Source organism: Priestia sp. USM5 (assembly GCF_058323215.1).
In genome coordinates, this window is record NZ_JBSGKN010000001.1 from 807,401 (window position 1) to 865,071 (window position 57,671).

The window sequence follows — 57,671 nt, forward strand, 5'->3', positions numbered from 1 at the left end:
GAAGCGGTAGGAGAGCAGCTTCGTATTAAGCAAGGAGAAAAGATTGGAAAGCTTGAAGGAAGTGTGGTCATTGTTCCTGTAGCAGGAATGACAAAGGTAGTGGAAAATTCATTGAACTATGCAAGAACGATTGGTGATACCGTTATTGCGGTGCACGTTGCTTTTGACCGAGAAAGCGAAAAGAGAATGGAAGAGAAGTGGGAAAAGTGGCAGCCTGATATTCGTATTGTTACGTTTCATTCTCAATACCGCAGTCTTGTGCGTCCGCTGTTTCGATTCATCGATATGGCTGAAGAAAAAGCCCGTGAAAATAATATGGCTATTACGGTTGTTATTCCGCAGTTCATCACGAAAAAAAGCTGGCAAAACATCCTTCATAATCAGTCCAGTCTGCTGTTAAAAGCACATTTGCTTTACCGTAAAAACGTAATCGTTACAACGGTACCTTATCGTTTTAAAAAATAATGAAACATGACTAAAAACCTCCAACTTATATGTTGGAGGTTTTTAATTTTTAAATTCACATACACTAACCATAATTGAATCTCATCAAAGGCACAAACGGAGGGATTGCATGAGTGAATTAATTAAGTTATTGCGAAAAGGAAATAAATCGGCCATGATGGCCGCTATAGTTAATACCATTATATCCATTATTAAAGGGATTGCTTTTGCTTTAACGGGAAATGTAGCGATGTTTGCTGAAACGATGCACAGCTTAGGGGACGCAGCAAATCAGTTCTTTGTTTTTATAGGTTCAGCATTAAGCAAAAAAGCTCCGACCAAACGATTTCCAAACGGATTTGGACGATTGGTTAATCTCGTTTTATTAGGGGCGGTTCTTGTAGTAGGAATTATGGCATTTGAAACGATTAAAGAAGGGTATCATCATATTCTTCATCCGACGAAATCTTCAGGCTTTATTTTAAATATTGCAGTACTTGGCATCTCGGTATTACTTGAGATGTTTGTCCTCTTTAAGGCAATGAAAGAAATTTTGCACGATGTCGGAATGAATACTGCAGAGGTCAATGTTTTTACGCAAAGCTTTGTTCATCTAAAGAAAGCAAAGCCAGCAACTAAGCTTGTTTTTATGGAAGATCTGGTAGCTACTGGAGGAGGCGTATTGGCTTTAATCGCCGTTTTTATTTCGCGGTTTACGCCTTTTCATCAAGCTGAAGGAATTGCTTCTATGCTAATTGGTCTTATGATGTTTTTTGTAGTAGGACGAGTATTTTTAGATAACGCTGCCGGAGCGCTTGGTGAAGCAGATAAAGAAATGGAAATGAAAATTGGCGCCATTGTTATGCAAGATGTACAAGTGCGTGATATTCAAACGTTAATGGTGATGAAAGAAGGAGAAGAGCTTCACGTTGAATTAAAAGTAGAAATTGATCCTTCTTTAACAGTAGCAGAAGCGGATGATATTAAAGATCGTCTCGAAAATCGTATTTTACAGGAAAAAGGAATAACGGATGTCATTATTGAATTTGATGAAGATGATGGAATTCCTGACTGGGTGACAAGCGATTTACAGCTTCAAAAAGAATAAAAAACAAGGAAGAAAACAGTTGTTTTCTTCCTTGTTTTTTTAGCTATATACTTTTTCACGCACGTTTTGAGAATCTGTTGAAGCCGCAGAAAAGTTAATAGTTTCACGTACAACGTAAATAGGTCTATTTTTACTTTCATCGTAAATTCTTGCGATGTATTGTCCCACTAGACCTAAACCAAGTAGCTGAATACCGCTAAAGAAAGTGATAGCTACCATAATCGAAGTCCAGCCAGGCTGAATATTTTCACCTATCAGCCAAACAACAATCGAATAACTTAAAACGAGAAGTGATACAAAAACTGATAACAAGCCAATAACCATTACTAAACGTAAAGGTTTCGTTGAAAACCCAATAATTCCATCTGAAGCAAACTTGATCATCTTTTTTAAAGGATATTTTGTTTCACCAGCAAAACGCTCATCGCGCTCATATTCTACATATGTTTGCCTGAAGCCGACCCAAGACATCATTCCTCTTACGAAACGATTGCGTTCAGTCATTTTTTTGAATACGTCCGCAACTTTTCGGTCGATAATACGAAAATCTCCCGTGTCTTTTGGGATTTCAATATCGGACATATAATTTAAAAAGCGATAAAAATACTTAGCCGTTGTCAATTTAAAAAAGGTCTCTCCGCTTCGCTTCTTGCGCTTTGCGTATACAATTTCATAGCCTTGCTGCCATTTAGCAATTAATTCAGGAATCATTTCAGGCGGATCCTGTAAGTCAGCATCAATAATTACGATAGCATCACCTTGAGCATAGTCAATACCTGCTGTGACGGCAGTTTGGTGCCCGAAATTACGGGCAAAATCAATAATTTTTACGTTAGAATCCATAGCTGCTACGTCCTTTAAGATTTCAATTGTTCGGTCTGTACTGCCGTCATTGACGAAAATGAATTCATAGTTAATGTGATTTTCATGCATGACGGAAAGCAAGCGATTATAGCATTCATTAGCTACTTCTTCTTCAAAATACATAGGTACCACGATTGAAATTAGTTCTTTCATGCTTTACCTCCTATCGAGTGATTGTTTGTGTGCTTAAACGTCCATATTTTATTAAGAAAAAAATTAAAAAACATTCCTATACAAGTAGACAACAGTTGTCCAATTATCGGATTAGCAGGTGTATAGTGTACAAGAAGGAATAAGCAAGATGTATTAATTGCTAAAGTAATAAGGTTTACGATGAAAAATTGAGCTAACATCCATTTATGTACAGTTGCTTGAAACACCCACGATTTGTTCCAATAGTAGCTGTTTATGACGCCAATGAAATAGGATAGTACGTTAGCCAATATATAATTCATATCAAAATGAATCAGTGCTAAGTAACTGATAATAGTGAGCAGGGTATTCATTATACCTACAAATCCGAATTTCAGGAATTTTATCACGGTTGCATAATCCCTTCCATTTAATTTATCTCTTCACATTTTGCCTGGGTCTTATTTTTAGTAAACCGTACTAGTAAATAAGATAGAATCACTGAAATACCAAACCCTTCGAGCAGCATAAAGCTTGGGAAAATAAAGAATCGATAGCGAGTTTGAATTTCAATAAGCAAGTGAATAAGAACGTATCCTATGATTAGTAACAAAAACAGTGTATACGGATATTTATCCTGCTTCTTCAGGAATAAACATATAAGTCCAATAATGGAAATAATAGTAGTTGAAACGTAAATGATTCTTTCATAACTTTGAGCAGCACTAATTAATTTCTCTTTATTAAAAGGTACATCTTCTTGAGGAGTTAATGAAATACTCCAAAATGTAGATGCATCCGTTCCTCCCCACATATTCAGGAATTTAATGTGAAAGAGATCTAAAAGTTGCTCTTTATCTGCTACTCGCTCTTTAATTACTTCTTTTTCTGCTTCAGCTCGTTTTTCTCCAATTGGCATACCCATAAAACGACTAGCATCCTCTGAAGAATAAGAACCGCTTGTTTCATAATTAAAGCCAATAACGAATTTCCATAAAGGATCTCTGTTACTTAAAGGATATTTAGAAATACCGCTCGCTACAAAAGAGTAGTTGATCAGCGCATTTGCAATAAAAAAAGTAGCCAGTACGCCTACGAGGTTTTTTCCTATTTTCTTTCGACGAGTTTTTAACTCAGCAGCATCCTTCGCTTTAATGTAAGGTTGAAGAATTTGCAAGATGAAATAAATGAAAACAGCAACGATAATAATGGGTCCCAGAGGGCGCATTAAATTTCCTAACGACAATAGAAGACCAATATAAAGCCAGCTAAACTTGTTATGAGCAAATCTTTTTATAATAAGGTAAAAAGCTGCATAAAATAAAAAAGTAGCTAAATGCTGATTGGTTAACACTGAGCTGTAGAGAATGTTCGGAATGTAGAACGCATATAGGAAAGCTGCCATTCTCCCAGCAAGTTCGTTAAATACTTTAGCGCCAATTAGATAAATAAAAATAACGGTTCCAGTAGAATAAAAAATATTTAACAATTTTAATGTAAAAATGCTATCTCCAAAACAGCGAATAACAATAGATTCATAGAATGAAAAGCCTAGCTGATATACCCATGTAGTGAAATAAACGCTTTGGTTAAATTCATAATTTCCTTTTGCGATATTACGTGCGGCATCTAACATGACAAGAAAGTCAGATTTTACAGGTGTTTGAACAGAAAGCATCCATGCTAATCGAACACCTAAGGTCAAAACAATCAGTGAAATAAAAAAAACAGTTTTGTTCATGTATCTACTTGCAATAGCTATTAGAAAAATGACAAGGAAAGTGATACATATTCCTTCAATAATAAATGAATTACTTAAAGCCAAGCCTTTTAAGTCCAATGAATTTGTCATCGCACTATAACTGCCCCATAGAGACCATGTAAGAATCATGACACATAAAAGAATCAGGCTTTTGGATAAAAATGAGTTAAGCATATTACCTCCTGCAAATTATTTCAAAGATAAGGTACAAAATTCCTACCCTATGATACCATATTTTATTATTTTGTATATATTTTTCTTATAGAGTATAATGTTAGATTGTTCTGAAATTACAACAGCGGCACAACGTGTAATAAAAGGTTCAGTGGAGTAGGCAGTGATTTAGTAATAGATAAAAGAGGTTGGGAAAAAAGGATTTTAGTCGAAGCGAAAAACGAACCATTAATCATCATGTTTGTTTGATTAGTGGTTCGTTTTTTATGGTGCACGTAGGTTTCATTTGTTTAGTTCTTTCCAGCAGTTGATTGGAGGGCAAGACGAAGACTCCTGCGGGAAAAGCGGAAGGGGTGAGACCCCGCAGGAGCGCAAGCGACGAGGAGGCTCACCGGCCGCCCGCGGAAAGCGAAGTCTTGCACGGAAATCAACTGCGATGTCACAAGCAATCCCTGCTAGCTTATTTATTTCATTTGTTTCCCTTTAGACTTGCTTGGTTTAGTTATGTCTCAATCTCTTCTTTTTTATAATGTATTTTCTGATGCGAACAGCTTTTATGTTTTAAATCGATCTTTTAATAAATTCCATAGGGAACTCACTCCGAGACTAATGCTGATCAGAATTCCTGATAAAGCTACTATTAAAGCGATATATTCAAAGATAGAAAACTGCTTCATACTATCCCAATTGATGTTTCCCTTTAGCTTGCTAATAACTAAATTCATTCCGTAAATACCGGAAAGAACGGTATAAATCGTTAAAATTAATAATAAGTAATTGTGACGCTTGGCCGCGATTTTCTCTTGATTTTGATACAAAGTACCAAGGGTTTCTTTGACTTCTTGATAAAGAGAATTGATGTGGAAGATTTTTTTAAAGAGCTCAGAAAACTCTTGACCTTCCGTGCGAGAGCTAATTTCTAAAAATAAATATTTACCTGAAAATACAGTAATAGAGCGAATTAGTCGCTCGATGCCCTCTGAATTTTTATGAAACGTGAGCTGAGAATACTCATAGGATAGTTTTAGCAACACGATTTTATAGAAAAAATGCAAAAATAAATTATAGTAATGTTGGCCAAATAGATGATTCATCAAAAGCTGATCCGTTTTAGAGTCTGTCGATTTAGAAATACACGAAAACACATGGTCTGTTATAACGTAATAGGTTTCAGGAGCCCATCTGGAATACACGTGTTTGGTATTATACGTTTTAATATACTCATGGTTGTGTGCAGAGATAAACGGTTTCCCGTCAGGCGTATAGCTATTTAGCTGCCCAGTACGAAATAAAGTTGTGGAGTTAATCTCTTGCTCTTGATTTACCGTTACATAACTTAATACAAACATCCGTTCATCGATAAAATAAGGAAGACTCCCGACGTGCTGTTCACGCGTCGCTTCTTTTTTGATGTGTTCGTTCAAAAATGGCGCGAGCTGTGAAAAAATATAATCCTGTACTTTGCTATAGCGATGATGTTCATAGGTAATGGTGGATCCATGCTCTTCAGCAAGCTTCGGTTCTAATACACGAAAATGATTCATGAATTCTAAAATGTCATCATAGGTGTAATGATTATGACTCATCTCAGTGCGAATGGTCATGACCCCAATTTCAAAAGGACATAAAAAAACATCCACAGACAGCACGTTGCTAGACACGGTGGTGGAGGAAGTTTGTAGCGTAACGGTATGGTCTATTTTTTTTGAAAATCGAAGCAAGCCTTCTTTTTCGCACGAATCAGGAAATAGAATACATTCAATGTAAGGAAGAAAATATTGATCCAAGCTATCATGAGATACGTAATACTGTTCTCCGTAGTATTCTTTTTCTACATGTTTGTTTTGAATGGAAAAAAACTCAAACATATTTGCTTCTAGTGCATGAACAAGCTGCTCTTTATTTTTTCGATCAAAGGAAAAAGGAAAAAGAAACATGTTCATTGCTTTGGTAGGCATAATAGTTTGAAATGGTTCTGTTTTCCTTGGTGTATTGGTCATAAACTACATCCTTCTTATAGTCGGTTGTATTTTTTTTGAGAGTCGAAAAAATGCAGACAGAAAGTAAAAGGTAAAACAGGCTTTATAAAAACCGCTCTACCTGCCTGTAATGATTCGACGTATCATTTATAATATGCCAATTTTTTTAGAAAACAAACGTAAAAAACCAACTAACATCATGATTAGTTGGTTTTACATACAGTGTGTGATTAGTGAATCGTGCGATATACACCAGTGACTTTTCCTAAAATCGTTACGTGGCGAAGAATAATAGGCGCCATCGTTGAATTTTCAGGCTGTAAACGAACGAAATTTTCTTCTTTAAAGAAACGTTTTACCGTTGCTTCGTTGTCCTCGGTCATAGCGACCACAATATCTCCGTTATTAGCAGTTTGCTGCTGACGTACGATTACCATATCGCCATCTAGAATACCTGCTTCAATCATACTTTCTCCCATAATTTCAAGCATAAATACATGATCATCTGGAGAAACGAATTTATCTGGAAGAGGGAAATATTCTTCCACATTTTCAACGGCTGTTATAGGAAGACCCGCTGTTACTTTACCGATAACAGGAACATTAATGACATTGCTTTTAGGGATGTTTACTTCGTCTAGTTGAAGAACTTCGATTGCTCTTGGTTTTGTTGGATCTCTGCGAATTAACCCTTTACTTTCTAAACGAGCTAAATGCCCGTGTACAGTGGAGCTAGAGGCTAATCCCACCGCTTCCCCAATCTCACGAACAGAAGGCGGATAACCTTTTAATTTTACTTCGTGCTTAATAAAATCTAGTATGTCTTGTTGACGTTTTGATAGCTTCATATTTTTCACCTCGATTTTAGCTATTCTTTAGGTGAATTATACCACGTGATGTGTCAATATACAAACATAAGTTCGAAGAATTCCATTGACAGAAACAAATGTTCTCAATAAAATAAGAACATATATTCTGATAGGGGGATCATAATATGCACCAATTCTTACATTCTATGAAACATTACGCTATTTTTTTTGCAGTTATCGCTGCACTTACATATGTATTGACGCTGGTTTTAGGAGCGGATAAAGTAGATTTAGACAAATATTCAACGGTTACTATTACAAAAGGAGATACGCTTTGGGACTTGTCCAACAAGTATCATAATCACCATCATTTGACCACCAATGAATTTGTCAAATGGGTTGAAGACGTCAATGATCTAAACTCAGACACTGCCCAGTCTTTATCTCCTGGAGATAAATTATATATTCCTGTTTTAAAAAAAGAGTTACATAATCAAGTGGCAATTGAACAGTAGTGTGTAACGGCCGTTCCTGAATATTGTTAGAAGCCGAAAAGGTCGTGATAAAAGTGGACGCCATTATTTATTGCCGTGTAAGTACGGATAAAAAAACCCAAGAAACATCTTTACAGCGCCAGCAAGAAGAATTAAAAAAGCTTGCTGATCTTCACCATCTAAACGTAAAAAAAGTCGTAATGGAAAAAGCAAGCGGATATGACGTAGACAGAGAGGGTATATTGGATGTTCTTCATACAATGAAAGAAGAAAAAATATCTGTGCTGCTCATTCAAGACGAAACGCGATTAGGCAGAGGAAATGCCCGAATTGCGCTTCTTCATGCTTTTCATAAAGAAAATGCTACGATCTATACGATTAGTCATCAAGGTCAGCTTCAGCTTTCAGAATCTGATTCGATGGTGTTAGATATTATTAGCTTAGTGGAAGAGCATCAGCGGAAATTACATAACGCTAAAATTAAAAGAGGAATGAAAAGAGCCGTAGAAAACGGTTATCGTCCGCAGCAAAATTTAAAAAATCAAGGAGTTAACTCAGGAAGAGAAAAAAAAGAAGCGCCGATTGAAGAAATTGTCCGCCTTCGTCATAACGGCTTAACCTTTGCTGAAATTTCAGTTACGCTAAAAGGTTTTGGTTATAATATTTCAAAAGCAACGGTACATCGTCGCTATCAAGAGTATCAAGAGAGTGCTCAATCTCTTGATAAAACGAAAGAGATTTAGTAAGATGACTACATGTTGCCGGAACGGTTCGGTAATTTTAATTATTGATTATAAGGAGATAGGTTTTATATGCTATCAAAAGATAAACTTGCTCGTATTAATGCTCTTTCAAAAAAGGCAAAGGCTGAAGGTCTGACAGAATCTGAAGCGAAAGAACAGCAAGAGCTACGTCAGGAATATTTAAAAGTTTTCCGACAATCTATGACAAACCACCTTCATACGATTAAAGTTGTGGACGAGGAAGGTAAAGATGTTACGCCTAAGAAGTTAAAAGAGAGCAAAAAGAAGCGTCTTCACTAAGACGTTCTAGTAAAACTAGAGGGAGAGTTCCCTCTAGTTTTTTGTATATTTTTAATAAGGCACACAAAAACTGTAAAAGTGGAAATTTTTTTGGTTCAAGTATTGTACAAATAAGCAAATCATTAGTATGATAACATATGTACATAGTTTTGAAAGGAATGAAGAGTATGACACAACGTATTGAAGATCTTTCGATTGCAACAATTCGTACTTTATCAATCGATGCGATTGAGAAAGCAAATTCAGGTCACCCAGGTATGCCAATGGGAGCTGCTCCAATGGCATATACATTGTGGACAAAATTTATGAACATCAATCCAAAGAATCCAAACTGGTTCAACCGTGACCGCTTTGTATTATCAGCAGGACACGGATCGGCACTATTATACAGCTTGCTTCATTTAGCTGGATATGACTTATCAATTGAAGACCTTAAAAACTTCCGTCAATGGGGAAGCAAAACACCAGGTCATCCAGAGTTCGGTCATACAGCAGGTGTTGATGCAACAACTGGTCCACTAGGACAAGGTATTGCAATGGCTGTTGGTAAAGCAATGGCAGAACGTCATTTAGCTGAAACATACAACAAAGAAGGTTTAGAAATTGTAGACCACTTTACGTATGGTATTTGTGGTGACGGAGACTTAATGGAAGGTGTATCTGCTGAAGCAGCTTCATTAGCGGCACACTTAAAATTAGGACGCTTAGTTGTTTTATACGATTCAAATGATATTTCTTTAGACGGAGATTTAGATCGCTCGTTCTCTGAGAACGTAGAAGATCGTTTCAAGGCTTACGGATGGCAAGTAATTCGCGTTGAAGACGGCAATGACTTGACAGCGATTGCAAACGCAATTGAAGAAGCAAAAGGCGATTTAACACGCCCAACGCTAATTGAAGTAAAAACAACAATCGGATTTGGTTCTCCAAACCACGCGGGTACTTCTGGCGTGCACGGTTCTCCATTAGGTTCCGATGAAACAAAATTAACAAAAGAAGCTTATGCATGGACATTTGAAGAAGATTTCTATGTGCCAGAAGAAGTGTATGCTCACTTCAAAGCTACAATTGCTGAAGATGGCCAAAAGAAAGAAAACGAATGGAACGATGTATTTGCACAGTATAAAGAAAAATATCCTGAACTAGGTCGTCAATTTGAACTAGCAGTAGAAGGAAAGTTACCGGAAGGCTGGGAAGAAACGCTTCCAGCATACGAAACGGGTTCAAGCTTAGCTAGCCGTGCTTCTTCTGGAGAAGTATTAAACGCAGTAGCACAAGCTGTACCTCAATTCTTCGGCGGTTCAGCTGACTTAGCTGGGTCAAATAAAACAATGATTAAAGGTTCAGAAGACTTCACTGCAGCTGATTACAGCGGACGTAATATTTGGTTCGGTGTACGTGAATTTGCAATGGGAGCTGCATTAAACGGTATGGCTCTACACGGCGGTGTAAAAGTATTCGGAGGAACATTCTTTGTATTCTCTGATTATCTTCGCCCAGCAATTCGCTTAGCAGCTTTAATGAAGCTTCCTGTAACATATGTATTCACACATGACAGTATCGCAGTTGGAGAAGACGGCCCAACACATGAGCCAATTGAACAATTGCCATCACTTCGTGCAATGCCAGGTCTTTCAGTGGTTCGTCCTGCAGATGCAAATGAAACAGCTGCTGCATGGCGCTTAGCATTAGAATCAACTGACCGCCCAACGGCGCTTGTATTGACTCGTCAAAACTTGCCAACGCTTGAAGGTACAAAAGAAAATGCATACGAAGGCGTGTCTAAAGGCGCGTACGTTGTATCTAAAGCTGGTAAAGACCAAGCGGATGCATTAATACTTGCAACAGGCTCTGAAGTAAGCCTAGCAGTAGAAGCACAAAAAGCATTAGCTGCAGAAGGCATTGATGTATCTGTAGTAAGTATGCCTGCATGGGACCGTTTCGAAGAGCAATCTGCTGAGTACAAAGAAAGTGTTATCCCTAAATCAGTGAAAAAACGTTTAGGTATTGAAATGGCTTCTACACTTGGCTGGGAACGCTATGTTGGAGACGAGGGACAAGTTCTTGGTATTAATCACTTCGGTGCATCTGCTCCTGGTGAAACAATCATGAAAGAATTTGGTTTTACAGTTGAAAATGTAGTAGCAAAAGTGAAAAGCTTGCTTAATGCATAATTCTTTTTCACAAGAAAGAGCAGACTCCTATGGTCTGCTCTTTTTTTTCGACAAAAAAACAAAGAAATTTTTTCATCGATAGACAAGCATTGCGTACACCATTCGGTATAATGGTACAAAAAAGAACGAGCCGAAAGGGAGGATGAATCGTGAGAACGTATGAAGTATATTTAATGGAGGAAGAAGTTGCATCATCCTATTTTCGAAGAGAAAAGCTCATTTATCAGCTGCTGATTGAATATAAAATGAAACGTCACTTGCAGGAAACGCATTTACAAAAACAAGTTCATTACATTACTCGCCAACTGCCCAATTCATTTATTCAACGAGAATTACTTCAGGCGTTTTCTCATTATCCTCATTTTTTTACTCATCAAGAGACGTTTGTGCTGGAATATCCTCATAAAAAAAGTCGAGCATCTATAAAATTAACGAATCGCTGTATAACAATTGAAGGAGATGGCAATGTTGATGCTGAGACAGCTTTTTTTGAAGTATTACGCAAGCTAGATCCTTGTTTTTTAGCAGTGAATTATGGAACGGATGAATACGGCTGGCTGAGGCCTGTGAAAACAAGAAAATTTGTGTAATTATTTAAGGAAATTGGAACGGAAATATTGTATAATAGCGTATGGTCTAGTACACTGTAAGTTAGACAACACGAAGGAGGAAGTAATACCATGGGAATGTATATTCTAGTTGGTGTTCTAGCATTAATTGTTGGGATAGCGCTAGGATTTTTCATTGCTCGTAAGTATATGATGAGCTATCTGAAGAAAAATCCACCAATTAATGAACAAATGTTAAAAATGATGATGATGCAAATGGGCATGAAACCATCGCAGAAAAAAATTAACCAAATGATGAAAGCAATGAACGGCCAAATTAAATAATGGTTAATTGGACAGACACTCTCTATTCAGAAGGGTGTCTTTTGTTTTATGATAGAGATAAGAAAATGGTTGTGGGGCTAGGGGGATACGATGAAAATTTTTCGAGAGTTATGGTGGTTTTTCAAACAGGAAAAAAATTCTTACATAACGGGGATAGCGCTGCTCATTATTGTGGCAGCATTAGAACTTCTCCCGCCTAAAATTATTGGTTTAACGGTAGATGGCATTAAAGAAGGGACGCTGAATGGAAAGCGCTTAATGCAGATGGTTGGCATTTTGCTAGGAGCTGCTGTTGTGGCCTATTTCACAAGGTACATATGGCGTATTATGATATTTGGTTCATCTGTTAAACTAGCCAAGCAGCTGAGAAATACCCTCTACACTCATTTTACCAGGATGAATCAGGCCTTTTATCAGCGGCGGCGAATTGGGGATTTGATGGCCCATGCAACAAACGATATTCAAGCTATTCAACAAACTGCAGGTTCGGGCGTTTTGACGCTCGTGGATTCCATTGTCACAGGAGGGCTTGTTCTATGCACAATGGCCCTAACAATCAGCTGGAAATTAACGCTTATTTGCCTTATTCCTATGCCGCTTATGGCCGTTTTAACAAGTTACTATGGTACATTGCTTCATGCGCGGTTTCATCACGCACAAGCAGCATTTTCTACTTTAAATGATAAGGTTCAAGAAAGCATTAGCGGAATTAAAGTCATTAAGACGTTTGGGGAAGAAGCAGCTGATGTCGAAGAATTTCGTATGAAGTCTGCAGATGTTGTTCAAAAGAACATGAAAGTAGCACGAGTAGATGCATTGTTTGATCCGACCATTTCGATTATTGTAGCACTTTCTTTTTTACTTGCTCTTATTTTTGGCAGCAAGATGGTGATTAGTGAAGAGTTAACACTGGGACAGCTTGTTACCTTTACAACTTATTTGGGCCTTCTTATTTGGCCGATGCTCGCGTTTGGCTGGCTATTTAACATTGTGGAACGAGGAAGAGCATCATATGACAGGGTATTTTCTTTATTAAAAGAAGAAAATTCGATTGAAGAAGCAGCGCATCCTAGTGTTGAACTGCCAACAGGAAATATTGAAGCTGTTATTCATAGGTTTTCGTATGGTAAAGAAGACGAATACACGTTAAACGAAATTTACTTTACACTTTCTCGCGGTCAAACGTTAGGGATTGTCGGAAAGACGGGTGCTGGGAAAACCACGCTTTTAAAGCTGTTGCTTCGTGAATTTGATGTAAGCGACGGAGCTGTTTTATGGGGAGGAAAAGACATTAAAGATTATGCTTTTGATTCACTGTACAAAAGCATTGGATATGTTCCTCAAGATCACTTTTTGTTTTCAACAACAGTCGCTGCTAATATCGCGTTCGGAAAAGAAGACGCAAGCAATCAAGAAATCCAAGAAGCGGCTAAAGTTGCAAATGTACATAAAGACATCCTCGATTTTACAGATGGCTATCAAACAATAGTAGGTGAAAAAGGCGTTTCGTTATCTGGTGGACAAAAACAGCGTATCTCGATTGCAAGAGCTCTTCTATTAGATCCTGAGCTTTTAATTTTAGATGACTCGCTATCAGCGGTAGATGGAAAAACGGAAGCGGGTATTTTACAAGCGTTGAGGCAAAAACGTCAAAATCGAACAACGATTATTACAGCGCATCGGCTGAGCTCGGTTACTCATGCAGACCTGATTCTTGTCCTTGATAAAGGGAAAATTATTCAGCGAGGAAATCATGAGGAACTGCTTAGCGTGAGCGGCTGGTATCAGGATATGTACGATAGACAGCAGCTTGAACGTGCGGTAGAAGAAGGAGAGACGAAAAATGAAAATTGAGCATTCTTCGGTACATAAACGTCTGTTTCACTATACAATTCCGCATAAAAAATCATTTTTTTTAGCGTTCACTCTATTATTAATTGCTACGGCTGCTGATTTATTAGGGCCCATTTTGATTAAAATTTTCATTGACGATTATTTAACTCCTAAGTATTTGCCTCTTCAGCCTCTGGTGTGGCTTGCAAGCAGTTATTTGCTTTTACAGCTTTTAAAAATTGTCGTTCAATACTTTCAGCTTCTGCAGTTTCAGAAAATTGCGCTTCAAATTATTCAGCAGATTCGAATTGACGTTTTTTCTCATGTTCATCGTCTGGCGCTTCGCTTTTTTGACAACACGCCAACGGGAAGCCTTGTTTCTCGAATTACAAATGACACGGAAGCTATGAAAGAAATGTTTGTAGAAGTCATCGCGGTTTTTATTCAAAATGGGGTATTTTTGATTGGTATTTTTATAGCGATGTTTATGCTAGATGTGAAGCTGGCTTTTTACTGTTTAGTTCTTCTCCCGTTTATTTGGGGACTTATGAAGCTTTATCAGCATTACAGCGCTATTTACTACGGACAGCTCCGAGAAAAGCTAAGTCAGTTAAATGCCAAGCTTCATGAGTCTTTGCAAGGCATGTCCATTATTCAAGTATTTCGTCAAGAAAAGCGGCTTCGCTCGGAATTTGAAGAAATTAATGATGAGCACTACAAAGCGGGCATGCGCAATATTAAGTTAGATGGTTTGCTATTGAGGCCTGCTGTCGAAATTCTTTATATTTTAGCCGTTATTCTTGTGCTCAGTTATTTTGGCATTTCCGTAGCTGACAGTCCTGTTAAAATTGGTGTTCTTTACGCGTTTATCAACTATTTGGATCGTTTTTTTGAGCCCGTTAATGAAATGATGCAGCGTCTTTCTATGTATCAGCAAGCGATGGTATCAGCCTCCCGGGTATTTGATTTGATGGATGAGGAAGAAAAAAATCCAGTGATGACAGGAGAACAAAAGCAGGGGGTACAAAAAGGAACGGTAGAATTCAAAAACGTCACGTTTTCCTATGACGGTGTTCGAGATGTGCTTTCTGATATATCATTTACGGTAAACGAAGGAGAAACAGTGGCTTTAGTAGGCCATACTGGAAGCGGGAAAAGCTCCATCATTAATTTATTAATGCGTTTTTATGAGCAGCAAAAAGGAGACATTTTGATCGATAATAAACCACTGTCGTCCTTTTCAAATAAACAGCTTCGAGATCAGGTAGGGCTGGTGCTGCAAGATGCCTTTTTATTTGCCGATACCGTAAAGCGAAATATTACGCTGCATGAAGACCATTTTTCTGATGAGCAAGTAAAAGCAGCGGCGAAATTTGTGCAAGCTCACGCATTTATCGAAGCTCTTCCTAATAAGTATAATGAAGTGCTAGTGGAAAGAGGTTCAACTTTATCAAGCGGTCAGCGTCAGCTCTTAGCATTTGCAAGAACGGTGATTCGAAACCCTAAAATCCTTATTCTTGATGAAGCAACAGCCCATATCGATACAGAAACGGAAGAAGCGATTCAAGAAGTGTTAAGAGATATGGGAAAAGGCCGCACAACGATTGCGATTGCACATCGTTTATCAACTATTCAACACGCCGATTGTATTTTAGTATTGCATAAAGGGAAAATCGTCGAAAAAGGAACGCATGCTGAACTGCTAGATAAAGGCGGTTTGTACTATAATATGTATCAGCTTCAGCACAGTGAAAAAGAGGAAAATTTCAATAAAGAAACAGGAGTAAAAGAGATTTATAAAGAATTGATAGAGTGAAGGTGAAAAAAAGAAACAACCTTCATGAAGAGGTTGTTTCTGTTGTTTGAGCAGGGAATTCATTGTAAACGTTTAATAAATGATCTAATTCTTGACTATGTTTAATAGCAGGTGGAGAGTTTAATCCACTTACTCGGACTATGCGGATGAGTTCTTCTCGTTTCTTTTCAATCGCTAATAGAATATCTTTTTTGGCCAATGCTATGTATCCCTTCTAACAAGTCGTTTACCTAATTATACAAGATAATGGTACTATTTGAAAGAAGTGAGATAAGACAATTTGGTTACAAAATGGTAACGAAAAAGAACAAAAAGAACAAAAAAGGGAAGTGGGAAATGTGGGAGATTTAAATTTATTTTTGGCATTTGGCGCAGGCTTTTTATCGTTTATTTCACCCTGCTGTTTGCCTTTGTATCCAGCTTTTTTATCGTACATAACGGGAGTATCAGTCAGCGAGCTAAAGGAAGGCGCTAAGTCACATCAGAGCAAAGCTTTTATTCACACAGCTTTTTTCCTGCTGGGATTTTCTGTTATCTTTATTATGATTGGTTTTGCGACATCCTTTATTGGTCAGTGGTTTTTTAACTATAAGGATTTAATTCGGCAGATTGGCGCTATTCTTATTATTTTCTTTGGTCTAGTTGTACTAGGGATTTTTAAGCCTCGAATTCTTATGCAGGAACATAAAGTTCAATTCGCCAATAAGCCGGCTGGACTCTTAGGTTCTTCTTTTATTGGTATGGCTTTTGCTGCCGGCTGGACTCCTTGCACGGGACCTATTTTAGTATCGGTTATGGCACTTGCAGCGACAAACCCAGGCTCCGGTCTTTTGTACATGATAACGTATTCACTTGGGTTTTCTATTCCGTTCTTTATCATGACATTCTTTATTGGAAAAATGAACTGGTTAAAAAAACATATGAATTCCATGATGAAAGTTGGCGGATACGCAATGATTGGCATGGGGTTTATTTTATATTTTGACTGGATGACAAAAATTATTATTTATACAACGAGCGTATTTGGAGGGTTTACGGGCTTTTAAAAAGGGAAAATGATACAAAAAAGAATCTGGAAGTTGGCAGGTTCTTTTTTGTTTTTTAAAGACCAAACGTTCATTTTAGCTCTTAGGAAAGAAGCAAGAATATGACTCGAAAAAATATATAGAAAAAATTTATTTTTACTATATCTTCTATAAATACGGAGTGATACAATGAAATCGTCATATTTTTAATTGTTAAAAAGAGGTGTATAAATTGAAAGATATTTTGTTAATCTTGCTTTTGCAACTGATCTATGTACCGATCTTGACGCTGCGCACAATTTTTTTAGTCAAAGGTATGAGTATGTATGCCTCGGTTTTTGGATTTGTTGAAGCGTTAATTTATGTATTTGGCTTATCCCTAGTATTTTCAGGAGATCAAAGCACGCTTGCTATGGTTGTATACGCAGTTGGATTTGGAGTGGGAATTATACTTGGAAGTTATATCGAATCTAGGCTTGCTATCGGATATACAACATTCTTAGTTAACCTTATGACCAAAAATGAAGAGTTAATTAACCGCCTTCGACAGGAAGGTTTTGGTGTTACTGTGTACCAAGGTGAAGGAAGAGACAGTGCACGCTATAGATTAGACATTTTAACAAAAAGAAGTAGAGAAGAAGAGCTATTAGCATTCATTGAAGAATATGAGCCTCGTGCTTTCATTATTTCATACGAGCCGCGTAAATTTAAAGGCGGGTTCTTACTAAAAGCAATGAAAAAGCAAAAACAAAAGCAAAAAGCAAAAGCAGATATTACCTCTACTAAATAAAAACAGAAGAGATCCTCTTCTGTTTTTTTGTTGCACTTTTACTTCTGATGTTTTTTGGATTATAATATAAGTACACACTAAACTATAGTAAAGGAAGGATTTCATTGGTTATTGCTTCAACACTTGTCGCAATTTTTATGGCTTCTTTCATATTAGTTGTTCGAATGAAAGCTGCTGATAAACCAACGAATGCAAAAAAAATTATACTTCCGCCTTTTTTTATGAGTACGGGAGCGTTAATGTTTATCTTTCCAATGTTTCGAGTAACGGGTGCAGAACTGCTTGAGGCGTTAATAGCAGGCATGATCTTCTCAATCCTGTTAATTAAAACGTCTAAATTTGAAATTCGTGACGATCATATTTACTTGAAGCGTTCAAAAGCTTTTGCATTCATTATTATTGGTTTGCTTATTATTCGAATTGCAATGAAAATATATTTAAGTTCTTCAATTGATGTTGGCCAGCTTGGCGGTATGTTCTGGATTTTAGCATTTGGTATGATTGTACCTTGGCGCATTGCGATGTACACATCGTACAAAAAGCTCGAACGAAAGCTGCACAATGATCGTCTTGGAAATACAACGATATTAAATTAAAAAAGGTGGCTACGCAGCCACCTTTTTTGATTTAAAATAAATGCTGATAGGGGACGGCATCTATTTTTTGCTTTTTTAATGTTTTTAATAAAAATTTATGATCACGTTTAGGCGTAGCTAAGATGTATCCACGTACGATTAAGTCTTCTGTTATAGAGGCGGCTTGTTCCTCAAGTGCGAGTTCCCCAATTTTCCCTGCAATTTTTTGTTTGGCCACATCGCGAAATAGTTCAGGTACTGGTTCAACAAGAACGTTTAATAGCTGCTTTTGATCCGCTGACCAAAGGTGAATGGTTTTGGAAAGATAGTGATCTTGCCAATCAAGTTCAGACATGCCGTCTTCTTTTGGTAAGCGCTTTAAAAATTTTCTGAACATAAAAAATCCGCCGATAGCAAACATGCTCATTAAAAAGACAACCCAAAATAAAATAACCCATAAAAACCAGCCCTCTAGCATATTTTTCACTCCTTTATAAAGAGATTAATCATAACATTACTATATTTATACATTTATTATAAAAGCCTTGTTCCTTTTATGGCAATATAAAATTCCTGCACTTTATGTGAAAAGAGAGTCGTTTTTGACTTGTTGATAAGTTTATATTGACTTATCGATAAGTGAATTATCGTTAGAATTATCTAAAAATGCTTATTTTTCAGCCTTTTAAAAGTTGGCACGTTTTTTGCATATAAACTAATTGAAGAATTATTTAATATGAGAGGAAGATAAAAAATGAGTCAAACTTTTAGCAAAGTAGCAACAAATTTACCGGGAGAAAATGCAAAGCAATTATTAGATAGAAGACACCGTGCCATTCCGAAAGGTGTAAGTTATGGCATTCCGACATTTGCTGATACGGCTGAAGGGGCGATTGTTAAAGATGTCGATGGCAATACGTTTATTGATTTCGTAGGGGCAATTGGCACAATCAATGTAGGTCATAGTCATCCAAAAGTGAAAGAAGCGCTTCACAAGCAAGTAGACCGTTTTATTCACACAGGATTTAATGTCATGATGTATGAGTCATATGTAGAGCTTGCAGAAAGACTAGCAGCAATTGCTCCTGGTGAATTTGACAAGAAAGTATTACTTTTAAATAGCGGAGCAGAAGCTGTAGAAAATGCAGTGAAAATTGCTCGTAAATATACAAAGCGTCAAGGAATTATTTCATTTAACCGCGGTTTCCACGGCCGTACATTAATGACAATGACAATGACAAGTAAAGTAAAGCCATATAAATATGAATTTGGACCGTTTGCTCCTGAAGTATACAAAGCTCCATATCCTTATGAGTATCGCCGCCCACAAGGATTATCAGTTGAAGCATACGAAGAGTTTATGATCACTGAATTCAAAAACTTCTTAAATACAGAAGTAGCACCAGAAACGATTGCAGCTGTTGTAATGGAGCCAATTCAAGGCGAAGGTGGTTTCATTGTTCCAGGTAAACGTTTTGTGCAAGAAGTGTATCAATTATGTAAAGAGCACGGAATTTTATTTGTATCAGATGAAATTCAAGCTGGTTTTGCACGTACGGGCCGCTACTTCGGTATTGAACACTTTGACGTTGCACCAGATTTAATTACAGTATCTAAATCACTAGGAGCTGGTGTACCGATTAGTGGTGTCATCGGCCGCGCTGAAATCATGGATGAATCTAATCCTGGTGAGCTTGGCGGAACGTACTGCGGAAGCCCTCTTGGATGTGAAGCGGCTTTAGCTGTACTTGATATCATTGAAGAAGAAAAGCTAAATGAACGCGGTGAGTACCTTGGAAAAGTGGTAACATCACGATTTGAAAAATTAGCAGAAAAATATGACTGTATCGGTGATATCCGCGGATTAGGAGCTATGTCTGCTATCGAGCTTGTGAAAGACCGCGAAACAAAAGAAGCGGATAAAGAGCTTACACAGCGCATCGTAAAAGAAGCAAACAAACGTGGATTATTACTGCTTAGCGCGGGAGTATTCGGAAACGTTCTTCGTATCTTAATGCCGATTGTTATTACAGATGAGCAGCTAGAAGAAGGCTTAGCTATTTTTGAAGCAACACTAGAAGCAAGCGTGCAGCAAACGGTTGAAGTATAAGAGAAATTGAGGAATGAGTGAAGAGAGAACTCTTCACTCATTCTTCATAAATCACAAAGAATGGATATGTTTGGACACTCTATTTATAGATTTTTCATTTTCTGATAAAATAAAATAATAATTATTTTTTGACGAAAAGGTGATTCAAATGACCATTCATAAAAAGCAGATTCAGCAAATTAACGACGAACTTTACGATATATTTGAGTCATCATTTGATGAAATCTTTGTAACTGATGCAAATGGGTATGTATTAGTTGTAAATTCAGAGTGTGAAAAAAATTATGCTTTGAAAGTGGAAGATTTTATTGGAAAGCACGTAAAAGAACTTCAGGAAATGGGCATCTTTTATCCTTCGGCCACGTTAAAGGTGATTGAATCTAATCAAGCAATTGAATTGGTTCAAAAAACAAACTCAGGCCGATATCTTCATGTGCGGACTAGGCCAGTATTTACTAATGACGGGCAATTGAAAAGTGTTATTAGCTATTCTCGAGATCTCACAGACTTAATGGAATTAAAACGAAAAGTAGAAGAGATGGAAGAACAGCTTGAAAACTATAAAAAAGAGTTAAACGAATCCGTAGATTTGGAAGGAATCGTAACAAAAAGCGAAGCGATGAAAAAAGTTTTTTCAACCATTCAACGAGTTGCTTCTGTAAATACAACCGTTCTCTTACTTGGAGAAACAGGGGTAGGAAAAAGCAGAGTAGCAAAACTGCTTCATCAGCTTAGTACAAGAAAACAGCAGCCGTATCATGAGCTTAATTGTGCAGCGCTTCCTGAACAGCTTATTGAGTCAGAGCTATTTGGCTATGAAGGCGGTACGTTCACTGGAGCATTTCGCGAAGGGAAAAAAGGGATCATTGAGCTTTCGAACGAAGGCACGCTTTTTCTAGATGAGATTGGTGAACTTTCTCTTTCAGCACAAAGTAAGTTGCTCCATGTACTGCAAGACCGTACAATTCGTCCCGTGGGCTCAACAAGAGCAGTATCAATAGACGTACGAATTATTGCTGCTACGAATCAAAACCTGGAGCAAATGGTCGAAGAAGGAAAGTTTAGACGTGATTTGTACTATCGACTTAACGTGGTGCCAATTACGATCCCACCTTTACGAGAGCGAAAAGAAGATATTCTGCCTCTTGTCTATCAGTTTCTTCATCATTTTAATACGGTATACGAACGTAATGTACGCTTATCACCAAAGGCATTAGATGCATTTTTAGGGCAGGAATGGAAAGGAAACGTTCGCGAAGTGGAAAATATCATTGAGCGTCTGGTTGTTACAGGAGAAGAAATGATTACGCTTAAAGACTTGCCATTTGCAAAAGAGTTTGCTATCGATCCACCTGTGCATACGCTTCCTGAAATGATTGAACATGTGGAAAAAGAAATGGTCATCAAGGCGTTTGAACAGCATAGGTCATCTTACAAAGTAGCCGAACAGCTTGGTATTAGTCAATCACAAGCGAGCCGTAAAATTCGAAAATATGTGTCGGACAGTACCGAACAGTGAGTAGATAAATTTAAGCAGGGAGTGAAGAAATATGAAGCAAGCAAACTTATATATTAACGGAGAATTTGTTTCGGCAAATGATACATACGAAGTGGTAAATCCAGCAACAAATGAAGTAGTAGCTACCGTTGCAAAAGGCGGAGAAAAAGAAGCAAAGCTAGCAGCAGATGCTGCCTATGAAGCGTTTCAAACATGGTCTAAAAAAACAGCAGAAGAGCGCGGTAAATTATTATTTAAATGGCATCAGCTGATCGAAGAACACACCGATGAACTTGCTGAAATCATGACAGTCGAGCAAGGTAAGCCTCTTAAAGAAGCAAAAGGTGAAATTGGCTATGCCAACGGATTCGTTTCATGGTACGCAGAAGAAGGAAAACGCATTTACGGAGAAACAATTCCAGCTTCTTCTCCTAATAAACGATTATTTGCTCATAAGCAGCCTGTGGGAGTTATGGCAGCTATTACACCTTGGAACTTCCCAGCAGCTATGATTACGCGTAAAGTAGCCCCAGCTTTAGCAGCTGGATGTACAGCGGTTATTAAACCGGCAGAACAAACGCCACTAACGGCTCTTCGTCTAGCAGAGCTGGCGCAGGAAGCAGGTATTCCAAAAGGGGTAATGAATGTAGTTACAGGAGATGCAAAAGCAATTGGAGAAGCGTGGCTGCAAGATGGACGCGTACGCAAACTATCGTTTACGGGCTCTACAGAAGTAGGTAAACTATTAATGCGCGGAGCAGCTGATACGGTTAAAAAAGTGTCTTTAGAATTAGGAGGACACGCTCCGTTTATCGTAACAGCAAATGCTGATTTAGATAAAGCAGTAACAAATGCAATTGCTTCTAAATTCCGTAACGCTGGTCAAACATGCGTATGTACAAACCGCATCTACGTGCACGAGTCTATTGCTAAACCGTTCGCAGAGCAGTTTGCAGCAGCTGTTAGTCAGCTGAAAGTCGGAAACGGCTTAGAAGAAGGTACGGATATCGGACCTTTAATCGATGAAAAAGCGTTAGAAAAAGTAAAGCGCCACTTAGATGATGTTGTAGCAAAGGGTGGAAACGTCTTGACTGGAGGGGCTGTACGCGAAGAGGGAAGCGGACTTTTTGTTGAGCCTACGGTTGTAGATGGTGCAACGGATGACATGCTTTGTATGTACGAAGAAACATTCGGACCAATTGCTCCAATTGCAACGTATCAAACAGAAGAAGAAGTTATTCGCCGTGCAAATAACTCGCCTTACGGATTAGCAGCTTATGTGTTCACTGAAAATATTTCAGAAGCTATTCGTATTGCTGAAGCTTTAGAATATGGTATTGTAGGGCTAAATGATGGACTACCTTCTACACCACAAGCGCCGTTTGGCGGCTTTAAAGAAAGTGGACTTGGACGTGAAGGCGGACATTACGGAATTGAAGAATATTTAGAAGTAAAATATATTTCTTTAGGCTTTTAATAAAAAGTGATTTCGCTTTCCTGCGAAATCACTTTTTTAGTAATAGTACACGTGGGGAATTTGTGCATGGATTGATTGGAAATTCATGAATAAAAAACAAAACTCCTCAAGAGTACAGCATGCAAGGTCTTCGCAATCGTGAGAATTAAAAAAATCTTCTAGTATAGTTGGTTCGGCGTCTTTAAATAACCAGTGGTGTTCAACATCTTCAAATTTGCCTCGATAAACCTCGCTCAGTCCATAAAAGTCAAATATATCTTCCAACTGCTTTTGGTGCATAGCCATCCCTCCTCTTCTTAGTATAAGAAAAAGAAAGAGATATTAAACAAGCCGTCATACTACTTTGTTTTTTTTGAAAAAATCTCGTATAGTTAATAGTAATGACAAGCAAAGGAGTTTCGGCATGTTTACATATATCACGTTATTTGGTTTTCTTGGATTCGCTGTGTATTCGAGTACGTGGATTTATTCCATTGTCAAAAAAGATGGAAGAGCAAAGAAAAATGGAAAGGGTACTCTTATTAGTTTTCTTGTGATGCTTATCGGGTTAGTCGGTATGCAGTTTACATAACTATAGATTATTTTGACATTTTTACCACCTTCACTTATAGTTAACGTTGGGCGAACATATGTATGATTTTGGTTACGGTGCTTGCCTTAAGTTGAAAAAGAAAGAAGGTGGCATATTTGAGATATCACACACATATTGCAACATCGATTGCTGCCGGTGCCGGTGTGGCTATAACAGGAGAAGCTTCGTTTACATTTCCTTATGTTGTAGGCATTGCGATTGGAGCGCTGCTTCCTGATATAGATGAACCAAATTCATATATTGGTAGAAGATCTCTTGGTCTCGCAAAAGTCATTAAATCTATTTTTGGACACCGAGGTATCACGCATTCTATTCTTGCAAGTGGACTTATTTTTTATTTACATACGATGTATAACAACGATTTTACATTAGGGATAGCCTATGGGTACGCTTTTCATATTCTTGGAGATTTCTTTTCTAAACGAGGGGTACCTTTTTTCTCTCCTCTTAGCAAGAAGAAGTTTAAGCCTCCTTTAACATATGAAACAGGTGGTGGAGCAGAGACTCTCATCTTTTACCTGGCAGTGATAGGAAGTTTCTATATGCTTTATAAGTATCAGCTGTACACCCAGCTGTTTTAAAGAAAGAAGCCATCTGAGTAAATTAGATGGCTTCTTTTACACTTCTACCACATAAAGTTCAGGCGTTTTCATAGGCAGGGTAATGGTAATGCTTGTGCCGTCATTTTCTTCACTTGATACGTGGAAAAAGCCATTATGCTCGTTAATAATTTTGTTGCAAATGGTTAGTCCCAGGCCTATTCCTCGTTCTTTTGTTGTATAAAAAGGCTCTCCTATATGAGGGATACGCTTTGAGTCAATTCCACATCCGCTATCTTTTATCACAATGCATAGCGTTTCTCTAGCTGATTTTTCAATCGATACAGCCAGCTTGCCGCCGCTTTCCATAGAATCAATGACATTTTGTATAATATGAATAAATACTTGGGTTAGCTGTGTTTTTTGCCCACTAATGAGCAGGGGATATTCTTTTGGATAATGGCGAATGATGTGGATGTTTTTGACTTCGGTAACCGGTTCAAATTGCTTTAATACCTCATCTAGCAAGTCTGTCATAATAAGGCTTTCTGTATATGCGTACTCTCGTTTAGCTAAACTCATAAATTCTGCGATAATATGTTCAATTTGTGAGAGCTCGTGCTGAATGAGATCTCGATAAATCATTGTTTTTTTCGGCTGCTGTGTCTCACTGAACAGTTGTATAAACCCTTTAATGGTTGTCAAAGGATTTCTAACCTCGTGTGCGATACTTGCAGCAAGGTGACCAATGACAGAGAGTTTTTCTGAATTCTGGATCTTTTTCTCTGCTTGTCTTTTCTCTGTTACGTCTCGTGAGATAAATACAAACCCTTCGATTTCTCCAGTAGCTGTGATAATTGGAGCGCCTTTACATTCTAATAAAACGATGGTGCCATTCACGTGAAACTTCCGGTATTCAAATGTGGAGGCATCTTTTGTTTTGCTCATGTTAGCTAAAATAGTCGAGATTAGGTGCTTGTCTTCAGGATACGCATTGATAAGCACATGTTGTCCAATAAGTTCATCAGGATAAACCCCTAATGTTTTAGCGTAAGAAGGAGAAGCGTATTCATAAATGCCATCTTCAGTAATAGCACATACTAAATCATGGGTATGAGATAAAATAGCTTGATGCTTTGGTTCATTGTCATCGGCAATGATTCGATCTTTTAATGGATAAAAAAGCTGATCTTCTTGGTTGGTGAAGGTGTGACGAACTTGAGTGCCGCACATTCTGCAAAAATTATAATCTTCCTTATAGTTACAAGAAGGACAAACGGGCATCGAATCACTCCAATCAGATCTATGCAGTGAGAGAGTTCTCAAGCACATATAATCATTATTATATATTCAAATTATAGGAAAAAATATGAAAAATCAAATGTGCTATAGAGAGGGAAACTGGGCTTGAAAACCCTATAAATGGATTTCAAATACATGTTTTTAGTTGCAAATAGATGCGAAATGGGAATTTTTACACATTTAAAAAATCAAGACATCAAATAAGAGGTGAATAATACCTCTTATTTGATGTCTTGATAATGCTCTAGCGCACGCTCTCTAGCTGCTTTATGATCAACAATTGGAGTCGGATATGTTTTATCAAGCGCAACGTTTGCTTTTTCTAATACGTCTGCTGGAGCCTCCCAAGGTTTATGAATGTAGGGAGAAGGCAGATCTCTAAGCTCTGGAAGCCACTTTTTAATATATTCTCCTTCTTTATCAAATTTTTCTGATTGAGCAGTTGGATTAAAGATACGAAAATATGGCGCGGCGTCTGCTCCCGAGCCTGCAACCCACTGCCAGCCCATTGTGTTGTTAGCTAAATCTGCATCTACTAAGGTATCAAAAAACCAATTGGCTCCGTGTTTCCAATGAATTAAAAGATGCTTTACTAAAAAGGAAGCAGCTACCATTCGAACTCGATTGTGCATAAAACCTGTTTCCCACAGCTCCCGCATTCCGGCATCGACAAGGGGATAGCCGGTTTTTCCATTTTTCCAAGCTTGAAGCTCTTCATTGCCGTCCGCCCACTGAAATTGCTTGAATTTTTCATTCAGCGGTTCACTTGTAGTGTGTGGGAAATGATAAAGCAGCTGATAAGCAAAATCTCTCCATACAAGTTGACGAATAAACATTTCAGCTTGATGGTCAAAGGCATCAGAGCTTACTTTTTCTGCTTTAGTTCTCAAATAATGATAAAGGACTCGAACTGAGAGCTGTCCTGTAGAAAAATAAGGAGATAGAAATGAATTTAATGCTTCAGCGGGAAAATCTCGTCCTTTTTCATAGTGAAGCAACTTCTTCTTTAAAAACGTTTTAAAGGCATTAACAGCGCCTTTTTCCGTAGCTTCCCACGTCGACTTAATCGTTTCGTCCCAGGGGATGCTTGGAAGTAAATCGAGATCTGAGACTGAAAGAGATTCAATTGGTTTAGAGAAGGCCTGTATGGAAGTAACTTTTTTTACAGCAGAAGATACGGCATGTTTTTGAGAAGCTTTATAGTAAGCTGTAAATACTTTATAAGGATCTCCATTTTCTTTTGTGATTTTCCAAGGTTCATGAAGGAGAAATCCTTCAAATGTGCGAATATTTATTTGTTGCTCTGAAAAAAAAGCTTGAAGCTCTTTATCTCTTTTTAGCGCATGTGGTTCATAGCGTCTGTTCCAATAAATATCTTGTGCATTCGTTTCATGGAGTAATTTTTGCAACACATCTTTAGGGTTTCCTTTTTGTACAATTAGCGTTCCTTGTATTTGTTCGATCGAAGTTTTAAAGTCATTTAGCGCATGGTGAAGCCACCATTTACTTGCACTTCCCATTGAGTTTTCTTCATGGTCGTCATGGATATAAACAGGTACAACCATTCCTTCTTTAGCTGCGTGAAATAGAGCTGGGTTATCAACCAGCCGAAAATCTTTTCGAATCCATACGATAATGGTTTTATTCATCATGTGCCACCTTTCTATCTGCAATTTGCCTCGATTATAGCTTTTTTCTCATACGTTCTACAATTTTGAATGTGTAGAAGGCCTATTTTCTTATGGACGAATTTCAGATTGATGGTAGAAAGAATAACGTAAACAGAGTAAGAGAATGGGAAGGAGCCCTTAAAAATGAGAAATTCGTATGGAATGAAACAAACCGGACAACCGATATCCAATCCATATATGCAAGCAGCACCTAAGCCTGCTAAAATGCCGCCGATGCCTTCTGCAAAGGAAATGCAGGCAATGCCGATACAAGAAGGCACAAAGCAAATGCCGATGCACGGAGAAATGCCGCCGATGAAAGACGGAATGCCGTCGATGCATGGCGGAATGAGTCAAATGCCAACTATGCAAAAAGACATGAATCAAATGCCAATGTACGGAGAACTACCGCCAATGCATGGAGGGATGGATCAAATGCCCATGAAAGACGGAATGCCGCCAATGCATGGAGGGATGGATCAAATGCCCATGAAAGACGGAATGCCGCCAATGCATGGAGGGATGGGTCAAATGCCAATGCATGGAGGAATGCCGCCAATGCACGGAGGGATGGGTCAAATGCCGATGCAAGGTGGAATGCCGCCAATGCACGAAGGAATGTGCCAAATGCCGATGCAAGGTGGAATGCCGCCAATGCACGGAGGAATGGGTCAAATGCCGATGCAAGGTGGAATGCCGCCAATGCACGGAGGAATGGGTCAAATGCCAATGCAAGGTGGAATGCCGCCAATGTACGGAGGAATGGGTCAAATGCCGATGCATGGAGGAATGCCGCCAATGCACGGAGGAATGGGTCAAATGCCGATGCAAGGTGGAATGCCGCCAATGCACGGAGGAATGGGTCAAATGCCGATGCATGATGGCGGATGCCGCGATGTCTCAGCACCCGTTGGTCATCAGCAGCCTCATTCTTTAAATGAGTGGATGTTCATGCAACAAACAAATCCACGCTCTTTTTAATAAATCCTTTACCCTAGATAAAAGGGATGTATTTTTGGATCTTTAGTATAAATATAGAATTTTATTAATTGAAACGTCATGAGAAAAAGAATAGTTCTTACTCTTTTTCCATGACATTCAATTTTTTGAAAATATTAATCACATCTTTTGGGTGTTTTCTTACATAAGAGAGTTTGGTAGAGTTTTTTAAGTATAAATACAGGGAAAAGAAGGCAAAAGCTCTATATTAAAGGGGAAAGGGTGTTTTTAGAATGATATTAGAAGTCACAGCTGCAACCTTACATGATGCTAAAGTTGCCCAGGAACATGGTGCCGATCGTATAAGTCTTGTAACTGGAATCGGTGAAGGCGGCTTAACCCCAAGCTACGGTTTGATGAAAAAAGTGAAAGAAACGATACATATCCCAATATTTGTGATGATTCGTCCACATAATCAATCTTTTCAATATGATGAAGATGATTTGCAAACAATGATTGAAGATATTCACTATGCAAGAGAAATTGGCATTGATGGAATTGAAATTGGCTGTTTAACAGAAGACAAAATTATCGATGAGCAAGCTTTAAAGCGACTGCTGGATGCGGCAGGAGAAATGAACGTAACGTTCCACTTAGCATTTGATGAAATCAGTGATCAAGAAAAGGCGCTTGAAACGCTTTTAAGCTATAAGCAAATTCAGCGTGTCATGACTTCAGGAGCGGATAAAAGTGCGCTAAACGGTATTCCTCATATTAAAAAGCTGTTAAGAAGAATGAAAGATAAAGATATTATTTTAATCGGGACAAAAGGGCTGAAGCCTGAAAATCTTCAAGCGTTCTTATCCGTTACTCCCGTGAAAGAAATTCGTATTGGTTCAGGGGTTCGAGTAAATTGTCAATATACGAAACCGCTTGACCCAAGGAGTGTAAAAGCTGCAAAAGAAACGATGAATAAGCAAAAGTAACAGAAGTGCTACAAGAAATTGTAGCACTTTTTTATTTGGAAATAGAAAGGGACTTATTACATAGTTTTCCCTAATTGGAAAACAACATAAAACTCTTTTAACCCTTGATACATAAGAGAAATACTGAGTTTTTACGACTGTAGAGTGAAATAGGAATAATTTCATATTTTCAGAATAATTATTGACAGTGATAATCATTATCATTTATTGTTGTAATTGTTAATGAAAATCATTATCAATTGAACAAACAGGAGGATATGATATGTCAACGTCAACGAAACAACTTACATCAAACGAAATGCTGCTTGCTATGCAAAATGAACGAGAATCCAATGCAAGATCTTATCCTAGACGCCTTCCTATTGCGATTAAACAGGCAAAAGGCGCCGTGATCACGGATATGGATGGAAAAGAGTATATTGATTGTTTAGCAGGAGCCGGCACACTTGCTCTTGGTCATAACCATCACGTAGTTCATGAAGCAATTCAAGACGTTTTAGCAAAATCTATTCCTTTACATACATTAGATTTAACAACGCCTGTAAAAGAAGCTTTTATCGATGAAGTATTCGCTAGTTTGCCGGAAAATTTCGCAAACAAAGCGAAAATTCAGTTTTGCGGTCCCACTGGAGGAGACGCAATTGAAGCGGCTTTGAAACTTGTGAAAACAGCAACAGGCAACCGAACGATTTTATCTTTTCAAGGGGGATATCACGGCTCCACACACGGAACATTAAGCATCAGCGGTACAACGAGTCCAAAAAAGCACATTCATGCGCTAGTGCCAGATACACATTTTTTACCCTACCCATATGAATATCGCTGCCCTTTTGGCGTAGGTGCTGAAGGACACACGTATATTAGTACATATATTGAAAATATGCTGGATGATCCTGAGAGCGGAATTGTTACTCCTGCCGGTGTTGTAGTAGAAATTGTACAAGGAGAAGGAGGCTCTGTTCCAGCACCGATTCCATGGTTAAAAGAGCTTCGTCGAATTACAAAAGAACGAAATATTCCGCTTATTGTGGATGAAGTTCAAACTGGAATTGGACGAACAGGAAAACTGTATGCATTTGAGCACGCTGATATCGAACCAGATGTATTAGTACTGTCTAAAGCAATTGGAGGAAGCCTTCCATTATCCGTTGTTCTGTATGATAAAAGGCTTGATCAATGGGAAGCAGGTGCACATATCGGCACCTTTAGAGGAAATCAGCTTGCAATGGCTACAGGACGGGCTACTCTGCAATTTATAAACCAAGAAAACTTACCTGCGCATGCTCACGAGTTGGGAGCCTACATTCAAAGCCAGCTAAGACATATTCAAAAGCAAGTATTGTCGATTGGAGATGTACGCGGAAGAGGTTTGATGCTGGGTGTTGAAATCATCGACGCGACAAAGCCGGCTAATAAAATCGGCAGTCATCCTGCAAACGGTGAGTTAGCTAAGCTGATTCAAAAAGAATGTTTTGACAGAGGCGTCATTTTAGAAGTCGGTGGAAGGCATGGTGCTGTTATTCGTTTGCTTCCTCCATTAATTTTAACGAAACAACAAACGGATGAAATATTAACGAAATTTGAAGAAGCGGTAAAAGCAGCAGAAGAGAAGTGGGTGAATAAATAGAATGGCACCGTTTGAAAAGTGGTTTTTATCATCATCAAAGGAAAGCCTCGAGAATTATGAAGCGATGATAGGCGGAATGACTGAGATGATCAAACGTCACTACTATGAATTAAAGTCCGCTTATACTCACATCGACGTTGAAGAGTTGTCAAACTTAGTCAATCGTTCTGTCTATTTTAGCAAGCACGAACAACCGCTAGAAGATTTATTTGATAACGTACAAGCAGTAGTGATGAATCATTCGCTTCATATTTCGCATCCCGGAGCAATGGCGCACTTGCATTGCCCTCCGATTATACCCGCTCTTGCTGCGGAAGTGATGATTTCTGCTTTGAATCAATCTATGGACTCGTGGGATCAAAGTCCGGCAGCTACGTATATAGAAGATAAAGTGATTGATGAGTTAACACAACAAATTGGTTATCCAAGCTCATCTTCAGGCATTTTTACAAGCGGAGGGACGCAGTCAAATTATATGGGACTCCTGCTTGCTCGTAATGAATATTGCCATTCTGCCTTTTCAATGGATGTTAGTAAAGAAGGCTTACCGTTCCAAGCTAAAAAACTGCGGATTTTCTGCTCGGAAAAAGCGCACTTTACGGTGCAACAATCTGCAGCTCAGCTTGGGCTGGGCATGCGTGCAGTGGTGAGTGTAAAGTGCAATGAGCAGCATGAAATGGATATAAAAAGCTTAGAAGAAGCAATACAGGAAGTGAAAGCTCAGGGCAACCTTCCCTTTGCTATTGTAGCAACGGCAGGTACAACAGATTTTGGCAGCGTAGATCCTCTTTTTGAAATAAGTGAGCTTGCTAAAAAAGAAGGGCTCTGGCTCCATGCTGACGCCGCTTATGGAGGAGGGCTGCTGTTTTCCCATAAGTACCGTGAACGCTTACAAGCTCTTGAACAAGCGGATTCTATCACGATGGATTTTCATAAATGGTTTTATCAGCCTGTAAGCTGCGGAGCATTTTTGCTGAAAAATTCAGCTATGTTTAAACACATTCAGCTTCATGCAGATTATTTAAATCCTGAAGAAGATGAGCATGTGCACTTAGTAGACCGCAGCATTCAAACGACAAAGCGGTTTGACGCCTTGAAGCTATGGCTTACTTTCAGTGCAGTAGGTGCAAATGAATACGGAGAAATGGTTGACCACACGATTGAAACTGCTAAGCAAACAGCTGACTACTTACAAAAACAAAGGAATGTAGAAGTGTTAAATGACCCTTATATGAACGCGGTTGTCTTTCGCTATGTACCAGATATTTTATATAGTGATTGTCAAAAGCAGCAGCATTATGAAAATAGGTTGAATCAGCGTATTCAACAGCACTTATACGAAAAAGGCACGTTTATCATGGCAAAAACAAAGCATAAAGAACGAGTCTATTTAAAACTAACGATGTTAAATCCTATGATTACATTTGATTCTGTTGTCACTCATTTAGAGGAAGTTGTTGCTTTAGGCAAACAGTTGGAGAAAAAGGAGGAGCGATTACGTGAACGCTCAGTTATCGGCTAATTTTATTACGATGCAAAACATTATTAATTGCTATATTCGAGAGACAGGTAAGGGAGTATGGGAGTCCGTTTCAGAAATAAAAAGTGAGGAAACGCTCGTTCTTAGACTAGAAAAACAGCCGGTAACTCTTTACTTTCCAGTAAAGTACCGCTCAGCCACCGGACGTCACTTGTTCTTTTCAAACTTTTCTTATCGTATTCAGCAAGAGGAGATTAAGGAGTTAGATATCGTCACTCTTTTGGCCTTTCTTTTAAAAGAAGTAACGGATCATTTAGTACAAGTAAATGAGCTAATTATACGTGTTCTATTAAGCTATGAAAATATGAAATTATTCATTGAAAAAAGGCAGAAAGAGTTAGAGACGTGCTATAAATGGGACAAAACGTTCTTAGAATCTGAACAGTCCCTGCTTATTGGGCACCAGCTGCATCCAACACCTAAAAGCCGCCAAGGGATATTACCTGAAGAAGAAGAGGTATTTGGACCTGAAGTGAACGGGGAATTTCAGCTTCATTATTTTAAAGCGCATGCATCTCTCGTTGCAGAACAGTCCGCTGGAAATCAAACCGCTTCACAGCTTATTAAAGAGCAGCTGAAAAAAGATAAGACGGTTTCTGAAGAATTCATACATTCTTATTGCCAAGCGGACGATTATTCACTTATACCTATGCATCCGCTGCAAGCTCGTTATCTTTTAGGAAAAGAAGAAGTGTGCCAATGGATTCAAAAAGGCAGGCTTGCTTATCTAGGGCCACACGGTCAGCCGTTTTATCCGACTTCGTCTGTTCGAACCGTATACAGTAACAATGCAGATGTGATGTACAAATTTTCCATTCCGGTAAAGATCACTAATTCACTGAGAGTGAACAAACGCAAAGAATTAAGCAGAGGGGTAGAAGTTAGCCGTTTATTGCAAAAGGGATTACAGGCGGAGCTTCACGAAAATCATCCGGCTTTTCAAGTAATTGAAGACCCTGCTTACATCACGCTTGGAGAAAAGGAGCTTGGATTTGAAGTTATGATTCGAAGCAATCCTTTTCAAGGTAAGCAAGGGGATCGTACAACACTTCTAGCCAGTTTGTGTCAAGATCATGTGTTTGGAGAAGCTTCTCAAATTGAAAATATTATTCATCACATTGCTGCAAGTGAAAATAGCACGACTGAAGATGTAAGCAAGCGCTGGTTTAAACGCTATTTAGACGTATCTTTTCATCCTATGATGTGGCTTTACACTCAAAAAGGAATTGCGCTGGAAGCTCATCAGCAAAACTCCGTTATTAAACTTGATGAAAACGGATATCCATCGGTGTTTTACTACCGCGATAACCAAGGCTATTACTTTATGAAATCAAAGGAACAAGAGCTTCGCAAGCTGCTTCCTTCCTTAAACGGAGAAAGCGATACGGTCTGTGATGACGCTGTAGCAGAAGAAAGATTTCGTTATTACGTATTTTTTAATCATATTTTAGGATTAGTTAACGCTTTTGGTGTAGCTGGCCTCGCTCAAGAATCAGATCTGCTATTGATTTTGCGACAAGAGATCGAGATGTACAAAGAAAATGATCATACAGGGCTTGTTTCATCAATGTTAGAAGAGAAAGTGCTTCCTTGCAAAGCCAACTTCTTAACGCGCGTTCATGATATGGATGAGCTGGTAGGATCTCTTGAAACACAGTCTGTTTATGTAAATGTCGAGAATCCATTGTTCGAATCTGCAGGTGTACGTGTATGAAATCAGCCTTGCAAACGCAGTATCCATTTATGATTCAGCAAAAGGAACAGAGCATTACCTTTCGCTCTGTTTCTTTTGCAAAAGATTTCGAACGGCTGTACAAGTGGATGCATGAACCGCATGTTATTCCGTATTGGAATTTAAATATTTCAAAACAGGCGTACGAGCAGCATTTAAAAACATTTCTAGCTGATTCTCATCAAAAGCTGCTAATCGGAGAAATTGATGGTGTACCTATGAGCTATTGGGAATCTTATATGGTTGAAGGTGACATAATCAGTAACTATTATCCTTATGAAAAAGGAGATCAAGGAATTCATTTATTGATTGGAGAACCTGCTTTTTTAGGAAAAGGCTATATTTATCCGCTCCTTCTTAGTTTGCTAAAGCATAAGTTTAACGTAGCAGACACTGCTAAAGTAATAGCGGAGCCAGATAGACGAAATGAAAAAATGATTGCAGTATTTAAAAAATGCGGGTTTCAATTCATGAAAGAAGTGTCGCTGCCTGATAAAACGGGTGTACTGATGAAATGTGAAAGAGAAGTATTTGAAAGAAGGTGGAGCGAATGGAACAACGGGACATTTTAGACGTAATTGGAGTAGGAGTTGGTCCATTTAATTTAGGATTAGCCGCTTTAATTGATAAAAAAGATTGTACATATAAATGTTTTGAACAAAAGGATGAGTTTAATTGGCATCCAGGAATGCTTTTAGAAGGGACAACACTTCAAGTGCCGTTTATGGCAGATGTGGTCACGATGGTGGATCCGAAGAGTCCATACACGTTCTTAAATTATTTGCATGAGCATGAGCGCTTGTATCAGTTTTATTTCTTTGAAAAGTTTCATATTCCGAGAAATGAATACAATCACTATTGCCGCTGGGTAGCGAGCCAGCTGAGTGGGCTTGAATTTAACAGCACAGTAAAAGAAGTAAAAATGCATGAAGACGCTAAGCCTTACTACGAAGTAACAGTTGAAAAAGAAGGAAAGCTTTATACCTATTACAGCTATCATCTTGTTACTGGAGTAGGTACGCAGCCCGTAGTGCCAAGAGACTTTCAAACAGTGGCAAGCGATACGTTTTATCACTCCGCTCATTACAAAATGAAGCGTCAGCAAACGCTGCAGGCTAAAAGCATAACCGTAATTGGCTCTGGTCAAAGTGCAGCTGAAATTGTCTATGATTTACTTCAACAGCAGCCTGAGTTTGAGTATAAGCTGAATTGGTATACGCGCTCAAAAGGTTTTTATCCAATGGAATATTCAAAGCTTGGCCTTGAACATTTTTCACCGGATTATACCCGCTATTTTTACAGATTGCCCGAAGAGAAAAAAGAGAGCGTTTTACGAAATCAAGCTCTCCTCTATAAAGGAATAAGCTTTGAAACAATCGGGAATATTTATGATTTGATTTACGAACGAACAATTGGAGGAAAAGAAGTGCCTCTAACGATGCGCGCGCTTACGGAACTTGCAGGCGTTGAAAAGATAAACGATACACATCTTCTGACTCTTCACCAATACGAGCAGGACTCATTTGAAAAAGAAGAAAGTGAAATTGTCATTATGGCTACTGGCTATCATGCAAAAGAGCCTGCTTTTATGGAAGGTTTAAAAGAACATGTACTATTCGATGAAAAAGGCCAGCTGAAAATTAACGAACGCTATCAAGTTGAGATGAAGAAGAAAGGAGCCCCGCTATTTGTGCAAAACGGAGAGCTTCATACACACGGAGTTGGAGCACCGGACTTAGGTTTAGGCGCTTATCGCAATGCTGTTTTGATTAACCAAATTGCAGGCAAAAGCGTGTACAAAATATATAAAAATACTGTTTTCCAAAAGTTCGGATTTTAAGAAATGATTTCTCCGCGCTTTGTTTTTATCTGCTTGTTTATGACCATGACGTCAGAAGTATTATTATCACCATTTTATCCACAGTATTTTACACATGCATTTCATGTAGATGGAGTGGCGATGACGTCTTTTTTCATTATTTGCTGCCGGATTGTGGTCATTGTTATGACACCTTTATGGGGAATGCTGTTTAAGAAATGGAACGTAAAATATGTAGTTGTAACGTCACTTTTAATGACGGCCTTAATTAAAGTCATTTTGAGCGAAGTTTCTACTTTTTATGGATTTTTAGCTACTTCCTTAGTGCTGCTCCTATTTCAAAGCAGTTTATATCTTTTGTACCCCTATTTAGTAGGCGGCATGAAAAAAGGACAGAAAAAGGCAAGTGCTGCAACAACGTATGTATTTATTGTTCATACGGCGATTATTGTCGCTAGCTTGTTTGGAAGTACGGTTATTGCATGGGAAATGCCGCTTAACGTATATCAATACTTTGCTTTAATTGATATGGTACTGGCCGTATGGCTCTTAACAAGAAAAGCATTACCTTTAAAAGCAGAAAAAACACCGGCATCCATTCAAAGCATAAACGAGCCCATCTTTTTTTATTTGCTGGCGATTTTCTTTTTTTACCTTGGGCACAATGTCATTCGCCCTTATTTTACATTGTTTACACATGAAACATATGGCATGAGCAGTCAAGGCAGCGCTTTGCTGTATGCGATGCCGAGTATTATGGCGATTGTCTTAAAGCTTACGGTACCTACCAAACTATTGAACGGCAACGTTATACCGCTTTTTTATGGCATAACGGGTGCTAGTGTTTTGGTGCTGTGTTTGCAGGCATATGCTGATCATCTCATCGTGTTTATTATCAGCCGAATTTTATATGGAGCCGGGTTTTATCTCAGCATGGTTATACTGGATATCTATTTATTTCGAAAAAGTAAAGAAGCGGCTGCTTACTATTACAGCTGGCTTATTGCTGTTCAAAATATCGCTCTGCTGATTGCACCGATTGTAGCATTAGAAATCAGCAAAGTGGATTTGGCATTTCCTTTAGTAGCGGGAGCAGCTGCTTTGCTAGCTGCTAGCGCTGTAATGCCGCTGCGTAATAAAACAATCCCTATTCTAAGACAAGTAAAGGAGAATGAAGGATGAAAATCAAAGAAACGAATCTTTCCGTATTTAATAAGCAATCATGGGAAAAAGCAAATCGACAGCTTTTAGCTAAAATGCTGCAGGAATTTATGTATGAAAATATTATTGAGCCAAAACAGCTGCAAAAGCAGGGTGCGCTTGCCACGTATCGATGGGAAGATCACCGGGGCGTTACGTATACATATCAAGCGAAACAACGATTGTTTGACAGTTTTTCTGTACTACCAGAAAGTATTAAGTTGACATCTAAAACGTCAACCCCTACATTTTCGGAGGCCTTGCAGCTGTTAATTAGCCTATCTGAAGACAAAGGAATGTCTAGCTCAACCGCAGGTCACTTAGCAAAAGAATATTTTCATACATTAATAGCAGATTTGCATTTACAAAATCGAAAATCAGCTGATGAATTAGCAGATATGGATTACGCAGAGCTAGAAGGTGAAATGACGGGACATCCTTGGATTACGTATAATAAAGGGCGCATTGGGTTTGGTTATGATGACTATCTTCGGTTTGCGCCTGAGCAAAAACAAGAAATTCAGCTTTCATGGATTGCTGTAGAGAAGCAAATTGCTTCATTTCATTCGTTGGATACCCTCGGCTTTGATGATGTTATGAAGCAGGAGCTAAGCGGTGAGAGGCTAGCTGAATTTGAAAAAGAATTAACAAGCCAAGGCCTTTCGAAAGCGGACTATTATTATATTCCCGTTCATGAATGGCAGTGGATGAACGTAATTGTTCCTTTATTCGCTGAATACATTGCAAATGATTTAATTGTTCCGTTAGGAGAAGGTGAAGATCAATACTTTCCTCAGCAGTCGATTCGGACATTTGTGAATACAACAAATCGAGATAAATATCATGTAAAGCTTCCCATGAGTATATTAAATACCCTTGTATACAGAGGGCTTCCAAGTGAGCGGACGGTCATTGCACCTCAAGTCACTCAGCACATTAAAGGCATACGAGATCGCGATGCGTTTTTAAAAGATACGTGCAAAGTAGGACTTTTAGGTGAAGTGGCTACGTTAAACGTAACTCAGCCGACGTTCGCTTCTATTAAAAATGCGCCTTATCAGTATCTAGAGATGCTTGGAGTCGTTTGGCGTGAAAGCATTTATCAAGAGCTAGAAGAAGGAGAGCATGCGATTACGCTAGCTGCGCTTTTACATGTTGACAGTAAAGGGAAAGCTTTAGTTTCGTCATATATTGAAAAGTCAGGCTTAACTCCTAACGAGTGGATTGATGCGCTAACCAGCGCTGTGTTGCCGCCGCTACTTCATTACTTGTATCAATACGGCACTGTATTTTCCCCGCACGGTCAAAATACGGTACTGGTTCTTAAAAACAACAAGCCCGTTCGAATTATTATGAAGGATTTTGTAGACGACGTGAATATTAGCGATCAGCCGTTTGAAGAACTGCAGCAGCTATCTTTTGAATTAAAAGAAGTGCTGCGCAGCGAAGAGCCGGAAGGATTGACGCAGTTTATTTTAACAGGGTTATTTGTTTGTCACTTCCGCTATTTAGCAAGCATCTTAGAAGAGCATGAAGGTGTAGAAGAAGAGGACTTTTGGAAAAGTGTACGAGCAGAAATCTTGCATTATCAAGCATCATTTCCACATTTGAAAAAACGATTTGAACTGTTTGATTTATTACGTCCAACCATTACGAAATTAACGTTAAATCGAAATCGAATGTTTGATTACGGATACGAAGATGACGGAGATCGTCCTCACGCAAGCGAATATGGTACGGTGAGGAATGCCTTGCATGAAGTTAGTGAAAAAGCCGTGCAATAATAAGGAAAAGCCGCTGGTGTTGTGCCAGCGGCTTTTTATGGTTAATTCAAAAGCAGGAAGCGAAGGGGATGAGCTGCAGCACTTTAGGAAACACTCATTTTATGTATGTGTAGAACGTAAAGATCAGTGAATGAACGATTTGATGGAATAGATGGTAGAACAACAAATACGCAAGCCGAAGCAAACGTTTCGGCTTTCTTTTGTCAAAGCCTTATTTCAATGTCGCATCGCTACAAGGATAATGGTACAATTGTCTGTATATTTAAAAAAAGAGAGGGAATTACATGAAATCGCATATTCAAAAACATTTAACTTCATATAAAGAGAAATATAAAAACCGAGGTCGGCTGCTAATTAGCTGTCCGGACAAACCGGGTATTGTAGCCGCTGTGTCTACGTTTTTACATGAGCACGGTGCAAATATTGTAGAATCAAGTCAACATTCAACAAACCATGAAGGCGGCATGTTTTTTATCCGTTTCGAATTTGAATGTGAGGATTTATTAGCTAAAGAAGTAAAGCTAGAAGAAAGCTTCAAAAAGATTGCCGATACATTTTCGATGAACTGGCAGTTTACATATGCTCATAATTTGAAAAAAACAGCTATTTTTGTGTCAAAAGAGCCTCACTGTCTGCTAGAGCTGCTGTGGGCGTGGGAAAGCGGAGACTTGATGACAGACATCGCTGTCGTTGTAAGCAATCACGAAGATGCGCGCGAAGTAGTTGAATCGTTTGGCATTTCATTTAAGCATATACCAGCGACAAAAGACATTCGTCAAGAAGCAGAAGCAAAACAGCTTCAAGTATTAAAAGATTATGATATTGATGTAATTATTTTAGCGCGTTATATGCAAATTTTAACGCCGACCTTTGTGGCTGAAAATCCGTATCGCATTATTAATATTCACCATTCATTCTTACCGGCATTCATTGGAGCACGTCCATATGAACGTGCATATCAACGAGGCGTAAAATTAATTGGTGCTACGTCTCACTATGTAACGGACGACTTGGATGAAGGACCAATTATTGAACAAGATATTGAACGCGTGAATCACCGTGATGATGCGGATGACTTAAAGAAAAAAGGCCGCTTAATTGAACGTACGGTGCTTGCACGCGCTGTGAAATGGCACTTAGAAGACCGCATTTTAGTGCATGAAAACCGCACAATTGTATTTAATTAACAAAGACTAAGCTGTTAAAAAGTAGTTTAGCCGAAGGAAGATCCGAACGATGAATCGAGATTCTTGAGAGAGAATGAAATTCGTTCGGATTTTTTTATGGTCATGGTAAACGTAGGTTTCATTAGGTCTCATTCTCGTTTTTTTTCGGGGAAATCGCGTACCTACATGATAAAGAACTTTTCTATATGAGCTGAGATTTAGTTGTTTACTTAGCCCGTGAACACTTATACAATAGAAAAGGACTTTTTAATAAAGGAAGTGTCGGAAGTGAAACAATATCTTGAACTTTGCGAGCATGTGTTAGCAAATGGAACAAAAAAAGAAGATCGGACAGGAACAGGTACAATTAGCACATTTGGCTATCAAATGCGTTTTAATTTACAAGAAGGTTTCCCGGTATTAACGACAAAAAAACTTCATTTGAAATCAATTATTCATGAACTGCTTTGGTTTTTACAAGGAGATACAAACGTTAAGTATTTACAAGATAACGGCGTGCGCATTTGGAATGAATGGGCGGATGAAAACGGCGAGCTTGGCCCTGTATATGGTCATCAGTGGCGTTCATGGCCAACGCCGGACGGCGAAAAAATTGATCAAATTACAAATGTTATTAATCAAATCAAAAACAATCCTGATTCGCGCCGCTTAATGGTAAGCGCCTGGAATGTATCTGATGTAGACAATATGGCTTTGCCGCCTTGTCACTGCTTATTTCAGTTTTATGTAGCGGACGGCAAATTGTCTTGTCAATTGTATCAGCGCTCAGCTGATATTTTCCTAGGCGTACCGTTTAATATAGCTTCATATGCGCTGCTTACAATGATGGTGGCACAAGTGTGTGATTTAGAGCCAGGTGATTTTGTTCATACGTTTGGTGATGCGCATATCTACAGCAATCACATCGAACAAGTAAACCTGCAGTTGACGCGCGAGCCTCATGCATTACCAAAAATGAAAATCAATCCAGACGTAAAATCAATTTTTGACTTTAAATTTGAAGACTTTGAATTAGTAGATTATAATGCGCATCCTCACATTAAAGGAGCTGTGAGCGTATGATTTCCCTCATTGTCGCAATGGATCAAAATAGGCTGATCGGTAAAGAGAATGATTTGCCATGGCGTCTTCCGGAAGATTTAAAGTATTTCAAGCGCATCACAACGAGTCATACGATTGTAATGGGAAGAAAAACATTTGAATCAATTGGACGACCGCTCCCTAATCGCGAAAATGTGGTTCTTACGCGTCAAAAAGATTATCAGCAAGAAGGAGCAACCGTTATTCATTCAGTTGAGGAACTAGAAGCATTAGATGCTGAAAAAGAAGACGAGCTCTTTGTGATTGGTGGAGCTACTCTGTATGAGCAAACATTAGACGTTGCAAACCGACTTTATATTACGCATATTGAAGAATCTTTTGACGGCGATACACATTTTCCTGCGATTGATTTGAGCGAATGGAAAGTTATTTCGAAGCAGCAAGGAATTAAAGATGAAAAAAATCCCTACACGTATTATTTTACCGTATACGAGCGAAGCTGATTTCCCTTATTAAAAAAATGCGAGTCTGGGACAAAAGTATGGTAGTTGAAGAAAGATCCGAACGATTCATCGTTCGGATCTTTCTTTGTGATGGTGAACGTAGGTTTCATGTCTGTAGGTGCTTTTAGCAGTTGATTGGAGGGCAAGGCGAAGACTCAGGCGGGAGCGGAAGCAATGAGGAGGCTCACCGCCCGCGGAAAGCGAAGTCTTGCACGGAAATCAACTGCGGTGTAAAAACCGATTCATATTAGACGTCTTTAGGTGGGGTCTATTTCGTTATGTCTCAATCTCTTTTTATATTGATTTTAATTGCTTCATCATTTCGTGAAAAGCGGCTGTGCTAACAAACTGTTCAGCGCTCCAGTTTGCTTCAATCCATTGAATCAGCTCGCTTGGTGTATTAAAAACTTCTCCGCTTGTATCTGCTTTGCGAAGCATATATCTACCGTTTTCTTCATCTGCAACTACTTCGCACGGAATGGCACTTTCATAACTTTGAAGTGAAAACTCCATTTATTCCACAACCTTTCTTAATTTATACCTGTTATAGCATCAGCTGCATGTAGAAAGTATGGGCAATTTTGTAAGTCTATTTAGCGTTTGCTAAACATATGTAAAGTATGTGGACAGTAAAATAGTTAGAAAAGTTTTTTTAGTCATTATTAATGAAAAATAATGATTTTTCTAAATTTTATGTGATATAATGTACAAATTAATAATGGTAGAAGAGGAAGGAAGTTGGTTATGAAACAACAAGTAGATAATCGAACAAAACACGTACATTTAGAGGACATCATGATTGCAAATCAATTGATTAAAGATGTTGTTGTGCATACACCACTACAGCGTAATGACGTTTTGTCTGAACGATATGAATGTAATATTTATTTAAAACGTGAGGATTTACAGGTGGTGCGCTCATTTAAAATCCGCGGTGCGTACAATCGAATCAAAAAGTTATCCCCAGAAGAATTAGAAAATGGAATTGCCTGTGCAAGTGCAGGAAACCACGCACAAGGTGTAGCATATGCGTGCCGTCATTTAAATATCGATGGTAAAATCTTTATGCCGAGCACAACGCCACGCCAAAAAATTAATCAAGTGAAATTTCTAGGCAAAGATAACGTAAAGGTCGTACTAATCGGAGATACGTTTGATGATTCTTATGAACAAGCTATTGCATGCAGTGAAGAGGAGCATCGAACATTTATTCATCCATTTAATGATGTAGACGTTATTGCAGGACAGGGTACAGTAGCCGTTGAAATGTTCAATGACTGTGAAGATGAAATTGACTACGTATTTGCGGGTATCGGCGGGGGCGGATTAATTTCCGGTGTCGGCACATACGTAAAAAGCATCTCGCCTCAAACAGCTGTGATTGGGGTAGAACCAGCAGGCGCGCCTGGTATGCAGACATCTTTAGCAAATGGAAATGTAGTGACGCTACCGGCAATCGATCCATTTGTAGACGGAGCAGCTGTTAAAACAGTTGGAACGCTTCCGTATGACATCAGTAAAGAGCTTGTGGACGATATTGTAGTTGTTCCTGAAGGCAAGGTTTGCACAACCATTTTATCTCTATACAATGAAAATGCGATTGTAGCAGAACCAGCAGGAGCTCTTTCGATTGCTGCTCTTGATTCATACCGTGAGCAAATTAAAGGAAAAACGGTTGTTTGCGTCATCAGCGGAGGCAACAATGACATTGGACGTATGCAAGAAATCAAAGAACGTTCGATGATTTATGAAGGATTACAGCATTATTTTATCGTTAACTTCCCTCAGCGCGCAGGAGCTCTTCGTGAATTTTTAGACGAAGTGCTTGGACCGACAGACGATATTTCGCGCTTTGAGTATACGAAAAAGAATAACAAAGACAGCGGGCCTGCACTTGTGGGAATCGAGCTTAAGCATAAAGAAGATTATTATCCACTAATTAATCGTATGGATAAAAAAGGATTTCCTTACACAGAAATTAATAAAGAAAGCAACTTGTTTCACTTATTTATTTAAATAGAAGCTCGTTTTAAAAAGGAATGCTTCATCAACTGTCGAATAAGTTGATGAAGCATTTTTATTTTAAAAAATATTTGTGTTTTCTTTTTATTTTATCAAGACAGAAAGTACCTCAAGCATTATAATAAAATAAACGGGTAAAAAGAGGGTTGATCGCCTTGCTATTAAAAAGCCTTGAATTTAAACATGTCAGTGGTCAAAAAGTAAAAATTACTGAAATTCCAGTTTTAGAGGAAAATAGCACGTTTCGGTTCATGTTATCTGCAAAACTTGATTTATTTATTAGACAAATCACGAACGAATCAGTTCCGAAGCAAACCTACTCGTTTCAAGAATATTTAAAACGCGTGCTGAAATGGAAAGATTACGAACAGCTCTTTAAGTCTCATGTATTAAAGCATAATGCATAAACGTAAAAGTTGACTTTTCTGAATATTTCAGCAGAGTCAACTTTTTTTGTTGATCTAAAAGGTTGAACATGCATTTTACGAATTAGCAAAACTTGCATTCTATTATAACTATATTGTTGTAAGCGTTCATGTTATACTAGTCTGCAATGCATCTTATAGGGGTGAACACATGTCGAAAATTAAAGTGGTAACGGATTCAACAATTGATTTAACGTTGGAAGAAGCTGAAAAATACGGTATTGAGATGATACCTTTATGTATTAATATTGATAATGAAACATATTTGGATCGCGTGGAATTAACGCCGACAGATTTTATTGAAAAAATGAAAAATTCAAAAGAATTACCAAAAAGCTCTCAGCCGGCTATTGGTTCTTTTGTTGAAGTATATGAACGATTAGTGAGTGAAGGGTATGACGTCATTTCCATTCATATGACTGGAGGAATGAGCGGAACCGTTCGAGCAGCTGAAAGCGCGGCTCAAATGGTAGAAGGAAATATCACCGTTGTCGATTCTATGTACATTACAAAAGCTCTTTCGTTTCAAGTCTTTGAAGCGGTGAAAATGATTGAAGAGGGGCATACGGTAGAAGAAATTGTCGCGCGCTTGGAAGAGGTGCGTCAAAATACGAATCTTTTTGTCGTAGTCGATACGCTTGAAAATTTGGTTAAAGGTGGACGTATTGGACGTGGAAAAGGGCTAATCGGTTCTCTTTTAAATATTAAGCCAATTGCTTCCCTAGCTGACGGAGTATATACTCCTGTTGCTAAAGTGCGCAGTCATTCTCAAATTGTTAAGTTTTTAACGAAGCAGTTCGAAGAGCATACAGAAGGAAAAAGTATTAAAGGAGTAGGGCTTGTACATGCAGATGGACTTGGGCTCGCTTCTAAGCTAAAAGAATCAATCGTGAAGGCAAGAGGCTATACGCAATTTTCGATTGAAGATACGACGCCTATTATCTCGACGCATACGGGTATTGGTGCAATTGGTTTTATGTATTTTGCTGAATAAAGTGAGTTGCTTTTTGCAAGTCACTTTTTTGGCTTTCTCTTTTTTGGAAAAAGGAGAAAGAGAAGTGGACGAACGTGTGATATAATAGAATCAACTTTCTACCAGCGAATGCTGTGCTGGTTACTATTCTTTTGAATCCGGAGTATACCGATGAAAAAATATATTCGAAATTTGAGTGTGTTTAACAAAACGGTTTTATTTTCTACTTTAATTGTAGTTGCCCTTGGAGTCATTTCTTTAGCCATTAGCTATCAAGTTCAAAAAAAAATGGCGAAAGAGACGTTAACGCAGCATGTGTTAATTATGGCCGATTTATGGAGGGAGTCTTTATCTAAACAAGACGTAATAGCAGCAGTGGATTCAAGGAACGGGCCGATTCCTGAAAAAGACGAGCTAGAAAAGCAGTTCAGAAAGATTTATGAATTGCATCCGTCGTACTTGCAGGGATATATTATGACGACCGAAAAATTCAAATCGCATGGAAATAAGATTATCGTAACAGCGAATAAGAAAATTAAGCAATCGCTAGAGCCGTCCATGATTTATTATGGGGGAGAAGAATTTTACAAATCATTTAAGGAAGCAGAACGAAAAAAGAAAAATATCGTAACATCTACATACAAAGACGAATTCGGGACGTGGATAACCGTTTTATCGCCTATTACAAACAGCTCTGGAAAAGTTGTGGCTATTCTTGGTGTAGATGTAGATGCAAGCGCTATCTATATCTATCAAAAACGTTTAATTGTGTCTTTGGTCGTTGCGTTTACGCTTCTGTTTACCTTCATTATTGTGATTCAAGACTGGGGACTAAGGCGATTAATGTCGCCCCTTGGGGAATTAATAGAAGGAATTCAAGCGGTGAGTCAAGGGAAATTTGATGTGAAGCTGACACACGAAGATGATTCTGAGTTAGGGAATGTACACACAAGATTTAATGAAATGACCGAGCGGCTGCAGCAGCTTTTTCATCAAGTGTCAGTAACAAAAGAACACCTGAATGTAGAAACAGATCTCAGTCATACAAAAGACGGAATTACCAAAGCGATTGATGAATTGGAAGTTATTATGGAAAAAACGAGGATGCAAAAGGAATTGCAGCGAGCGGAGAAAATGAATGCAATTGGCCAATTAGCTGCTTCTGTAGCGCATGAAATTCGAAATCCTATGACGGTGGTAAAAGGGTTTTTGCAGCTGTTTCAAGATAACACAAAGCTTTCAAACACTGAATTAAGTTACATTCATCTTATGATTAATGAAATGGACAGAGCAGAAGCGATTATTCATGACTATTTATCGTTAGCCAAGCCGGATGTTCACCAGCATCGTTTTATTAACTGCTTGGAGTGTATTACAAGCTTAGTAGATTTATTATCTTCTTATGCTTTATTAACAAACAATATACTCATAGAATTAGACGCAAAAGAAGAGATGTATGTTCGCGGCAGCCGAAACGAATTGAATCAAGTTCTGCTTAATATTATGAAAAATGGAATTGAAGCCATGAGAGCTGGGGGAACGCTTCGAGTGGGGCTTTACAAGCGAGAAGGGCATGTACATATTCAAATTGAAGATACTGGTATAGGCATGACCAGTGAACAAGTGAACCGGCTAGGAACAGCGTTTTATTCTTTAAAAGAAAAAGGAACAGGGATTGGTCTGATGGTTTCTTATCAACTGGTGGAACAAATGAATGGAAGAATTGAAGTGGAAAGCATACCAGGAAAAGGTTCAACGTTTATCTTGATTTTCCCTAGCTATGACTAAACTTTAACCGTGCAGGAGGAACATATGAAAAGCTGGTCTTATAAATTGTTTTTTTTACTGCTTATTAGTTGCATGATGTTAACAGCCTGTGGTTCCAAAATAGAAAATCCGCTTAATTGGAAGATGGACTCTTTTTCTTATGTTAACCAATATCAAAAGAAAGTAGGGCTAAGTCAGCTGAAAGGGAACGTTTGGGTAGCTAACTTTATCTTCACAAGCTGCGAAACCGTATGTCCCCCAATGACGGCTCATATGGCTAAATTACAAAAAATGGCTAAGGATGAAGGCCTGGACGTTCGCTTTGTTTCATTTAGCGTAGACCCTGAAGTGGACACTCCTCAGAAAATGAAGGACTATGCGACTAAATTTGGCGCTGATTTTTCGAATTGGGATTTCTTAACGGGCTATAAACAAGCGGAAATTGAAAAGTTTGCGCTGGATCAATTTAAGATGATTGTGAAAAAGCCGCAAGAAGATCCGCAGGTTATTCACGGTACGTATTTTTTTCTAATTGACAAAGATGGAGTGGTTCAAAAATCTTATCAGGGAGTGACTGATCCTCCTTATGATGATATGATAAAAGATATTAAAACCCTTCAGTAAGAGCTATAAAATCGTCAAATCTATCCGCCAAACACAGCTATCTTTACAGCGATGTGTGAGCGGATATTTTTATGAAAGAAACATGCTTATCCTTTTTTTTACATATACTATATATAAGAAACGTAGTAAAATATCAACTTGACATAGTATGATAAGATATAAAGATATAGTTATTCAGAGCGGTAAGCAGTATTGCTTGTGACAGCGAGAATACAGCATAGTTAGTAGGTGTTATGATGAGAAAATGGAAAAGTATAGTGATAAGCAGTATGAGTGCGGTGGTGTTAGCGAGCTGTTCGACGACGACTTTTTTGCCAACGGACAATAAAGAAGAAGCCGTTCAGAAAGAAGTGGATTTAACACCTAAAAAGCATATTCCGAAAGGCTTTTTCCCTGTAGATTTAGATATTGTAGCCATTGGCGACTCATTAACTGAAGGAGTAGGAGATGAGTCTAAAAAAGGCGGTTATGTACCATACTTAACTAAATACCTTTCTAAACAAAATGAAGTGCAAAATGTACGAACAGAGAATCTAGGCAAAAGAGGAAACCGGACGGATCAGCTATTAGCAAGGTTAAATCAGCCGGGAGTAGCAGCTGAAGTATCAAGAGCAGACATCGTTTTCTTGACAATTGGCGGCAATGACGTGATGAAAGTGGTAAGGGATTACTTTTACAATATCTCAATTAAGACGTTTGAATCACAGCAGTCAAAATATGAAAAACGTCTAAATGACGTGTTTTCACGCATACGTAAGCTTAATCCTAATGCCCATATTTATTTAATCGGTTTTTATAATCCATTCTTTAAATCGTTAAGTGATGTGAAAGAAATTAATGTCGTTATTAATGAATGGAATGCGGCAAGCGAGAAAATTGCTTCTCAATATGATAATGTAAGTTATGTAAAAATTGATGATATTTTTTATGATTCTGACGTAAATTTATTAGGGAAAGACGAGTTTCACCCTAATAAAAAAGGGTACAAACTAATGGCTGAGCGCATTAGTAAATCAATGGAGGAAGAAGATCCTCTCGTTGGAGACCAGAAAAAGGAAACAGCAGAAGAAGTTACATCTGATGAAAAAGAGAAAAACACGAAAGAGAGTGGGAACGAGTAAGGAGATTGTTATATGAAGAAGTGGAAAATCCTATTTATCGCGTTATTAGGGATTAATGTTCTAGGGGCTATCCTTATTATTGCGTTTATTTTTCAACCGGTTGACAAGGTCAATCCAACTCCCTCTGAAAAAGTAGAAGGAGACGCAGAACTAACTATTTTGGCTAAAAAAGCGGACTTAAATGTACTGATTGATAAATATTTAAAAAAAGAATTTAAGAATCAGCCGCTTAACTACAAAATTACTCTTACCGATGTAGTAAGAGTAGACGGAACGATTCAAGTATTCGGCGATGATATTAATATTCGAATGACATTTGATCCGATCGTACAAAAAAATGGAGATATTGTGCTTGAACAGCAGTCACTTTCTGTTGGAAAGCTGCAGCTGCCTGTCCGCACAGTGCTTCGATACGTAAATAATAATTTTGCGCTACCAGAATGGGTAACAATCGATCCAAAGAATGAATCAGTATACGTAGCGTTACAGCAGATGAAGTTAGAGAGTGATTTTGCTGTAAAAGTACAAAAGTTTGATTTAAAAAATGATGATATTCGCGTACGTTTAATTTCGCGCAGTGAATAAAAAAACCTTCCAATTTGGAAGGTTTTTTTTGTTAACGGTCTTGGGAAATCAGCGCTTCTAATGCAGGACGGTTTTTAGCAAATCCGACGGTATATACCGTATATGTTCGATTCGGGCGAAGGTTCAGTGCTGGGATTTCGAGTACTACATTTTTGGTTCCTGCTATGCGCACACTAAGTTGAACATGCATGGGGGATAAAGGCAAATATTTTGTGACTTCTTTAAACTGCACGCCAGAAAAAATGACGTCTCCACCTCTAGCCGCAATATCCACAGCAGGAGCATCAGGAGAAAGGTGCACAAACCGAAGCTTCGTTTCTCCACTTGGTACATCCGTATTGTCATAGATAAATAATAAATCAAGCTTGTTTAGCTCATCTACCGCCGCTACCGTGTAATTTTGGTTTCCTTCAAATGTAAATGATTCCGTTAAAACAGGTCTTCCCGTTTCTCCAGCGGGATAAATAGAAATTGTGTATCTTCCAGGTTCTTGTAATTCAATATAATCTGTTTCTTGTTTATAAGTTAAGTTGCGAATCACTCGTTTGTTGTTAATATAAATATCTACAGATGGAGAATCTGGAGAAGCGTGAAGTATACGAATTTGCGGCGGATTTACGCGTAAATTCGTATTTTCAGAAGAAGTTAAGATGGCCTGCTGGATATAGTACAAATGCTTTTGATAATAATGAATATGCTTAGATGGATCACTATACTTATAGTAGTTAGCTAGAAAATCGTATTTCATTGCTTTTTTAATATATTGATCAAAGGAATAATTAGCCATATGTTCAGCTCCCTTATTGTCGGAGTATAAAAACATTTCCATACGTAACCAAACATATGCTAAAACTCATAATTTATGCCGATCACTGGTCACTCCCGAGACCTCCAAGAAGAAACAATGAGCCAAACGCCCTCTATGTGCATATACTGAATCAAATTATTGACTGAAGGCTTATTGTACGACCGAATTTAGTATAGAAAAAAGGAGTGAGAGCATGCGTGATTTTTATGCTCGGATGCTACGGTTAATCATGTTAAGTTTTTTACTGCTGCTACTTTTAATTCAATTTACAGAGCGCTCTACTTCATTTAATCACATTACCCCCGCGCTAAATAAAGTAACCGAGCGAATTGAGCTGATTACCTATGATCAATAAATGTATGTTTTCTGCGTTTCGATATGTACTTGTTCTTTATGCAATTTGCTTTACATTTTTATTTGTTAGCACAGTTCCAAGCCTATTTGGTTTCACTGTGACCGTTCAAGAAACGGATTATCACCACCTGCATCGCGGAGATATAGTTGTCTTTAGAGACGAATCATCTTCTTCAAAGAATGAACTTGTACTGGCCCATAATCAAGACCCTGATGTACTGGTTACAGCTCAAAGAAATTCTTTGCCTGCTTCTTTTAAAGTGATTGGAAGCTACGCATACCATCTCCCGTATATAGGGGTCATTATTGAGTTTATGAAAGATTTTACTACGCTACTGGTGATGGGCAGTATTTTACTTTTGTTGTTTTCGTATACGCTGCAGCCCAAAAGGCGAATATGGCGTAAGAGAAAGTAAAAAATGGGCGAATGCACATACAGGACAATCAACTAACGCATATAAAGTACAGTGTACGAAATGAAAAAAACAAGAGGAGAGATTGCTATGTATAACTACGATTGTTACGACCCATGCCATCACGGAGGCTATCACCACCTATATGATACTTGCCACTATCCAATTGGCGGTTATCATCATTGCGGAACGGGCCAGTCATTTGCATTAATTGTTGTGCTATTTATTTTATTAATCATCATTGGCTGCACTTGTTTTTGCTGATTAGGTCTCATTTGCTCGCATGTGCGAGCTTTTTATAAAAGATGGAAAAGGACAAACTTACATATAAATTGTTTAAATAATAAAAAAATTTTGCCAAATCAACATTTACCATATTATACTATAGCTAGTAACTCAATAAGCGAAGGTGAATATATGGAAAAGGAAAAAGTATTTCAACAGCTATTTTCAATGTCATTTACACCAATGCTCGTAATGAATATGGATGGCGATATTCAAATTTTAAATGAAGCTTGCTGCCACCTTTTTAAAACGACGGAGGAACGGCTTCTTTCCTGTAATGTATTTGAAGAGCCAAATCGCTTTTTTATTGAAAAGCATGAAGTGGAACCGTTAAGAAAGCAAGAGGAAGAAGTTGTTTTACTTAAGAAAAAAGTAGATCAGCAGTTTCCGATGCATATCCATATTCAGCGCACGGAAGAAGATATTCCGCTCTTAGTTGTTCAGTGGAAAGAGTTTTCCTCAAGTATTGAAAAGCAAGAGGAAGTCATTCGGAAAATGAAGCAATATAAGCAGTTTGTCCAGCAAAGTCAAGATGCATTTATTGTAACGAGAGAAGGCAGAATCCAATATTTGAATCCCGCTGGTGTTAAACTTCTTGGCGGCGAGAAAAAAGAAGAGTATATCGGGCGTCCTTGGCTTCACTTTATTCATCCCGAACATTTAGAAATTGTAAAAGAACGAATGGTTCAGCTGATGAATGGAATGTCCGTGAGGCCACGTGTTGATGTGAAACTATTGACTAAAAAAGGGGTCGTCATTATTGAATCTTCGGCAACCAAAATTAAGTTTGAAGGACAGGATGCCATTCAGTATATTATTCGCGACGTAACGGATCGAAAAAAATATGATGAAATGGCAAGCAAATCTGAAAAGCTTACAATGGTGAGCAAGCTAGCGGCAGGAGTAGCACATGAAATCCGTAATCCAATGACGGCGATTAAAGGGTTTATTCAGCTGCTAAAAGCATCGAAACAGTATAATGAAGAATACAATGATATTATGCTTGAAGAATTGAATCGCGTCGAATCCATTATTCAAGAATTTTTAACGCTGGCCAAGCCTAAAATTGAAAATTCATACCATCCGAAAAGTCTCAATCAAATCATACGTCACGTGACATTACTATTAGATACACACGCCAATTATAAAAATTGTCGTATTATTAATGAGATTAGTGATGAGATTACAATCTTTTGTGAAGAAAATGCGCTTAAACAAGTTTTTATTAATTTAATTCAAAATGCGCTTGAGTCAATGAGCAAAGGTACAGTTAAAGTTACCGTTGAGAAAAGAAATGAATACGGCATGGTCATTATCGAGGATGAAGGATGTGGAATTGATGAGCAATCTTTAGCTCGGCTAGGTGAACCATTTTATTCCACCAAACAAACAGGAACTGGGCTAGGATTAATGATTAGCTACCGAATAATCGAACAGCATCAAGGGCATATTTCATTTGCGAGTAAAGTAGGAGTAGGAACAAAAGTAGAAATTGCTCTTCCGTATATTAAAGAACCAGTGAACATTTCGTAGCGCTTGCTATTCGTTCGCTGGTTTTTATTTGGTTGAAATAAAAACGAATGTTTTTTTATTTTTTTATTTTAATGTTCGTGTATATTGTTGACTAAAGGGTTTGTTTTTGATATATTATCAAATGACTAGAAAATAACCGAATGATAATAAAAAAAGAAAATTCGGTCAATAACTTTTATCTTTTACCCAAAGAAAAAAGATGATGGGAGAATGTACAATGAACTCAAATTATGATGTTATTGTGGTAGGGGCAGGACCCGCTGGAATTTTTACTTGCTATGAGCTAACGTTAAAATTACCGGAAGCAACTATTTTATTAATCGATAAAGGACACGATATCTATCGACGTAATTGTCCGATTCTTCAGAAAAAAATTGAAAAATGTCCGCCTGCAGTTGGCAGAAAAGAGTTTGCTGGCTGTTTGCCTGCTTGTTCTATCACAAATGGTTTCGGTGGAGCCGGCGCATATTCAGATGGGAAGTTTAATATCACCAGTGAATTTGGAGGCTGGATGACGGATTATCTGTCTGAATCACAGGTGGTAGATTTAATTAAATACGTGGATGAAATTAATTTAAAACACGGAGCAACCGATACGATTACGGATCCGTTAACTGATAAAGTTCGTGAAATTGAAAAACGCGGATACGCAGCAGGATTAAAGCTATTGCGTGCCCAAGTGCGTCATTTAGGAACAGAGCAAAATTTAGAAATTTTAAAAAGCATTTATGAATACTTAAAAGAAAAAATTGATATGCAGTATAAAACGGAAGTAGCCGATTTAATAACAGAAAAAGAAGATGGTCAGCATATCGTGCGCGGTATTGAATTGAAGAATGGTGACAGAATTACGGCTGATAAAGTCGTGGTTTCACCAGGTCGAGACGGCTCGAAGTGGATGAGCGACTTATTAAAAAAACGCCGTTTGAAAATGATTAACAATCAAGTAGACATCGGTGTTCGAGTAGAAACATCTAACGTTGTTATGGAAGAAATCAACAAGCACTTGTACGAAGGGAAATTTATTTATAATACGTCTGTAGGTACAAGAGTCAGAACGTTCTGCAGCAATCCTTCAGGGCATGTGGTAGTAGAGAATCATTCAGGGATTATGTTAGCAAATGGACACGCATACAAAGATCCGAAGCTTGGAAGTCAAAATACGAACTTTGCGCTGCTTGTTTCTCATAAATTTTCGGATCCATTTGATCAGCCGAACGAATATGCGCACGAAGTATCAAGATTAGCTAATATGCTGTCAAACGGAGGCTTAGTTGTTCAAAAGTATGGAGATATTTTAAAGGGGCGCCGTTCAACAGCGAATCGAATTAAAGAAGGCTTTTTAGAACCAACGTTAAAAGAAGCTGTCCCTGGTGATTTGGGTTTAGTGCTTCCATACAATACAATGAAAAGCTTAATTGAAATGACAGAAGCACTGGATCATGTAACGCCTGGGTTAGCATCTGAACATACGCTGTTTTACGGTGTGGAAGCGAAATTTTACTCCGCCCGTCCGAAGTTAAACGATAAGTTTGAAACTGAAATTTCCGGTTTATACGTGGGAGGAGACGGAGCTGGTATTACGCGAGGACTCGCGCAGGCAAGTGCGTGTGGTGTGTGGGTAGCGCGTGACATTGTTGAAAAATTAAAGAATCGTAAAGCAAGTTCTGAACCTGTTACTGTATAAAAAAAGAGGCCGTCACGGCCTCTTTTTTTTATGGGTTAAATAACGAGAGGGAATAAGTAAAAAGTAAAGAACTTGTACCGCTCCAACTCCGATAGTTTTATATGATAATTACCCGCTCCTTTTTTAAAAGATAGTAGGAAATCTATACTTCTATCTTGAGCAGAATTAAGTAGAATAAGGGGAATTGATAATGTCGATTTCTTCGCATCAATAAAGTCAGTGAAATTTTAGGGAGTGTATATCAAGCAGTACAAGGATAAAATCAACAGTTGGAAAGAGTTATTTTTTTGATAAGTAAAATATTTATGGAAGCAGTAAAGTACATGGATATTAGAATAATTATACATATTTATGAATGATATTAATGAGAAGAAAGTTCACTTTATAAACTATTTTTTGAATTAATTTTTTATCCATTAGATTGTAAGTCTTGTTAAATAGGTGTTTTTGGTTCATTGAAATATGGTGTAAATATTTTAAAATATAACAATTCTCAACTTTTTACGATAAAATCATGCATTGTTTTTGAATAAAAACTTGACAGGAATACATAAAATGAATTTTAATTAAAGTAACAATTATTATCATGCAAAAATATTAAAGAAAATTATTTGCTTAAACTCTTTTGTTTTATAAGAGAACGGAGGACCCATATTTGTGCGTAATGTACTTGGGGTGAATCTTGAATGAATCAAGTAGGGTAACTCACGTACCCGAATCCGACAGCTAACTCCGTAAGCATTCAGTGAGGGAATAACAGGTCTATGAAACCATGATATTCTCATGGTTTTTTGTATAGCTAAAAATATTCCTAAACTATTAATCTGAAAATTTTTAATATATTGTATATTTTGAGTGTTATCACCCTCAATGCATGGTAAAATAAGTATAGTAGTTAGAATCATTCTAATATAATTTATTTATGGGAGGTAAATCTATGAAGCTATCGACAAAGATCATTATCGCGCTAATTGCTGGTGCTGTTGTAGGAGTGTTGATTAATGCTTTTGCTCCAAGTGCTTTTGCTCCGCTGGACAAGTACTTGTTTACGCCGCTTGGGCAAATTTTCTTAAGCTTAATTAAAATGCTTGTTGTACCAATTGTGTTTTTCTCTATCACGTTAGGCGTAGCAGGTTTAGGAGATCCTAAAAAACTGGGAAGAATCGGGGCAAAAACAGTTTCGTACTTCCTAGTGACAACAACCGTTGCTATTGTAATTGGTTTATTATTAGCGTTTGTTATTAAACCAGGAACATTTGGATCTTTTGATACACAAAACGCTTCTTTTAAAGCTGAAAAAGCACCACCGGTTGGAGAGACATTCTTAAATATGATTCCAGTCAATCCAATCCAAGCGATGGCTGAAGGGAATATGCTTCAACTTATCGTTTTCTCTATCTTTATCGGTTTTGGTATTACGATGCTTGGAAGTAAAACCAAAGGGCTTTATAATTTACTCGAGCAAGGCAATGAATTGATGATGTACCTTGTAAATCTAGTGATGAAGTTTGCTCCTTACGGAACATTTGGGCTTCTTGCAACAGCGGTTGGAAGTCAAGGCTGGCAGGCAATTAAAGCGATGGGGCTTTACATGATTGTAGTCGTGCTCGCACTGTTCATCCATTCGATTGTAACATATGGGGGGTCAGTCGCTCTTATGGCCAGACGTAACCCTATTGAATTTTTTAAAGGTTTTGCTCCTGCGATGACAGTTGGATTCAGTACATCAAGCAGTAGTGCAACGCTTCCGATTTCAATGAATGTGGCTCAAAAAAATCTTCGTGTCCCGGAGTCCATCAGCAGTTTTGTTCAGCCGTTAGGTGCTACCATTAACATGGATGGAACAGCAATTATGCAAGGTGTCGCGACTATTTTTATTGCGCAAGTATACGGCGTTGACCTGTCGCTGGGTGCTCTTGTGACGGTTGTATTAACAGCGGTGCTTGCTAGTATTGGTACAGCAGGCGTGCCGGGAGTTGGTCTCATTATGCTAGCGATGGTATTGAGTTCGGTTGGCCTGCCTGTAGCAGGTATCGGATTGATTATCGGGATTGATCGCTTGCTTGATATGCTTCGTACATCTGTAAATATTACGGGAGACGCTGCGTGTGCCGTTATTGTGGCTGAGTCAGAAGCAAAGCGTATCGATAAATCTGTAACGCAATCGGCTTAATAAATGTAAAAGCTCTAGCTATATGCTAGGGCTTTTTTTATTGGCAAGAAACTCTTCTTTTCAGCATACAGTTTAATAAGAGTATGTGTTTGAAAGGAGAGTGCGGAAATGAATAAGACCCATGTGATAAAGCCGCTGCTCGACGACGACTACCCAGTTATTTCATATGGAAAAGGAATTTATTTGTACGACCAAGATGGAAAAAAGTACATAGATGCTTCGTCAGGGGCAGTTACAGCAAGTATCGGACACGGCGTAAAAGAAATTATTGATGCGATGACGGATCAGGCACAGAAAGTTGCGTTTGTATATCGGTCGCAGTTTACAAGCGATCCGACGGAAGCCTTAGCTAAGAAACTATGTGAATTAAGCAGCAATCATTTCCAGTGGAGCTTTTTTGTTAACAGCGGGACAGAAGCGACTGAAACGGCTATGAAAACAGCCATTCAGCATTTTCAAGAGCAAGGAAAGCCAACCAAAACAAAGGTTTTGTCACGCTGGATGAGCTATCACGGTATTACAATAGGAGCGCTGTCTATGTCAGGGCACGTTGGAAGACGAAAACGTTTCTCGTCTTTGCTTGAAGATTATCCTTCGGTTTCACCTCCTTATTGCTATCGATGTCCGTTTCATCAAACCTATCCATCCTGTAATCTTGCTTGTGCACACGAATTGGAAACAGTTATCAAACGAACCGGCCCTGAACATATTGCTGCTTTTATTACAGAGCCCATTGTAGGAGCTGCCGGAGCAGCTCTTACACCTCCACCCGGTTATTATGAAGTGATAAGAGAAATTTGTGATAAATATGATGTGTTATGGATAGCCGATGAAGTCATGACTGGAGTTGGGCGTACAGGCGTGATGTTTGCATATGAGCACTGGGGAGCTAAACCAGACATCATGACGCTTGGAAAAGGAGTGGGAGCAGGATATACACCGATAGCCGTTACGTTAGCTAGCAGCAAAACGATTGAACCTATCATGAACGGATCCAAATTAATTATGAGCGGCCATACGCTAAGCGCTAATCCGCTGTCAGCGGCTGTAGGGCTAGCTGTCTTAGCCTATATTGAAAAGAACGATCTTGTTCAACAAGTAGCGCTGAAAGGAGCCTATTTAGTAAAAAAATTGAAGGAGCTTCAACTTCTTTACCCTATCATTGGTGATATTCGTGGCAAAGGCTTACTAGTTGGTCTTGAGCTTGTACAAAATCCACAAACGAAGGAGCCTTTTTCATCCTCCGAAAATATGACGGCGCGCGTAATAAGTAAAGCCCATAAAAATGGTCTTCTCCTTTATCCTTCACAAGCAGGAACAGATGGAGTAGAAGGAGACGGTATTATTATTGCGCCGCCATTTACGATTACTCATCGCCAACTTGATGAAGCGGTCGTGTTGCTTTCGAAAACATTGTATGAAGTACAAAATGAAAAACAG

Annotated in this window: 57 protein-coding genes and 1 riboswitch (2 of these 58 running past the window's edge); of the genes, 45 read left to right on the plus strand and 12 right to left on the minus strand. The window is 38.3% G+C overall.

Annotated features, from left to right (window positions below):
* Positions 1 to 465, plus strand: the 3' portion of a protein-coding gene (locus tag ACWATA_RS04130) for an APC family permease (RefSeq protein ID WP_028411372.1). The gene continues 1,362 nt to the left of window position 1, outside the view; 465 of the gene's 1,827 nt are visible here — the last part of the coding sequence; its start codon lies beyond the left edge, outside the window; it ends in the stop codon at positions 463 to 465.
* Between the two features lie 109 nt (positions 466 to 574).
* Entirely contained in the window at positions 575 to 1,552 is a 978-nt protein-coding gene (locus ACWATA_RS04135) for a cation diffusion facilitator family transporter (RefSeq protein WP_028411371.1), read from the plus strand.
* 39 nt (positions 1,553 to 1,591) lie between these two features.
* Here ACWATA_RS04135 and ACWATA_RS04140 read toward each other — a convergent pair whose 3' ends face one another.
* The 3 genes from ACWATA_RS04140 to ACWATA_RS04150 are packed head-to-tail and all read right to left on the minus strand — an operon-like array spanning position 1,592 to position 4,484.
* Positions 1,592 to 2,569 (minus strand): glycosyltransferase family 2 protein, encoded by a 978-nt coding sequence (locus tag ACWATA_RS04140; protein ID WP_155017477.1) that lies wholly within the window; start codon positions 2,567 to 2,569, stop codon positions 1,592 to 1,594.
* Entirely contained in the window at positions 2,566 to 2,958 is a 393-nt protein-coding gene (locus ACWATA_RS04145; RefSeq protein ID WP_028411369.1) for a GtrA family protein, read from the minus strand. Before ACWATA_RS04145 ends, ACWATA_RS04140 begins: the two co-directional genes overlap by 4 nt.
* Positions 2,959 to 2,978: 20 nt before the next feature.
* Positions 2,979 to 4,484 carry an ArnT family glycosyltransferase gene (locus tag ACWATA_RS04150; RefSeq protein WP_311264940.1) on the minus strand — a complete coding sequence of 502 codons (1,506 nt, stop codon included), beginning with the start codon at positions 4,482 to 4,484 and terminating at the stop codon, positions 2,979 to 2,981.
* A 286-nt stretch (positions 4,485 to 4,770) separates the two neighbouring features.
* Between ACWATA_RS04150 and ACWATA_RS04155 the strand changes: the two genes are divergently transcribed.
* Entirely contained in the window at positions 4,771 to 4,971 is a 201-nt protein-coding gene (locus ACWATA_RS04155) for a hypothetical protein (RefSeq protein ID WP_223546232.1), read from the plus strand.
* A 67-nt stretch (positions 4,972 to 5,038) separates the two neighbouring features.
* Here ACWATA_RS04155 and ACWATA_RS04160 read toward each other — a convergent pair whose 3' ends face one another.
* Entirely contained in the window at positions 5,039 to 6,484 is a 1,446-nt protein-coding gene (locus tag ACWATA_RS04160) for a magnesium transporter CorA family protein (RefSeq protein ID WP_034270839.1), read from the minus strand.
* Positions 6,485 to 6,693: 209 nt separating this feature from the next.
* Complete coding sequence (gene lexA, locus ACWATA_RS04165) at positions 6,694 to 7,311, minus strand: transcriptional repressor LexA (RefSeq protein ID WP_013058778.1); 618 nt, start codon at positions 7,309 to 7,311, stop codon at positions 6,694 to 6,696.
* A gap of 146 nt (positions 7,312 to 7,457) precedes the next feature.
* Here lexA and yneA point away from each other — a divergent pair, with 146 nt between their 5' ends.
* From yneA to ACWATA_RS04205, 8 genes are all read left to right on the plus strand, one after another.
* Positions 7,458 to 7,787 carry a cell division suppressor protein YneA gene (gene yneA / locus ACWATA_RS04170; RefSeq protein ID WP_028411366.1) on the plus strand — a complete coding sequence of 110 codons (330 nt, stop codon included), beginning with the start codon at positions 7,458 to 7,460 and terminating at the stop codon, positions 7,785 to 7,787.
* 53 nt (positions 7,788 to 7,840) lie between these two features.
* On the plus strand, positions 7,841 to 8,509 hold the full coding sequence (locus ACWATA_RS04175; protein ID WP_028411365.1) for a YneB family resolvase-like protein: 669 nt from the start codon (positions 7,841 to 7,843) through the stop codon (positions 8,507 to 8,509).
* 69 nt (positions 8,510 to 8,578) lie between these two features.
* On the plus strand, positions 8,579 to 8,809 hold the full coding sequence (locus tag ACWATA_RS04180) for a DUF896 domain-containing protein (protein WP_013058775.1): 231 nt from the start codon (positions 8,579 to 8,581) through the stop codon (positions 8,807 to 8,809).
* A 167-nt stretch (positions 8,810 to 8,976) separates the two neighbouring features.
* Entirely contained in the window at positions 8,977 to 10,983 is a 2,007-nt protein-coding gene (gene tkt / locus ACWATA_RS04185) for a transketolase (protein WP_013058774.1), read from the plus strand.
* Positions 10,984 to 11,132: 149 nt separating this feature from the next.
* Positions 11,133 to 11,573 (plus strand): sporulation inhibitor of replication protein SirA, encoded by a 441-nt coding sequence (gene sirA, locus ACWATA_RS04190; protein WP_028411364.1) that lies wholly within the window; start codon positions 11,133 to 11,135, stop codon positions 11,571 to 11,573.
* 90 nt (positions 11,574 to 11,663) lie between these two features.
* Positions 11,664 to 11,876: a YneF family protein gene (locus tag ACWATA_RS04195; RefSeq protein ID WP_013058772.1), complete on the plus strand. Its 213-nt coding sequence runs from the start codon at positions 11,664 to 11,666 to the stop codon at positions 11,874 to 11,876.
* A gap of 90 nt (positions 11,877 to 11,966) precedes the next feature.
* Positions 11,967 to 13,730 carry an ABC transporter transmembrane domain-containing protein gene (locus ACWATA_RS04200; protein WP_367076871.1) on the plus strand — a complete coding sequence of 588 codons (1,764 nt, stop codon included), beginning with the start codon at positions 11,967 to 11,969 and terminating at the stop codon, positions 13,728 to 13,730.
* A complete protein-coding gene (locus ACWATA_RS04205; protein ID WP_367076872.1) occupies positions 13,720 to 15,525 on the plus strand; it encodes an ABC transporter ATP-binding protein in 1,806 nt (601 codons plus the stop codon). Before ACWATA_RS04200 ends, ACWATA_RS04205 begins: the two co-directional genes overlap by 11 nt.
* 22 nt (positions 15,526 to 15,547) lie before the next feature.
* Here ACWATA_RS04205 and ACWATA_RS04210 read toward each other — a convergent pair whose 3' ends face one another.
* A complete protein-coding gene (locus ACWATA_RS04210; protein ID WP_013084718.1) occupies positions 15,548 to 15,724 on the minus strand; it encodes an aspartyl-phosphate phosphatase Spo0E family protein in 177 nt (58 codons plus the stop codon).
* A 139-nt stretch (positions 15,725 to 15,863) separates the two neighbouring features.
* On the opposite strand from ACWATA_RS04210, the gene ACWATA_RS04215 reads away from it, so the two are divergent.
* The 3 genes from ACWATA_RS04215 to ACWATA_RS04225 all read left to right on the plus strand — a co-directional run bounded on the left by ACWATA_RS04215 (position 15,864) and on the right by ACWATA_RS04225 (position 17,936).
* Complete coding sequence (locus ACWATA_RS04215) at positions 15,864 to 16,571, plus strand: cytochrome c biogenesis CcdA family protein (RefSeq protein WP_473049585.1); 708 nt, start codon at positions 15,864 to 15,866, stop codon at positions 16,569 to 16,571.
* 211 nt (positions 16,572 to 16,782) lie between these two features.
* Complete coding sequence (locus ACWATA_RS04220) at positions 16,783 to 17,340, plus strand: DUF2179 domain-containing protein (RefSeq protein WP_013058767.1); 558 nt, start codon at positions 16,783 to 16,785, stop codon at positions 17,338 to 17,340.
* Positions 17,341 to 17,444: 104 nt separating this feature from the next.
* Positions 17,445 to 17,936: a CcdC family protein gene (locus tag ACWATA_RS04225; RefSeq protein ID WP_013084715.1), complete on the plus strand. Its 492-nt coding sequence runs from the start codon at positions 17,445 to 17,447 to the stop codon at positions 17,934 to 17,936.
* A 31-nt stretch (positions 17,937 to 17,967) separates the two neighbouring features.
* Here the strand turns inward: ACWATA_RS04225 and ACWATA_RS04230 are convergent, their stop codons facing one another.
* Positions 17,968 to 18,393, minus strand: coding sequence for a DUF2621 domain-containing protein (locus ACWATA_RS04230; protein WP_028411360.1), 426 nt, complete (start codon positions 18,391 to 18,393; stop codon positions 17,968 to 17,970).
* A 276-nt stretch (positions 18,394 to 18,669) separates the two neighbouring features.
* Between ACWATA_RS04230 and gabT the strand changes: the two genes are divergently transcribed.
* The 3 genes from gabT to ACWATA_RS04245 all read left to right on the plus strand — a co-directional run bounded on the left by gabT (position 18,670) and on the right by ACWATA_RS04245 (position 23,000).
* Positions 18,670 to 20,025 carry a 4-aminobutyrate--2-oxoglutarate transaminase gene (gabT, locus tag ACWATA_RS04235; protein ID WP_473049586.1) on the plus strand — a complete coding sequence of 452 codons (1,356 nt, stop codon included), beginning with the start codon at positions 18,670 to 18,672 and terminating at the stop codon, positions 20,023 to 20,025.
* Between the two features lie 148 nt (positions 20,026 to 20,173).
* Complete coding sequence (locus tag ACWATA_RS04240; RefSeq protein WP_028411358.1) at positions 20,174 to 21,544, plus strand: sigma-54 interaction domain-containing protein; 1,371 nt, start codon at positions 20,174 to 20,176, stop codon at positions 21,542 to 21,544.
* Between the two features lie 31 nt (positions 21,545 to 21,575).
* Entirely contained in the window at positions 21,576 to 23,000 is a 1,425-nt protein-coding gene (locus ACWATA_RS04245) for an NAD-dependent succinate-semialdehyde dehydrogenase (RefSeq protein WP_028411357.1), read from the plus strand.
* 36 nt (positions 23,001 to 23,036) lie between these two features.
* Here the strand turns inward: ACWATA_RS04245 and ACWATA_RS04250 are convergent, their stop codons facing one another.
* The gene (locus ACWATA_RS04250) at positions 23,037 to 23,279 is read right to left on the minus strand and encodes a hypothetical protein (RefSeq protein ID WP_028411356.1); all 243 of its coding nucleotides are present in this window, start codon (positions 23,277 to 23,279) and stop codon (positions 23,037 to 23,039) included.
* Between the two features lie 124 nt (positions 23,280 to 23,403).
* Between ACWATA_RS04250 and ACWATA_RS04255 the strand changes: the two genes are divergently transcribed.
* Together ACWATA_RS04255 and ACWATA_RS04260 are read left to right on the plus strand one after the other, a co-directional pair.
* Positions 23,404 to 23,571 (plus strand): hypothetical protein, encoded by a 168-nt coding sequence (locus ACWATA_RS04255; RefSeq protein WP_165573659.1) that lies wholly within the window; start codon positions 23,404 to 23,406, stop codon positions 23,569 to 23,571.
* 107 nt (positions 23,572 to 23,678) lie between these two features.
* Positions 23,679 to 24,173 carry a metal-dependent hydrolase gene (locus ACWATA_RS04260; protein ID WP_224357778.1) on the plus strand — a complete coding sequence of 165 codons (495 nt, stop codon included), beginning with the start codon at positions 23,679 to 23,681 and terminating at the stop codon, positions 24,171 to 24,173.
* Between the two features lie 36 nt (positions 24,174 to 24,209).
* Here the strand turns inward: ACWATA_RS04260 and ACWATA_RS04265 are convergent, their stop codons facing one another.
* Both ACWATA_RS04265 and ACWATA_RS04270 read right to left on the minus strand, forming a co-directional pair.
* Positions 24,210 to 25,415, minus strand: coding sequence for an ATP-binding protein (locus ACWATA_RS04265; protein WP_473049587.1), 1,206 nt, complete (start codon positions 25,413 to 25,415; stop codon positions 24,210 to 24,212).
* A gap of 239 nt (positions 25,416 to 25,654) precedes the next feature.
* Entirely contained in the window at positions 25,655 to 27,082 is a 1,428-nt protein-coding gene (locus tag ACWATA_RS04270; RefSeq protein ID WP_473049588.1) for a cryptochrome/photolyase family protein, read from the minus strand.
* 165 nt (positions 27,083 to 27,247) lie between these two features.
* Between ACWATA_RS04270 and ACWATA_RS04275 the strand changes: the two genes are divergently transcribed.
* From ACWATA_RS04275 to ACWATA_RS04330, 12 genes are all read left to right on the plus strand, one after another.
* The gene (locus ACWATA_RS04275) at positions 27,248 to 28,084 is read left to right on the plus strand and encodes a polyadenylate binding domain-containing protein (protein WP_473049589.1); all 837 of its coding nucleotides are present in this window, start codon (positions 27,248 to 27,250) and stop codon (positions 28,082 to 28,084) included.
* 251 nt (positions 28,085 to 28,335) lie between these two features.
* A complete protein-coding gene (locus ACWATA_RS04280; RefSeq protein ID WP_014458532.1) occupies positions 28,336 to 29,028 on the plus strand; it encodes a copper homeostasis protein CutC in 693 nt (230 codons plus the stop codon).
* Positions 29,029 to 29,290: 262 nt separating this feature from the next.
* Complete coding sequence (locus tag ACWATA_RS04285) at positions 29,291 to 30,655, plus strand: aspartate aminotransferase family protein (RefSeq protein ID WP_335707574.1); 1,365 nt, start codon at positions 29,291 to 29,293, stop codon at positions 30,653 to 30,655.
* A gap of 1 nt (position 30,656) precedes the next feature.
* Entirely contained in the window at positions 30,657 to 32,177 is a 1,521-nt protein-coding gene (locus ACWATA_RS04290) for a pyridoxal phosphate-dependent decarboxylase family protein (RefSeq protein ID WP_473049590.1), read from the plus strand.
* A complete protein-coding gene (locus tag ACWATA_RS04295) occupies positions 32,155 to 33,909 on the plus strand; it encodes an IucA/IucC family protein (protein ID WP_473049591.1) in 1,755 nt (584 codons plus the stop codon). Before ACWATA_RS04290 ends, ACWATA_RS04295 begins: the two co-directional genes overlap by 23 nt.
* Complete coding sequence (locus ACWATA_RS04300; RefSeq protein WP_028415137.1) at positions 33,906 to 34,499, plus strand: GNAT family N-acetyltransferase; 594 nt, start codon at positions 33,906 to 33,908, stop codon at positions 34,497 to 34,499. Before ACWATA_RS04295 ends, ACWATA_RS04300 begins: the two co-directional genes overlap by 4 nt.
* Positions 34,478 to 35,767: a lysine N(6)-hydroxylase/L-ornithine N(5)-oxygenase family protein gene (locus tag ACWATA_RS04305; protein WP_028415136.1), complete on the plus strand. Its 1,290-nt coding sequence runs from the start codon at positions 34,478 to 34,480 to the stop codon at positions 35,765 to 35,767. The genes ACWATA_RS04300 and ACWATA_RS04305 overlap by 22 nt, the downstream gene beginning before the upstream one ends.
* Positions 35,768 to 35,770: 3 nt before the next feature.
* Complete coding sequence (locus tag ACWATA_RS04310; RefSeq protein ID WP_473049592.1) at positions 35,771 to 36,928, plus strand: MFS transporter; 1,158 nt, start codon at positions 35,771 to 35,773, stop codon at positions 36,926 to 36,928.
* Complete coding sequence (locus tag ACWATA_RS04315) at positions 36,925 to 38,730, plus strand: IucA/IucC family protein (protein WP_154973165.1); 1,806 nt, start codon at positions 36,925 to 36,927, stop codon at positions 38,728 to 38,730. Before ACWATA_RS04310 ends, ACWATA_RS04315 begins: the two co-directional genes overlap by 4 nt.
* Before the next feature lie 284 nt (positions 38,731 to 39,014).
* A complete protein-coding gene (gene purU, locus ACWATA_RS04320) occupies positions 39,015 to 39,917 on the plus strand; it encodes a formyltetrahydrofolate deformylase (protein WP_473049593.1) in 903 nt (300 codons plus the stop codon).
* A 267-nt stretch (positions 39,918 to 40,184) separates the two neighbouring features.
* On the plus strand, positions 40,185 to 40,979 hold the full coding sequence (locus ACWATA_RS04325; protein WP_013058746.1) for a thymidylate synthase: 795 nt from the start codon (positions 40,185 to 40,187) through the stop codon (positions 40,977 to 40,979).
* Positions 40,976 to 41,461 carry a dihydrofolate reductase gene (locus ACWATA_RS04330; protein ID WP_028415131.1) on the plus strand — a complete coding sequence of 162 codons (486 nt, stop codon included), beginning with the start codon at positions 40,976 to 40,978 and terminating at the stop codon, positions 41,459 to 41,461. The genes ACWATA_RS04325 and ACWATA_RS04330 overlap by 4 nt, the downstream gene beginning before the upstream one ends.
* Before the next feature lie 294 nt (positions 41,462 to 41,755).
* Here the strand turns inward: ACWATA_RS04330 and ACWATA_RS04335 are convergent, their stop codons facing one another.
* The gene (locus tag ACWATA_RS04335; RefSeq protein WP_028415130.1) at positions 41,756 to 41,974 is read right to left on the minus strand and encodes a hypothetical protein; all 219 of its coding nucleotides are present in this window, start codon (positions 41,972 to 41,974) and stop codon (positions 41,756 to 41,758) included.
* Between the two features lie 231 nt (positions 41,975 to 42,205).
* Here ACWATA_RS04335 and ilvA point away from each other — a divergent pair, with 231 nt between their 5' ends.
* From ilvA to ACWATA_RS04370, 7 genes are all read left to right on the plus strand, one after another.
* A complete protein-coding gene (gene ilvA / locus ACWATA_RS04340) occupies positions 42,206 to 43,477 on the plus strand; it encodes a threonine ammonia-lyase IlvA (RefSeq protein WP_013084697.1) in 1,272 nt (423 codons plus the stop codon).
* Positions 43,478 to 43,638: 161 nt separating this feature from the next.
* Complete coding sequence (locus ACWATA_RS04345) at positions 43,639 to 43,890, plus strand: YpmP family protein (RefSeq protein WP_013058743.1); 252 nt, start codon at positions 43,639 to 43,641, stop codon at positions 43,888 to 43,890.
* 169 nt (positions 43,891 to 44,059) lie between these two features.
* Positions 44,060 to 44,902 carry a DegV family protein gene (locus ACWATA_RS04350; RefSeq protein WP_028415129.1) on the plus strand — a complete coding sequence of 281 codons (843 nt, stop codon included), beginning with the start codon at positions 44,060 to 44,062 and terminating at the stop codon, positions 44,900 to 44,902.
* A 150-nt stretch (positions 44,903 to 45,052) separates the two neighbouring features.
* Complete coding sequence (locus tag ACWATA_RS04355; RefSeq protein ID WP_028415128.1) at positions 45,053 to 46,669, plus strand: ATP-binding protein; 1,617 nt, start codon at positions 45,053 to 45,055, stop codon at positions 46,667 to 46,669.
* A 24-nt stretch (positions 46,670 to 46,693) separates the two neighbouring features.
* On the plus strand, positions 46,694 to 47,272 hold the full coding sequence (locus tag ACWATA_RS04360; protein ID WP_473049594.1) for an SCO family protein: 579 nt from the start codon (positions 46,694 to 46,696) through the stop codon (positions 47,270 to 47,272).
* 236 nt (positions 47,273 to 47,508) lie between these two features.
* The gene (locus ACWATA_RS04365) at positions 47,509 to 48,393 is read left to right on the plus strand and encodes an SGNH/GDSL hydrolase family protein (protein ID WP_014458541.1); all 885 of its coding nucleotides are present in this window, start codon (positions 47,509 to 47,511) and stop codon (positions 48,391 to 48,393) included.
* A gap of 12 nt (positions 48,394 to 48,405) precedes the next feature.
* Positions 48,406 to 48,978 (plus strand): YpmS family protein, encoded by a 573-nt coding sequence (locus ACWATA_RS04370; protein ID WP_328106778.1) that lies wholly within the window; start codon positions 48,406 to 48,408, stop codon positions 48,976 to 48,978.
* 31 nt (positions 48,979 to 49,009) lie between these two features.
* Here ACWATA_RS04370 and ACWATA_RS04375 read toward each other — a convergent pair whose 3' ends face one another.
* Positions 49,010 to 49,765 carry a DUF4397 domain-containing protein gene (locus ACWATA_RS04375; protein ID WP_473049595.1) on the minus strand — a complete coding sequence of 252 codons (756 nt, stop codon included), beginning with the start codon at positions 49,763 to 49,765 and terminating at the stop codon, positions 49,010 to 49,012.
* 214 nt (positions 49,766 to 49,979) lie between these two features.
* Between ACWATA_RS04375 and ACWATA_RS04380 the strand changes: the two genes are divergently transcribed.
* From ACWATA_RS04380 to ACWATA_RS04410, 7 genes are all read left to right on the plus strand, one after another.
* Positions 49,980 to 50,141 carry a hypothetical protein gene (locus ACWATA_RS04380; protein WP_165573653.1) on the plus strand — a complete coding sequence of 54 codons (162 nt, stop codon included), beginning with the start codon at positions 49,980 to 49,982 and terminating at the stop codon, positions 50,139 to 50,141.
* Entirely contained in the window at positions 50,131 to 50,556 is a 426-nt protein-coding gene (locus ACWATA_RS04385; protein ID WP_230624675.1) for a hypothetical protein, read from the plus strand. The genes ACWATA_RS04380 and ACWATA_RS04385 overlap by 11 nt, the downstream gene beginning before the upstream one ends.
* Positions 50,557 to 50,643: 87 nt before the next feature.
* Positions 50,644 to 50,817 carry a YjcZ family sporulation protein gene (locus ACWATA_RS04390; protein WP_080518349.1) on the plus strand — a complete coding sequence of 58 codons (174 nt, stop codon included), beginning with the start codon at positions 50,644 to 50,646 and terminating at the stop codon, positions 50,815 to 50,817.
* Positions 50,818 to 50,970: 153 nt separating this feature from the next.
* The gene (locus tag ACWATA_RS04395) at positions 50,971 to 52,371 is read left to right on the plus strand and encodes an ATP-binding protein (protein WP_028415123.1); all 1,401 of its coding nucleotides are present in this window, start codon (positions 50,971 to 50,973) and stop codon (positions 52,369 to 52,371) included.
* Between the two features lie 217 nt (positions 52,372 to 52,588).
* On the plus strand, positions 52,589 to 54,058 hold the full coding sequence (locus ACWATA_RS04400) for an NAD(P)/FAD-dependent oxidoreductase (RefSeq protein WP_028415122.1): 1,470 nt from the start codon (positions 52,589 to 52,591) through the stop codon (positions 54,056 to 54,058).
* Between the two features lie 602 nt (positions 54,059 to 54,660).
* Positions 54,661 to 54,815, plus strand: a riboswitch (cyclic di-AMP (ydaO/yuaA leader).
* 180 nt (positions 54,816 to 54,995) lie between these two features.
* On the plus strand, positions 54,996 to 56,231 hold the full coding sequence (locus ACWATA_RS04405) for a dicarboxylate/amino acid:cation symporter (RefSeq protein ID WP_098113565.1): 1,236 nt from the start codon (positions 54,996 to 54,998) through the stop codon (positions 56,229 to 56,231).
* A gap of 108 nt (positions 56,232 to 56,339) precedes the next feature.
* On the plus strand, positions 56,340 to 57,671 hold the 5' portion of the coding sequence (locus ACWATA_RS04410; protein ID WP_473049596.1) for an aspartate aminotransferase family protein. 18 nt of this gene lie beyond the right edge of the window; the window shows 1,332 of its 1,350 coding nt (coding positions 1-1,332); its start codon is at positions 56,340 to 56,342; its stop codon lies off the right edge, out of view.

What these genes read in the sequence shown, in the direction of transcription:
- ACWATA_RS04135 (WP_028411371.1), top strand. Translation starts at nt 575, where the DNA reads ATGAGTGAATTAATTAAGTTATTGCGAAAAGGAAATAAATCGGCCATG.
- ACWATA_RS04140 (WP_155017477.1), bottom strand. Translation starts at nt 2,569, where the DNA reads ATGAAAGAACTAATTTCAATCGTGGTACCTATGTATTTTGAAGAAGAA.
- ACWATA_RS04150 (WP_311264940.1), bottom strand. Translation starts at nt 4,484, where the DNA reads ATGCTTAACTCATTTTTATCCAAAAGCCTGATTCTTTTATGTGTCATG.
- ACWATA_RS04160 (WP_034270839.1), bottom strand. Translation starts at nt 6,484, where the DNA reads ATGACCAATACACCAAGGAAAACAGAACCATTTCAAACTATTATGCCT.
- lexA (WP_013058778.1), bottom strand. Translation starts at nt 7,311, where the DNA reads ATGAAGCTATCAAAACGTCAACAAGACATACTAGATTTTATTAAGCAC.
- yneA (WP_028411366.1), top strand. Translation starts at nt 7,458, where the DNA reads ATGCACCAATTCTTACATTCTATGAAACATTACGCTATTTTTTTTGCA.
- ACWATA_RS04180 (WP_013058775.1), top strand. Translation starts at nt 8,579, where the DNA reads ATGCTATCAAAAGATAAACTTGCTCGTATTAATGCTCTTTCAAAAAAG.
- tkt (WP_013058774.1), top strand. Translation starts at nt 8,977, where the DNA reads ATGACACAACGTATTGAAGATCTTTCGATTGCAACAATTCGTACTTTA.
- ACWATA_RS04195 (WP_013058772.1), top strand. Translation starts at nt 11,664, where the DNA reads ATGGGAATGTATATTCTAGTTGGTGTTCTAGCATTAATTGTTGGGATA.
- ACWATA_RS04200 (WP_367076871.1), top strand. Translation starts at nt 11,967, where the DNA reads ATGAAAATTTTTCGAGAGTTATGGTGGTTTTTCAAACAGGAAAAAAAT.
- ACWATA_RS04205 (WP_367076872.1), top strand. Translation starts at nt 13,720, where the DNA reads ATGAAAATTGAGCATTCTTCGGTACATAAACGTCTGTTTCACTATACA.
- ACWATA_RS04230 (WP_028411360.1), bottom strand. Translation starts at nt 18,393, where the DNA reads ATGCTAGAGGGCTGGTTTTTATGGGTTATTTTATTTTGGGTTGTCTTT.
- gabT (WP_473049586.1), top strand. Translation starts at nt 18,670, where the DNA reads ATGAGTCAAACTTTTAGCAAAGTAGCAACAAATTTACCGGGAGAAAAT.
- ACWATA_RS04240 (WP_028411358.1), top strand. Translation starts at nt 20,174, where the DNA reads ATGACCATTCATAAAAAGCAGATTCAGCAAATTAACGACGAACTTTAC.
- ACWATA_RS04245 (WP_028411357.1), top strand. Translation starts at nt 21,576, where the DNA reads ATGAAGCAAGCAAACTTATATATTAACGGAGAATTTGTTTCGGCAAAT.
- ACWATA_RS04250 (WP_028411356.1), bottom strand. Translation starts at nt 23,279, where the DNA reads ATGCACCAAAAGCAGTTGGAAGATATATTTGACTTTTATGGACTGAGC.
- ACWATA_RS04255 (WP_165573659.1), top strand. Translation starts at nt 23,404, where the DNA reads ATGTTTACATATATCACGTTATTTGGTTTTCTTGGATTCGCTGTGTAT.
- ACWATA_RS04265 (WP_473049587.1), bottom strand. Translation starts at nt 25,415, where the DNA reads ATGCCCGTTTGTCCTTCTTGTAACTATAAGGAAGATTATAATTTTTGC.
- ACWATA_RS04270 (WP_473049588.1), bottom strand. Translation starts at nt 27,082, where the DNA reads ATGAATAAAACCATTATCGTATGGATTCGAAAAGATTTTCGGCTGGTT.
- ACWATA_RS04275 (WP_473049589.1), top strand. Translation starts at nt 27,248, where the DNA reads ATGAGAAATTCGTATGGAATGAAACAAACCGGACAACCGATATCCAAT.
- ACWATA_RS04280 (WP_014458532.1), top strand. Translation starts at nt 28,336, where the DNA reads ATGATATTAGAAGTCACAGCTGCAACCTTACATGATGCTAAAGTTGCC.
- ACWATA_RS04285 (WP_335707574.1), top strand. Translation starts at nt 29,291, where the DNA reads ATGTCAACGTCAACGAAACAACTTACATCAAACGAAATGCTGCTTGCT.
- ACWATA_RS04290 (WP_473049590.1), top strand. Translation starts at nt 30,657, where the DNA reads ATGGCACCGTTTGAAAAGTGGTTTTTATCATCATCAAAGGAAAGCCTC.
- ACWATA_RS04300 (WP_028415137.1), top strand. Translation starts at nt 33,906, where the DNA reads ATGAAATCAGCCTTGCAAACGCAGTATCCATTTATGATTCAGCAAAAG.
- ACWATA_RS04305 (WP_028415136.1), top strand. Translation starts at nt 34,478, where the DNA reads ATGGAACAACGGGACATTTTAGACGTAATTGGAGTAGGAGTTGGTCCA.
- ACWATA_RS04310 (WP_473049592.1), top strand. Translation starts at nt 35,771, where the DNA reads ATGATTTCTCCGCGCTTTGTTTTTATCTGCTTGTTTATGACCATGACG.
- ACWATA_RS04315 (WP_154973165.1), top strand. Translation starts at nt 36,925, where the DNA reads ATGAAAATCAAAGAAACGAATCTTTCCGTATTTAATAAGCAATCATGG.
- purU (WP_473049593.1), top strand. Translation starts at nt 39,015, where the DNA reads ATGAAATCGCATATTCAAAAACATTTAACTTCATATAAAGAGAAATAT.
- ACWATA_RS04330 (WP_028415131.1), top strand. Translation starts at nt 40,976, where the DNA reads ATGATTTCCCTCATTGTCGCAATGGATCAAAATAGGCTGATCGGTAAA.
- ACWATA_RS04335 (WP_028415130.1), bottom strand. Translation starts at nt 41,974, where the DNA reads ATGGAGTTTTCACTTCAAAGTTATGAAAGTGCCATTCCGTGCGAAGTA.
- ilvA (WP_013084697.1), top strand. Translation starts at nt 42,206, where the DNA reads ATGAAACAACAAGTAGATAATCGAACAAAACACGTACATTTAGAGGAC.
- ACWATA_RS04350 (WP_028415129.1), top strand. Translation starts at nt 44,060, where the DNA reads ATGTCGAAAATTAAAGTGGTAACGGATTCAACAATTGATTTAACGTTG.
- ACWATA_RS04355 (WP_028415128.1), top strand. Translation starts at nt 45,053, where the DNA reads ATGAAAAAATATATTCGAAATTTGAGTGTGTTTAACAAAACGGTTTTA.
- ACWATA_RS04360 (WP_473049594.1), top strand. Translation starts at nt 46,694, where the DNA reads ATGAAAAGCTGGTCTTATAAATTGTTTTTTTTACTGCTTATTAGTTGC.
- ACWATA_RS04365 (WP_014458541.1), top strand. Translation starts at nt 47,509, where the DNA reads ATGAGAAAATGGAAAAGTATAGTGATAAGCAGTATGAGTGCGGTGGTG.
- ACWATA_RS04370 (WP_328106778.1), top strand. Translation starts at nt 48,406, where the DNA reads ATGAAGAAGTGGAAAATCCTATTTATCGCGTTATTAGGGATTAATGTT.
- ACWATA_RS04375 (WP_473049595.1), bottom strand. Translation starts at nt 49,765, where the DNA reads ATGGCTAATTATTCCTTTGATCAATATATTAAAAAAGCAATGAAATAC.
- ACWATA_RS04380 (WP_165573653.1), top strand. Translation starts at nt 49,980, where the DNA reads ATGCGTGATTTTTATGCTCGGATGCTACGGTTAATCATGTTAAGTTTT.
- ACWATA_RS04385 (WP_230624675.1), top strand. Translation starts at nt 50,131, where the DNA reads ATGATCAATAAATGTATGTTTTCTGCGTTTCGATATGTACTTGTTCTT.
- ACWATA_RS04390 (WP_080518349.1), top strand. Translation starts at nt 50,644, where the DNA reads ATGTATAACTACGATTGTTACGACCCATGCCATCACGGAGGCTATCAC.
- ACWATA_RS04395 (WP_028415123.1), top strand. Translation starts at nt 50,971, where the DNA reads ATGGAAAAGGAAAAAGTATTTCAACAGCTATTTTCAATGTCATTTACA.
- ACWATA_RS04400 (WP_028415122.1), top strand. Translation starts at nt 52,589, where the DNA reads ATGAACTCAAATTATGATGTTATTGTGGTAGGGGCAGGACCCGCTGGA.
- ACWATA_RS04405 (WP_098113565.1), top strand. Translation starts at nt 54,996, where the DNA reads ATGAAGCTATCGACAAAGATCATTATCGCGCTAATTGCTGGTGCTGTT.